Below are 57,671 nucleotides of genomic sequence, written 5' to 3'. Positions count from 1 at the left end.
GATAATCTCGCTTGCAATTTGAGCGGCTCGCATGAAATCACCCGAGCGCTCTGCATTCATCATTTCTTCCTTCTTCTGATTAATCTCTCGTTGCTGCGGAAACTTCTGCACTTCACGTATGCAATCATCAAGCACTTGAACATTCCACTCCGTCGGTGCCTCCATCATCATAATGGAGCTTACGGTCTTCTCTAGTCGGTCATCTTGTAGGGATGACATAAAACGGCTAATATCCGGAGACTTGCCCTGTGCATAAAAAGCATATAGATAAGCAGCAATCGCCGCATGATCTTCAATATTAAATGCTTCCCCCAGGCGATCACCTACGTATCGCGCGGCTTCCGCATCCTGCAGCATCAGCGACAGCAGACGCCGTTCAGCAGCATGGTAAGCGGGTAGTAAAACCGGGGCGGGCTGTCGCCCTTTTTTATGCCTACCATTATTCCACCTATTTTCCTTATTATCCCCATCCTGCATCTTTTTTTGCACGGACTGCCGAATGAGATTGCAATCCTGCTTAAGGCTTTCATAGGAGAGATGGAGTTCAGAGGATAATTCCCGCAAATAAACCTCACGTTCCGTAGAGGAATTTAAAGCAGCGATTATCGGCAATGCTTCCTTGGCATATGCGATCTTACCATCTTCTTCTAGCAGTATATGGTTTTTCTTCAGATATATAAGTCTAAATTTTGTAGTTGAAACAGCGGTCTCCACCATATGTCTGAAACGATCGGCACCGAATTTCCGAATATAGTCGTCCGGATCCATACCTTCGGGTACCAGTGCGATTCTGACCTTTAACCCTACGTCCTCCAACATCGGAATAACCTTCATCGCTGCATTCATCCCGGCCCTGTCGCCATCATAGATAACGACGATTTCCTCCGCCAGGGACTTCATGATGGCGATTTGATTCTCCGTAAGAGAAGTTCCCATCGTTGCCACACCGTTCTGAAACCCAGCTTCCCATGACGAGATTACATCTCCGTAGCCTTCAAACAACAGGATTTGACGTAATTTGCGTATGGATGTCTTCGCCTGGTGCAGGTTGTACAATGTGCGGCTTTTATTAAATAAAAGGGTCTCCGGGGAATTCAAGTACTTCGGTTGACCTTCTCCCAGTATTCTTCCGGCGAAGGCAATCACTTTGCCGCTGCGATCATGAAGCGGAAACATGACGCGTCTGCGAAATCGATCGAGATATCCGTTCTGATCATTCTTGGCGGACAATAAACCGCCCTGCTCCATCTCTCTCAGATCAAAGGATCGCTTATCCAGGAACTTCACCAAGGTGTCCCATTGCTCGGGTGCATAACCGATCTGGAACTGGTCAATCAACTTGTCATTGATTCCACGTGCACGCAGATACTTCATTGCCTCGATGCCGTGCTCTGTATTCTTCAACAAGTAATGATACAGCTTGGCACTCAACTCATGGGCTTCAAATAAACGTTCTTTCTCCGGATTTCGAGGAATTACGGGTAACCCTTGTCCTTCCGGTAACGAGATATCATTCTCTTCCGCCATGGTCTTAACAGCTTCGGGGAAGGAAAAACCTTCGATTTCCATTCTGAATTTAATGGCATTACCGCCCTTGCCGCAACCATAACAGTAAAAAATCTGGCGTTCCGGTGTAACCGTAAAGGAAGGGGTCTTCTCCGAATGAAAAGGGCATAAGCCCTTTAGATACTTCCCCTGTTTGGTAAGATGTACGTATTTGCTGACTGTGTCCACAATATCGCTCTTGGCCAGAACCGCTTCAATGACATCATCCGGAATATTGCCTTGTCCGGTACTCATCCAAACCACCTTCATCTCTTTTGGCACGTAAATAGTATTCGCTACGGGTGTACATTCTCCTGCAATTCATGCAAAAGTTTTGTCAGTTTATGTTGAAAAAACCTCCGGTCTTCCTCAAGCAGCTTCTTGGGCCCTTTACCGTATCTTCCTTGCTTTCGGGCTTTAGCCTGATGGTGGCGGGAATCAAGCATGAAATCGATATCCCCATTGTGGAAAATACGTCCGCGAAAGGATATTACATGGCATGATTTGGCAAGCGCAAGTGCAGCTAACCCATAATCCTGCGTAACCACGATATCCCCTTTGGAAATATGATTCGCAATGTACAAATCCGCACTCTGATCGCTTCGGTCCACTTGAATCGTGGACACACCTTCCTCGGCCCGCAGCAAGTGATCGTAGGACGATACAAGCAGCACCGGTACACGGAACGTACGAGCAGTCTCGGCAATTTCCTGTTTAACCGGACATGCATCCCCGTCAACCACGATCGTAAAGGAATTGTCTTCGTTCATTCACATCACCGGCTCTATCTGTAATCTTGGTTTATTCTTATGCTGTATATTATTATATACGTCTTTGACAGAATAAAATCCTGCTTCCGAAATAAACAGTGCCCCGGGATTGCTTGCTCTAACTCGGCAGGTATATATTCACAGCAAAAGCGCCATCCCGTGTAGAACACGAAGAACAACGCTTTGCCTGAAAACAATCCATTATACCATTTTAACAACGACGCTGTCGATACTACATTACCAATTTGGAAAAGTCCGCATACCGCTTCAGATCGACATCGATCCCGGACAGCAACGCCAGCCGATTCGTCCGAACGGCCTCGTCCTCAGACATAACCATAACGGAATCGAAGAATCCGGTTATTGGCGCCTTCAGTCCGCTCAACAAGGACAACGAACGTTCGGCATCCCCTGACTCCAGAGCTGTCTGGTAATCATCACGAATGTCATTCCAGGCTTGATATAGCTCACCTTCCTGACTTTCGGTGAACAATGCCGAATTCACAGCGGCTTTCCCCGCTTTGGATGCCAAATTGCTGACCCGGTTAAAGGATTCGACGGTCGTCTTGAAATCTTCGCTATGGCCCACAGCTTGCATTAGCGCTTGACCACGCGCAACGACGGATATCACATGATCAAATCCGGCGGAGATTACAGCATCCACAACGTCATAACGCTGATCCTCGGACAACAGCTTTTTCACGCGCAGCGCGAAGAAATCAAGCAGATCTTTGCGGATTTCACTAGCCAGTCGCTTCAACCCGCGGATGTCCTCATGTACCGCAAGAGCAATGCCGAACACTTCCGACAAGGTAATGGGCAGCTTATGTTCCAGCATAATCTGTACTATCCCCGCTGCCTGGCGACGAAGCGCGTACGGATCTTGAGAACCGGTCGGAATGATGCCGATCGAGAAACAACCGACAATGGTATCGATCTTATCGGCAATGCTGACAATTGAGCCGGCTTGCGTGGAAGGCACGGCATCGCCGGAAAAGCGAGGTTGGTAATGCTCGAACACAGCTTTCGCCACTTCTTCCTTCTCGCCTGCTTTTCGTGCGTAATCTTCGCCCATAACGCCTTGCAGCTCTGGAAACTCATATACCATCTGCGTGACCAGATCAAATTTGCAAATATCGGCAGCACGACTCACACTGTCAGCTGCATCTGCCGAAACCGCCAGCTTCGCTGACAACTGATCCGAGATCCGACGGATGCGGCGGACTTTGTCACCGATCGTGCCAAGCTCCTCATGGAACACGATGCTTTCAAGTTTGGAAAGTGCATCCTTGATCTGCAGCTTCTGGTCTTCCTCGTAGAAGAACTTGGCATCAGACAGTCTCGCGCGAAGCACTTTCTCGTTGCCTCTGGCAATGACATCCAGCGAACGACTGTCTCCGCTTCGAACGGTCACGAAGTACGGAAGCAGTTGGCCTTGTTTATCCAAAACAGGGAAATATCGTTGATGTTCACGCATCGATGTGATCAGTACGTCCTGTGGAATGTTCAAGAATGAAGCGTCAAACGTTCCGTATAACACCGTCGGCGTCTCTACCAGGAACAATACTTCCTCCAGCAGATCGTCCTTAATGGCGATGTTCCAATCTTGTTCTTGAGCAAGAGCTGGATCTGCGACACGATCATCTCCTGACGTTCGTTCACGTCGACGATGACGTGCTGAGCACGCAGCACTTCACGGTATGCAGAGGCTTCGCCTACGACCGCTTCTCCCCCAAGGAATCGATGACCGCGAGTAATATTACCGGCTTTGACGCCCGTAATTTCGAGATCAACGATTTCATCTCCCAGCAGCGCAACCAGCCACTTGATGGGACGAACGAATTTGAATTCGTGCGCGCCCCAACGCATATTTTTCGGAAAGGTCATGGACGTCAGAATACCGAGCAGCCCTTCGGATAGAATGGACTTCGTCTCCACCCCTACGCTATTCTTCGTCACGTATATATATTCAACGCCGCCCAGTTCTTTGAAAGTAAACGTCTCGGGATCCACGCCTTGACTGCGTGCAAAACCAAGCGCAGCCTTGCTCCATCCTCCGTTCTCATCCAGTGCGATCTTGCGTGAAGGACCCTTTACTTCCTCACTTACGTCCTCTTGTTTGACTGCGACCTGCTGCACCATAACCGCCAGACGACGAGGTGTCGCATATGCCGTTACTTCGCCATGAGCAATTCTGGAAGCCTCGAGCCATTTAACGAGTTTATCCTGTAGCTGATCCATCGCAGCGCGAAGAAATCTAGCTGGTACTTCTTCTAGACCGATCTCGAATAATAAATCCTTAGACATCGTCAGCGCCCCCTTTCTTAATCAACGGGAAGCCAAGCTTCTCGCGCTCCTCCAAATAGGTCGCCGCCACCTGGCGGGCCAGATTCCGTACACGCATAATATATCCTGTTCTTTCGGTTACACTAATCGCTCCTCTAGCATCCAACAGATTAAAGGTATGGGAGCATTTCAGCACATAATCGTAGGCCGGGAAGACGAGATTTTGGTTCATCGCTTTGTTGGCTTCTTCCTCATACATGTTGAACAGTGTGAACAGCATCTTGACGTCCGACACTTCAAACGTATATTTCGAATGTTCAAACTCCGGCTGGTGGAATACATCCCCATACGTAATTCCGTTTACCCACTCCAGATCAAATACGTTCTCTTTGTCCTGGATGTAGGAAGCCAGGCGCTCCATACCGTACGTAATCTCAACGGCCACCGGATTGGCATCAATACCGCCTACTTGCTGGAAATACGTAAACTGTGTAATCTCCATACCATCAAGCCATACTTCCCAGCCAAGCCCCCAGGCACCGAGCGTCGGTGCTTCCCAGTTGTCCTCAACGAAGCGAATATCATGATCCAATGGATCGATGCCCAGCCTCTTCAGACTCTCGAGATACAGTTCCTGGATGTTGTCTGGCGACGGCTTCAGAATGACTTGAAATTGATGATGCTGATACAGACGGTTCGGGTTCTCACCGTAACGTCCGTCCGCAGGTCTGCGGGAAGGTTCGACATACGCTACATTCCAAGGCTCGGGTCCGATCGAACGCAAGTACGTCATCGGGTTCATCGTGCCGGCGCCTTTTTCCGTGTCATACGGCTGGACGATGATACAATTTTGTTCTGCCCAGAACTGCTGCAGCGTCAAAATCATCTGTTGAAAATTCATGATTTTAGCTCCTTTACTCTCGCTTTTTGTAAGATAGACAACATGAATCCGGTCTCTGTACAACAAAAAAAGCCCTCGCCCTACGTCTGTTGTACAGACATAGGGACGAGAGCTTGTCAGCTTCCCGCGGTTCCACCCTACTTGGCTCCGTCCTTGTCGCTTTAGACAAGCTGTAACAGAACCCACTTTATCGTCTCATCATGCTCCAGGGTGCCATGTTCATGAATCTCCTCCACCGGACTTCCACCATCACCGGCTCGCTATATCTAGGATCGAAATTCATTACTTTCCCGTTCAACGCATGTTAAAATCCCAAACATCCACTTACTCATAAACTGATAAATATAATACCTCATTCTATAGCTGACGTCAAATGTCGTACTTGTCCATCTGATCAAGGAAATTTTGCGATTTCAGCCGCAAACCCAGCTGCATGTCCATCAAAGCCCGCATCACATGTTTCAGTTCGGAACGCGTCTCATCCTTAACATCCACATTGCCGAGCCTTCGCAGGTCCAGCTTGCCGAATAACCGCAACAGCTTCAGCGTCCTCAACGAGACCGACAAGGCCGGCGGATCTAAGTGCTTACAGTACCGGCACAGCACACCGCCAAGGCGAGGGCTTACCAGCATGTCCTCATCCCTCCGCTCTTGATTGCAGGAGATGCATACGTGAAGTTCCGGCCCATAGCCCGCAGCTTGCAGGATCTTCATCTCGTATAGGTTGATGATAATCTGTGGATCTTTGTCCTCCTGAATCGCCTCCAGACAAGCGTTCAACTGATGAAACCAAAAAGCGCCCGTCTCCTCATCTTGCAGCACCCGATCCAAGAGCTCGCAAGCGTAAGAAGCATAGGCCGCTTTCATAAGGTCCTCCCGCAACAGATGATGCGAGGCGATAATCTCTCCAGCATTCAGTGTACCTAGTCCTGTCCCGTTACGAAAAAAAACATACTCTCCATATGTAAACAGCTGAGTCAGAGCAGCATGTCGGCTTTTCACCTTCTTAGCTCCTCTGACCAGCACTCCTACCTTACCCGACTCCTTGGTGCAAAGCGTAATGATTTTGTTGCCCTCTCCGTAGTCCATGCTGCGGATAACGATCCCTTCCGCCCGATGTAGCATGCATTCTCCCCCAACCATTCCTGGAACAACCAATAATCACTCGTCTTCTTCATGCAGGGCCGCCTCATCATCTGCGGATACAGCTGTAAGAACCGTCTCACCCTCGGCTTCTTTATACAGCAAATAAGCATCGACATCTCCAGTCATTGCAAAATACTTCCACGAAAAATCTCGCATTCGTATTCATCCTTTCTTCGGAAATGACGTCTGCATCTACGAAAATAGGATGTGCGCTCAGCGTTATTTTATGAAATGCAATTGTTGGCAAGAGGCTGTAACCCTGTCATTCACCTCGATGAAATCCCAGGTCCCGAAGAACACGATCTTGATTGCGCCAGTCTTTTTTCACTTTTACCCATAATTCCAAAAATATCTTCGAGCCCAGCAGGCGTTGTATATCCTGCCTCGCCTGCTTGCCAACCTCCTTCAGCAAAGCGCCTTGCTTGCCGATGATAATCCCCTTCTGAGAGTCACGCTCTACGAAGATGACAGCAGAGATGTAGACTGTCCCATTCTCCTCTACCTTCATGTCTTCAATCGTAACTGCGATGGAGTGTGGCACTTCTTCTCGGGTCATGTGCAGAATCTTCTCGCGAATCAGCTCAGCGCATACGAACTGTTCCGGATGATCCGTAATTTGATCCTCTGGATAATACTGAGGTCCAGGTGGCAAGTATTTCTGGATCTGATCAAGGAGCGTATTCACGTTGCTGCCCAGCTTGGCGGAGATCGGAACGATCTCTGCAAATTCATGAAGCTTCCGGTAGTCTTCGATCAGAGGCAGCAAAGCCTGCGGCTCGATCTTGTCGATCTTATTCATAACCAGCATGACAGGTGTTTTGATCTTCTTCAGTTGTTCGGCTATATAGCGGTCACCGCCACCGATCCCCTCCGAAGCATCCACTAGGAACAGCGCTGCTTCCACCTCGCCAAGCGTACCGAGAGCAGTCTGATTCATGTAATCCCCAAGCTTGGATTGACGCTTATGAATGCCCGGCGTATCCAGAAAGACGACCTGGGAGTTTTCAGTCGTGTAAACCCCGTGTATTTTGTTACGTGTCGTCTGCGGTTTATCCGACATGATCGCGATTTTCTGGCCGATCACCTGGTTCATTAGCGTCGACTTTCCTACGTTCGGCCTGCCGATTATAGCGACGAACCCCGATTTATATTGTTTCTTCTGCATACCATTCCTCCGCTACTATAACTGTAAATACTAAGTTGTGTTGTATTTATTATTAATAAACGCTCTTGCCGTAACTTAAAACATCAGTTCTGCTTCAAATCCCAAGGGCCAAACGATTCGGGAAGAAGGTCCTTAACTGTTGTCTCCAGAATATCGCCCTTGAGATTACCCATAATGACCGGCATGTCCGGCTTACACAGCTCTACCATCACTTGCCGACACACCCCGCAAGGTGTACATGGGCCATCGGTATCAGCCACAATCGCGATCGCTTGGAAACTCCCAGCTTCGTGGCCATCGGCAATGGCACGGAATAACGCTGTGCGCTCGGCACAATTCGTCGGCCCATACGCCGCGTTCTCCACGTTGCAACCATAATGTACTTCCCCTTTAGAATCTACCAGTGCGGCACCCACGCCAAACTTGGAATATGGGATATAGGCACGCATACGCGCTTTAATTGCTTCTTGTATCAATAGCCCTGCATCCATCGTTTGTTACCCCTCTCTTCTGCATCAGTTGATCCAAGCATGAATCCATCCATATACCGGTTTGCCAAACACAATCAACCCCACAATGATAGCGAATACCGCTGCAACAAGCGCTGCACCGGCCGCTGTATCCTTCGCCACTCGGGCTAGCGGATGTTCTTCAAGTGATATGAAATCAATGACGGCTTCTACGGACGTATTCACGAGTTCCGTGATCAGCACAAGTGCGACGGCAAGCAATAAGAACAACCAGTCCATACGTTCTAATTGCAGCAAAGCTGCTGCGATGAATACGATCAAAGCAGCAGCGATGTGAATTTTCATATTACGTTCTGTACGCACTGCGGTCCAAATGCCAGTTATAGCATAACCAAACGCCTTGAACAACGAGTGTCTATGCGGCTTCACTATCTTGTCAGCCCGACTTCAGCGAGCACCGCTTCCTGCTTGCCCATCATCTCGGCTTCACTGGCCTCATCCTGATGGTCATAGCCCAGCAGATGCAGAAATCCATGCACGAAGAGAAAGCCAAGTTCACGCTCAAGCGAGTGCCCGTATTCCTCACTCTGCAATTTTGCGCGCGGAACGGAAATGATAATATCCCCCAGAACATCAGGGACGTTCTCCAGTTCTTCCCCTTCTTCCAACTCATAAATGATCTCCAACTCATCGTTGGTTATTTCATTCATCGCGAAAGACAGGACATCCGTCGGCCGATCAATTCCCCGGTACTCCAGGTTCAATTCATGGATTTGCTCGTCACTGACAAAGGTAAGATCGACCTCGCCTTCGGTAACACCTTCAGTCTCTCCCGCTTTTTGAAGTATCGCTTCGAGCAGGGTAATCAGATCCTCCCGAATCTGAAAATCGTCTTGCTCGTTATTCCACGTCAGCTGCAAGCTCATTCCATTACGCTCCTTCTAATGTTCTTCCCATGTGAAACCTTACGATTATTCATCAAACCAGCTCGACGAAAGCCAAAACCACTATTCCGCAGAATTCTCCTCCGATGGCGCCGGAGTCGGTTTAGGGCGCTTCACATCCTCAGGATACTCGATCCTCGAGTGGAAAATACCCATGACGGATTCCTTCAACGTTCTGGCTACAATATCCAGTTCCTTCATTGTCAGATCACATTCATTGAATTGCTGGTCATCAAGGCGGCCTTTGATAATCTTCTCGATCATCGATTCAACCTGTTCCACAGTTGGCTTCCGCAGCGAACGAACAGCAGCTTCAACACTGTCGGCGATTCCGACAATAGCCGATTCCTTGGACTGGGCCTTCGGACCATGGTAACGGAAATCATCTTCGGTGAAATCAGGCTCTATGCCTTGTTCCTCCGCTTGTCTAACCGCTTTGTGATAGAAATAGTGCAGGAACGTAGTACCATGATGCTGCTCTGCTATATCCCGGATCGGCTTCGGCAGCTTATACTCCTTCAGCATCTCCACACCATCTCTAGCATGTGCAACAATTATCGATTTGCTCAGCTTAGGCTCGATCGAGTCATGCGGATTCTCCATGTTGTTCTGATTCTCGATGAAATAAATCGGTCGTTTGGTCTTCCCGATGTCATGATAATAAGAACCTACACGGCATAAGAGACCGTTCGCTCCGATCGCTTCCGCCGAAGCTTCCGACAGATTACCGACCATGACGCTATGGTGATACGTGCCAGGCGTCTCCGTTAGCAGCTTGCGCAGCAATGGATGGTTAGGATTCGATAGTTCGACCAGCTTCAGCGCCGAGAGAATGCCGAACGTGACTTCGAAGAACGGCATTAACCCGATTACCAGAATGGCCGTGAGCAGTCCGCCGGCTATTGCGAATCCGACAGAATATAATGTATCGGTTGTCGTCCAAGATTCGTTGTTAATCAACAGCATGATGAATACGGTCAATGCACCGAATAAGGAAGCCATGATACCAGCCTTCAGCATCGTTGATCGCTGGCTTGCCCGATGGATCGAGAAGATCGCCACACATGACGTTATTGCCGCGAACAGACCGAACTCGAAATTGAACATCCCGCCTTGAACGTTCAGGATGACACTTGCCAATATACTGAATATGATGACGCTGAAATAGGCCAGCGACATGTCTAACAGCAAAGTAACCAGTATGGCTCCAATCGCCACAGGGGCCACGTAACCGATATATTCCTGCGCTTCGCTCTGCAGCAAGCCGGCCAAGTGCATCGCAATTAGGGTTATGACGTAGATCAACAACAGCATTAACAGCTGAGAGTTGTTGTACTTGAATTTTGCCGGATCGGATTGACGGATAAACATCAGGATTCCTAGAGATAACAGCATGGATAACAGGAGGACTCCGAACTCAGGCCAGTAGTTAACATCGCTCTTCAGCAAGCCGTTCTTGCCAAGAAGCTCATACATCTCCGGAGTAATAACCTGGCCTTTGGCAACAAGGATATCCCCTTGCTTGATAAAGACCGGTGATGTGCTCTCTCTAGCTTCCACTTTGGCATCCTTAGTCGCCATCTCATCCCTGAATTTATTCGCCGTAATCGAAAGCTTAATCAGTTCAGTGACCACTTCCCGAGCGGTTCGATCATCCAATGAACTGCCATTTACACTGCTCGCAACCTGGCTTCGAACCGATTCAGCATCTACAATCTCATTTTGCATCAGTCTCGATACGATCTCTCTGGCCGTCGACTTCATCTGAGGGATGTCCTCGGAGTTCAAGCGTACGATCTTGATGAAGATCTCTGGCGGTATCGAATAGGACTGCTCATCGGTCACGCGTTGAATTTCTTCAAGCAATTCTTGCGAGAACGCTTCATTCGTGCTGTTGGCCGATACGTAGTTCCGCACGAAATTTTGCACCCGCAGCGGTATTTCATCGCGGAGAATCTCCGCTTTCTGCGTAGAAGAGATATCATCCTGCAAGTTCAAATTCTCGATTCGATCCAAGATCTGCGTAATAAGCACATCGTTGCGAATCGGTGCCTTGGTGAAGACGGTCTGAACACGTTCAGCTGCTTCTTCCTGTGCTTTCAACGTGGCCTTACTGTCCTCAATCTGCGCAGGCGCCACGATATTCTTCTCGCTTCTTGCATTTACCTGAATATCGTAACGTTCAGGTACAAGCTCCGATGCTAGACTCATATAAAAAAGCAAGGCAAGCAACAAAAACAGAATATAGCGTGTTCCCACGCTATATTTCCATCCGCTGTTCTTACCCGATATGGACTTGTCCGTCGATGGTTCTTTGGAGGCCATTGCGACAATCCCCTTTAAACTTGGTTTTCTGCTGCTTTATCATAAGCGACGATGATTTTTTGAACTAAAGAGTGCCGTACAACATCCTGTTCTGCAAAATACACAAAGCCGATATCCTCTATACCGCTTAATATCGATTTAGCTTCGATTAGTCCTGATTTCTTGCCCTTAGGCAAGTCAATTTGGGTAACATCCCCTGTAATGACCATCTTTGAGCCGAAGCCAAGCCGCGTCAGGAACATCTTCATCTGCTCCGGTGTCGTGTTCTGTGCTTCGTCAAGAATAATAAAGGAATCGTCCAGTGTACGTCCCCGCATGTAGGCGAGCGGCGCAATCTCGATCAATCCCCGCTCCAGCGCCTTCGCTGTCTGGTCAGGTCCCATTACATCGTATAACGCATCGTAAAGGGGTCTAAGGTAGGGATCCACTTTCTCCTGAAGGTCACCGGGAAGAAAGCCCAGGCTTTCTCCTGCTTCGACCGCAGGACGGGTGAGTATAATACGTTTAACAGAACCTTCTTTAAGCGCTGCAACGGCCAGTACCACCGCCAGGTAAGTCTTGCCGGTTCCGGCAGGGCCAATCCCGAAGACAATATCCCGCTTCTTGATTGTGGTAACATAATGTTTCTGACCGATGGTCTTAACGCGAATCGGTTTGCCTTTAAACGTTGTCGTAATTTCGCCTTTATAAAGATCAAGCAATTGATCGGCTCTCAAATCCTTGGCAAGTTCAACAGCGTAGAGAATGTCTCGCTCAGTTAATAAATAACCATTGCGTACAAGCTGTAACAGCACATCAAACAACTGTTGCAGACTCTCCACATTCCGCCCCTCGCCACGGATCGAAATGACCTCTTCACGCGTAACGATCGTGGCCGGGATTTCTTTCTCAATCAATTTAAGAAATGTATCTTGCGGTCCGAACAATGCCAGACCCTCTGACGCGCTCTGAAGTAAAATGGATGTGCCAGTCGTTTGTTGTGACAAATAGCCTCATTCTCCTTGATTGTATACTATGGGAAGTTCTTTTGCGATGGTCTCCTCCACCTCAAAAAGCACTTTCATATAAACTTTACCATTCTCTTTCTTATCATGCAAAATTTTTTGGCTTACAAACCTCGAATCAGCACCATATTTTGCTAAAATATCCCGCCTTGCGCCTTCGATCCCTTCTCTTCTCGCCTGCTCCTCACTAATTGTTCGCTTCACCTCGGAAACCTCCATCACCTTCTCCGTCATCCAACCAATCGGAAGAGCACGGGTGCGCCAAGTCAGGGGATCATAATACGTCAATGTCTCTTGCTGGCTAAAGGGAATGTCTCCATAACCCCATAATTGTACAGCGCGATCGCCGAATACAAGATAAGACCGCTTCTTACCTTCCCCCGTATAGATTTTATGGGTCTTAACGAGCGGCACTTCTATGTCGTATTCATGCCATACAAGGCCCTTAACTTCACCTTTGGCCACCACTCTCTCCGAGTGCTCCTCATCCCCTAGCACACCGGAAATCAGCACATCTCCTTTTTTGACACGGGTGTTCACTCCGACTTTAGGGACCCCCTTCTCCGCATAAATGTGAGTGACAACCGCATCCCGCATACTAATTAGATGTCGAGGACTCTGAAGCGGCGGTTTCTTAGGTACAGAGGCTTCTACAAGTTGTATACGTATTTGGGTACCGCTGCGTTCCACTCCCACCCAGGAAGTTCCCTTTAGCCTCGCGGTGAGGTTTGCCGATAGCTTGTCCATCGAATCCAGTCTGAATATCCATTGATACGGATAGATTCCCTCCTGCTTCGCAGCGTCCATCACATCTTCGGATGGGATGGTCTCATTCCCCACCACTTCCACATCCCAGATCATGGAGGACAGAGCCATAAGAATGGCAAAAAACAACACAACACCGCTCACGAATGCTTTTCGCTTCAATAATCGATTCAGCTTAAACGGAGCACCATGGCGCTCCTTAATTCGCGTGAGGCAGCCTGTCCGTCTCAGGAGCGGGCGAAGCCCCCTGAAATCCTTCAGCAGCAGTTTCAGTTCGGCTGATGATGCTCCCGTCTTTTTAACATCCCAAACCGGGATTCCCGCTTCAGCCGTTGCGTTGATAAATGCTTCTACCTGCTCACCGCGGACAGTGAGCGTTAAATATCCCCGAAGGTTGATCATAGTGGGAATCTTCACGGTTTCTCCCCCGTTCCTATGTATTGAATATTGTGAATGGTGCCAATGATTGTCACTTCATTGCTCTGAATCGCTTGAATCGCAAGCTGTGAGCCAGATATGGCGAGCTCACCCTGCGTTAAGGACAACACAAGTCGTTCTTCGGAAAAATGCCGGACACCTCGATGATTCTCCACATGCAGCTCTTGATTGCCAATCAGGGTCAACCGCGGCATATCAAATAACAGATCCTGTGGCAAATCAAGCATTTCCTGGGTCCATTTCTGCAGCTTGCGGCTGATGCGGGACATATGAAGACGTTCCCCCTTCCTGTACTGTACACCATATGCCCTGAGCGACTGTTTTATGAGATGAAATGCAAAAAGACCGCACCGTCATAACATGACGGTTACGGTCTTCATATTGAGCCCTTAGGTTAGGCCCGGTTGGGTTGTTTATCTCCTTGGATTCATGCCACGTCTGGAACGAGGTGCTCCAAGTATCTCCGACCAAATAATGCCCTTACGGGCTTCAGCAGCCAGATACGAGTTGTTGCGTCTTGATACTTCTTCTTCTTCACTAACCCGGACGACGGTCTCCGGTATATCGATCGTCATGCGATTTAATTGCGCATGAATACGATCAAGCTCAGACTGAAGCATTTTCATTCTATGATCCATGTTATCCGTCGATTCGGCCATTTCTATCGCAAGTGTGGTTCGGCTGTTCCGCTCTGGATGCTCCAGCGAATACCCGTTTCCGCTTGGAACCCCCTCATCGCTCCAGTCCCGCGATTTGTCTTGACGGGGCTCCGGTCTGGCTGATTGTACAGGCTCAGATTGCGATTCATTCCGTCGCTGCTGTTCCTCCCTTGCTCTGCGCTCTTGATCACCGCCGAAGGAAGGCATGCGCGAGGGCTTGCCTTCCCCATTTTTCTTACCGCTTCTGCCAAGAGCCGAGATGATGAAGAAGCCAATAACAGCTACAATGTAAAAGTTGTTAATTAACCATTCCATTGCCGGCTCACCTCAACTTCTACTTGTTATTTTTTGGAGTTACCATCTCCGGAATTGTCATTATTCTCACCCATCTTACCTAGCGAACCTCTCATGGAAGTATCCGCTTCAATGTTCTTAAAATTCATGTAATCCATCACACCAAGCTGTCCGCTGCGGAGAGCTTCTGCCATAGCAAGTGGAACCTCGGACTCGGATTCCACAACGCGTGCTCTCATTTCCACGACTTTAGCTTTCATCTCTTGCTCTTGTGCAACCGCCATCGCACGGCGTTCCTCGGCTTTCGCTTGCGCAATACGCTTGTCAGCCTCTGCTTGCTCGGTCTGCAGGTATGCACCGATGTTCTTACCTACATCCACGTCCGCGATATCGATGGACAGGATTTCGAATGCCGTCCCCGCATCCAAACCTTTGGAAAGAACGGTTCTTGAGATGGAATCCGGGTTTTCCAGTACGTCTTTATGCGAATTACTGGAACCAACCGTGGTAACGATACCTTCGCCGACCCGGGCAATGATTGTCTCTTCACCAGCACCACCGACCAAGCGGTCAATGTTCGCACGTACGGTAACGCGTGCTTTAACTTTAACCTCAATCCCGTCTTTGGCAACAGCTGCAACGGTAGGCGTTTCGATAACCCGCGGGTTAACGCTCATCTGTACGGCTTGCAGCACGTCACGGCCTGCAAGGTCGATCGCAGCTGCACGCTCGAACTCGAGCGGGATGTTCGCACGCTGGGCGGCGATCAAGGCATTCACGACGCGGTCAACGTTACCGCCTGCCAGATAGTGACTTTCTAGCTGGTTGATATTCAATCCAAGTCCTGCCTTGGTCGCCTTGATGAGCGGATTGACGATCCGGCTCGGCGTTACGCGCCGCAGGCGCATCGCAACCAATGTGATGATGCCGATGCGAACGCCGGAAGCGATCGCAGAAATCCAGAGCATAACTGGGAAGAAGCTGAAAAATACGCTAAGTACTATGATCGCTACGACCCCGATCAAAAGTATCGTAACCAAAGTGCTATCAAACATCTGTACTTCACCCTCCAATAATCAATGTTTTATTCCTATTCGTGATGGCGCTTTCGTAGCTCCGCCTTCCATACTACACGTTTCCACGCTCAAATTCACCCTATTTCTTCCTCTACCACGATTCTCGTTCCATCGGTCTTGATGACGCGCACCGGTTTGCCGGAATCAATGAAACCGCCGAGCGTAACGACATCCAGTCTGCGCCCTTCCAATTCCATGGTACCTGATGGTCTAAGCGGAGTGAGTGCCACTCCAGTCAACCCGATCAGCACATCACGATCTTCGATCGGAATATATCCTTGCTCGCGGGTAAGGCTCTCGCTGAGGATAAACCTTCGCCACACCCCGCGTTCCTTGAAGACCAGTGCAACGACGATGATTGCGACCAGCGCAGAGGCTGATGCGATCCCAAGCGACAGAGCGACATGAGAGGTGCTATAGGCTGCCCTCACAACACCGGCAATCAAACTGATGGCTCCGATAATGCCAAGGATCCCAAAACTTGGCACGAACAGTTCGATTGCCAACATCACGAGACCGATAATAAACAACAGCCATGTCTCCCAGCCGGCAAATCCGGCAACGTAATTACCGAAGAAATACAGAATGAATGAGGCCACGCCCAATATTCCAGGTACGCCGAATCCCGGTACGATGACTTCAATAATGACGCCAGCGATCCCCAGGAATAACAGCAAGGTCATCACGCCGGGATGAGTCAGAAAGGAAGCCAATTTCTCGGAAAAAGTCGGTTGCATGTGGAACACATCTTGATTCGAGTAATCCATCCAGCGATCACTTCATTCGTGCTGCCCGCAATGATATCCGCATACCCCGTCTTCAGCGCCTCATCCGCAGTTAATGAGATGATCTGACCAGGTTGCTTCGTGATGCCGATCTCCGGCATCTCTACCGTTTCGTTAATATCCGCCATACCCTTGGCGATGTTTGCGTTACGACCGGATGATTCCGCTGCGCTAGCCATGGTCGTTTTCCACCAAGATATCAGTTTGGCATCCTCTATCGGATTCCCACGCCCATCAACCATCGCTGCGGCTCCGATCATGCTGCCGGATGACATGGCGATCTTGTTCGCATTCAGCGCGATATAGGCGCCGGCCGAGGCGGCATCACCCGTGACGTAGGCAACAACCGGAACAGGACTGTTCTTAATCAGAGTTGCGATTTCTCCAGCCGAATCCACCCGGCCACCTGGCGTATCGATTTCCAGCACGATCAAGCCGGCGGACATCTCCTCGGCTTCCTTGAAACCACGCTCCATGAAACTCGTTAGCCCGCGTTCAATCTGCTGCTTGACCGGAATAACGTAGACGGAACCTTCGTTAGCGGCTGCAGCAGGCTGAACCGGGACGAGGTACATTCCCATTGTGATCAACATGAAAACGATCGCTGCCGCCCATTTATGAACTCGCTTTAGTCTGCTCATCTTTTTCTCCCTCCTTTTCTACTTAGTTACCTCAAAACCATTACCCAAATCAGGGCAACAAGGCGCAAATTGAGGTAGCACTGCCATAAACATATGTATTACATAGTCCTCATATGGTAGTTATTACGGATCAGAATGGATTTCGTTTCAAAAAGTATGCCCAATGCAAGAAAAAAATTAGCGGGAAACGTTGGTTATCCGCATTCTTCACAAATATCGCCATAATAAAAGAAAAAACATCCCTTGCATGCAAGGGATGTTTCACTTATGTGGTTACAGAAATTGTTGAACAACTTGATTGACAAGCTTCCCGTCTGCACGCCCTTTAATCTTGGGCATGAGTGCGCTCATTACCTTTCCCATTTCGGCTTTTGAAGAAGCACCGGTTTCCTGGATGGTCTGCTGTACAATGACTTTAATTTCTTCTTCAGTAAGCTGCTCCGGGAGGTAGGCGCTAAGGAGCTCAATTTCTGCTTTTGCATCGGCGGCAAGATCGTCGCGTCCAGCTTTTTCAAATTCTTGGAGGGCATCTTTGCGCTGTTTGATTTCACGACTAAAAATATCAAGCACTTCGTTGTCATCCAAACTTCGTTTCAAATCTATTTCAAGATTTTTTATCGTCGAACGAACCATGCGGATCGTTGAGAGTTTGAACTTGTCCTTACTCTTCATAGCTTGCTTCATATCTTCGTTCAATCGTTCGCTAAGATTCATGCGTTCTTCAAATCCTCCTAAAACTTTCTCTTACGAGCAGCCTCGGACTTTTTCTTGCGCTTTACGCTTGGCTTTTCATAATGCTTACGTTTCTTCACTTCAGCCAATACACCATCTTTAGCGATGGAACGCTTGAAGCGACGAAGTGCAGCATCAATTGTCTCGTTTTTGCGAACTTTAGTTTCAGACACCAGTTTTCCCTCCCTCCGACCAGACCGTCCAAGAGCAATAACACGGTTCATCAAACTTCATTATAGGGCAAAAGGAAATAGGGTGTCAACCTAGACAGCCTATTTTACGGCCGCTTGCAGACAAGAACTTCCTCATGATCCATGATTCCTAATTGAATCCAGCATACTTCTTGTAAGAATGGAAAATTATGCGTGTTCTGGAGAAATGCCGGTCAAAGCACCCAGACGTTTTCCTCCCATGAGATGATAATGCAAGTGGAATACCGTCTGCATCCCGTCCTTGCCGCAATTATTGATGAGACGATACCCACTTTCGTCAATACCCAGCTTCGCGGCCGCTTCCTTGGCTGCCTTATGCATCTCGCCAATCAAGAGTAAATCCTCGTCCTCAATATCATTCATCGAAGCAATATGCTTCTTCGGGATGACCAACACGTGAACCGGTGCCTCCGGGTTAATATTCTGGAATACCAGCACCTTGTCATTCTCCAGCACCTTCGTCGAAGGAAGATCGCCTTCGATAATTTTACAAAACAGACAATCCATTTGCACATTCCCCTCTCATCTCGTTCTTCATGCACTCATCATATAAAAATTGCGATATCTCGTCCATCTTTCGCGATAAGAATATGAATTCAACATGACATATCCTCACATCGTCTCGATCTTGAGCTGCGATCCCTCCCCGGCCTGCTCGGCCGGGCTGACCACCAATTTACGAGGAAGGCGGGCTCTAAGCTCGGCACATGACTGATTATCCCAACAGTAAGCTGGTCATGATGCAGACGCTCCAGTGACGTAATAACGGTCTCAAGCAGTTCAGGATCAAGCGTGCCGAATCCTTCGTCGAGGAAGAAGAATTGCAGCGGGTACTGTCCTCTCAACTGAATTTGTGCTGAAAGTGCAAGCGCCAATGCCAAAGACGTGAGGAACGTCTCCCCGCCGGAAAGCGTCGATACCGGACGCCGGACGCCGCCGTTAGCATCATCACGTATGACGAAACCACCGCCGGAATCGACCTCAAGCGAATATCGCTGCTTGGTTAAATAACGCAGACGCTGGGACGCCGACTGGCTAACCTGCATCAGTTGTTCCTCTGCAACATACTCCACGAACGCATTCCCTCGCAGGCAAGACTGAAGTTTCGCCAGCCGTTCGCTATCACGCTGAAGGTCGATTCGGGATTCCTCAAGCTCCATGAACCTGCTGTGGCGCTTGTTCAAATCCTCTAAATCTCGCTCGGCTCTCGCTTTTCGCTGAATGGCCTCCTCGTCTTCTGTACGGATCGCCTGTATTTCTGCTGTGCTGCGGAGCCAGTCTTCTTCCTCGAAAGTGTGCTCTCCCATCTTCCGCACCACATCTCCAAGCCGTATCATCCACTCTCGCTGACTTTCACGATGAACGTTAACTTGGTGCTGGTATCGCTCGGTCTCGTCGGCGCTCAAGCTGGCTTCTCTGACATCGGCTTCAGACAGGAACGGGGAAGCCTGCAACTGATGCTCCCACTTCTCTCTGGCGGACAGAAGCTGTCCTTGCGCGGCATTTGCCGCCTGTTCAGCCAGCGCTGCTTCTTTAGAAACCTGCTGCGAAACTTCTTCGGCCTGGCGACGTTGACGCTTGGCCTGCTCAGCCGCGTCTCTCAGTGATTTCAAGCTATCGCGGCACTCTTTAAGCAATACCTGTGCAGACTGGTGACCGATCCATTTGCGTAACTGCTCTTCCTTGTCCTTCATAACGTTGCTCTTGCCTTCGAACTGCGCATCCCATTGAATCAATTGCTTCTCCAGCTCACGGTTCTGTCGTTCCAATTGCTGAATGGTCTGCTGCTTCTCTTCCAGAAACGGAACGCTGCGCTCGAGCCCTTCTTTCAACGTATCGGACTCCATATCCCGTTCTTGCATATTCTGAAATCGAACAGCGGCTGCTTCCAGCGGAAATGCCGGGTCTGTGTCCTCCCACGTTTGCCTGATCCCCGTGATCTCGTTCTCAAAATTCTTCAGCTTGTCACGGAATTGTTCAAGCATTGCTTGATCGTTGTCGTTTGCCGTGTTCAACCTCATCAGCTCGTGCCGGGCGCTCTCATTCTCTTGCCGTACCTGGACCAGTTCATTCCGGCATTGCTTGACAGCCTCAGCCAAGGCCTCTGTCGTCTGGGTGAGCCACTCTACATCCGCTTCAATCTTAGCCAAATCGTACGGCTGCTTCGCGTCAGGATATGTATAGGAGACGGCTGCCTCCGCCCTATCGTTGTCCTGATCGGCTGCCGTGACAGCTCCTAGAGTCGCTTCCATATCTGCAAGTTCGGATTCCTGCGGCAAAGATTCCAGCTCGTGAAGCGATTGCCTTAATGCTAGTCTCACCTCTTGCAAATCATTGACCGACCGTTCCAGAAGCTGCAAACGGTTATCTTCGACATTCTCAAGCATGCCAACGGCAGCTGGATTCGGGTGATGCGCGCTCCCGCACACGGGACAAGGCCTTCCTTCTTCCAATTGGGCCGACAGGGACAGGGACAGCGAATGAAGCTCCTGCTCCCGAAGTGCTACCGCCATCGCTTGACGAACCTCCGCTGCTCCGGCGGCAGTCCGATCAGCGAATGCCAGCAGCTCATGAAGCGCACTTCGGTGCTGGCTTGCGCGTGTTGCCAGCCTTATGTATTGCCGCTGTAATCTATGCTCCTGTTGAACCAAGGATTCCAGCTTCACTGCCTGTTCCTTCGCTTTGCCCTCTTGCTGTAAGAGCTCCTGTTCTACACGCAATTTCTGTGCTGCTAACGCTTCGATCGTCTGCAGCTTCTGCATAGCGATGTGCAGCGCTTGACGGTCGCTGGAGCGTATCTCAAGCTCCTTCAACTTCAGTTGCAGTTCCTCGCGCCGCTTGCGTCCGCGTTCAAGCAGTTCCTGTTCTTTCTTCAACTGCGTTGCAACCGATTCAACATCCACGCGAGCCTCCGCGCGCTGCTTATCCAGACGACTCAGCTCTTCACGCAGCGTATCCCGCTCCTGTTGAAGCGAAGCTGCTTGTTCGAGCTGTTGTTCACGCTGCAGCAGTTTCGGTTCCCCTTCCGTCAGCGCGGTGAGTGCGGTCTCTTCAGTGTTACCCGCCTGTTGTGCTGTCTGCTGAGCTGCGGCAGCTTGCCCTTCAAGCGCTTTGGCTGTCTTATTGCGGCTCTCCCACTGTACTTCCGATTCTCGCCATGCGCCAAGTATCGGCATCATTTCAGCTGCAGCCGCAGTCCGTTCAAGTTTGCGCTCTAGCCGTTTGATCTCTTCTTCATGCAGCGCAAGTTCGTCCAGTTTGCGCTGCAGGCGCTTCTGCTCCATGTCCAGTTCGCGGGTCTTCCCCAGAGCTTCGTGCCGCTCTGAAGCACCCTGCAGCTTCTTTCTGAGCGCATCCGCATGCTCCCTCGCTTCGACAAGCAACGCTTCTGCTTGGACGAGCGCTTCTTTCCCTGCATTCCCAAGGCCCTGCTGCTCGGCTTCCACCGATTTGAGCGAACCTTCCGTCTCCTTGACACGTCGACTTAGCTTGATTCCAAGCTGATCACCGTAGCGTTCCAGGTGAAACAGACGCTGCAGCATTTGTCTGCGCTCCGTCCCCTTCAGCGACAGAAACTCAGCAAACTTACCTTGCGGCAGTACGACCGCTCGTGTAAAATCATCCATCTTCAGTCCGATTTTTTCTTCCACACAGCGGGTTACCTCCGCCAGCTTATCGGCTACGACTCGATCTCCTTCCGGCGTGACCTGAATGAAGCGACTAACCGTATTACTGACCGAAAGCTCATTCACTCGTTTGAACCTGCGCTCGACTCGGTATCGCTCCTGACCGGCTGGAGAGGTTAGTTCGAACGTGAAGGAAACGGCCAATTGGTCTTCCGAATGATTCATGATTCCTTGCGTACCGTTTACTGCACGCTCCACCTTGCCATACATAGCCAGCGTAATCGCATCGAGCAGCGTTGACTTTCCGCTTCCTGTCGGACCGAAAATTCCGAATAGACCGGTCTCACATAAGGTCTCAAAGTTGATCTCCTGCGTATTGCGATAACTCTGAAGGCCCGACAATTTCAAATAGATCGGCTTCATCTAGGCATTCACCCCCGCTGCTTCCGACTCCTCTTCATCAACAAGCGTGAGAAACAGTTCAACCAGTTCATCTTCTGGCTCGGCACCGCCGGTATGCCTCTGATAAAACTTGCGAAACAGCTCAGGCAACGGCAGGCGTGAACGCTCCATTTCTAACTCTAGCGCCTCCATCTCCGGATACACCGGACGAATATGAATAATACCCTCCCGACTTTTGCGCAATCGCTGAATATCCGCTAGTCCCATCGCCTCGGTCAACGATACCTCCAGGTCAATAAACGCATTCTGGTCGCGTTCCTCATCAAGCCAACGATAAACCTCATCCAGTCCGTTCTTGGCTTTCCAACGCACTAATGGACGACCACTGCTAAGGAACAACTCTTCGATAACGGGCTTTCCTCCTGGAGAAATATCGACCATCGTTACAGACTTTGCCTGCCCAGCCTCGGAGAAGCTGTAAGCAAGCGGCGAACCGCTGTAACGGATAATTCCGTCACCTTTCACCGCTTGCGCCCGATGAAGATGCCCAAGAGCCGTATAGTCGGCCCCAATGGACAATGCTGAGGGGTCCACAGTGTAAGCGCCGCCCACCTGTATCGGACGCTCTGATTCACTCTCAAGCCCGCCCAACACATAAATATGGCTCATGGCCAAGTTAACGGTTGCGGAAGTGAATTGCCTTGCCATCTTCTGCATCAGTTGGCCGACCCGCTCGCTATAGGCGCGGCGGAGCTGATCCTCGTCTCCATCTCCTGCAAGCAATTCGTTTAATCTCGCCTCGGAGGGATAGGGAAGCGCGGCGATCTTGGCCACCTCTCCCGTTCGCTTGGCCGTTACCGTCACGGCCTCCGCCGTTGGCGCTCCGATTAAGGTTATGCCGCGACTGGCGACAAGCGGAGAAATCGAGGCGACCCGCTCCGGCTGATCATGGTTGCCAGCAATAACGACGAACGAACGCCCTCCCTCGGTCAGCCTTGCCGCGGCATCATAGAATAATTGCTCGGCCGAGGCCGGCGGGTTGACCGAATCGTATACATCTCCCGCCATTAGAATCAGATCCGCTTGCTGGTCGGAGGCTAGCCTTACCAATTCGTCCATAAACTGCTCTTGCTCGGCAAGCCTGCTCCGTCCTTCAAGTGTTCGTCCTAAATGCCAATCCCCGGTATGCAAAATGCGCATTACACATCTCCTCCTTGCCCCTCTACCTGTACAGCGTGGCCGCCATCAAAAAAGTAAAGCCACTTCTCTTCTATAGGCTCGCCTAAGATATCTTCCAGCGCCTTAGCATATAAATCCAACTGGAAACGATATTGATCAACCAGCGCGGCGATGCCGCCACGATGCTCCATCACCCTGTCTGTCTTATAATCTAGCAGTATGAGTTTGCCGTTTAGTCTGAACAAGCAGTCAACAACCCCTTGGATTAACACCGTCTCATCCTGAAGCGATTGCCAGTTGAGCGATTCATTCCTGCTGTGATTTAGAAAATCCAAATCTTGATAAGCCATAGCTGCTGGTAATGCATAAGAAAACGGCATCTCCCGCCATACTTCCTCGGCCGCTAGCAGATGCGCGCCCGCTTCCGATCGGAACAAACCGCTAATCTCTTCAGGGTCAATGGCATTGGCCTGCTCCGGGGTAACAATCTCTTTCCCTACCAAATATTCTATCGTCTGCTGTACCACGCCCAAACCATCCGATTGATTTATTTCTCCCGCCTCCGATGCCAGACGCTGAAGAGGCAGGTGCTGCATAATCGTATGATAAGCTGTTCCGCGTTCTGCAGGCGTCAGTTTGTTCTCTTCCATAAACCGTGGGCGTTTCAACTGCAAACTATAAGCCCGGTGCCGAGCGCCTGCAAGCCTTCTCTGCTCTGACGATTTAGCCCTTGCTCCTCTACAAGGTCAAGCGAAGGACTCTCTTGCATGGCTAGCAGCCTCTTCATCTCCGTCACGGAAGTTTTGGCCGATATCTGACTGACAGTCTCATATGGATAGTTCCAAGATAGCCGATGATGGAGCGGTTCTGGGTCTAGCATATGATCTCGGGTGTCTTGCTTATCTTCGCTAGCCTTCGATTCGATGTGAACCGGCTCAAGCTGGCGCAGTGCTTTTGCTTTGTCGGCGCGATCTGCACTCTCTTCCGGCTCCTCACGAGTCAAGCCGTTGGAAGTTCCCTTGGCCAAAGATTCTGCAGTTTCGACCGATACGATCCAATCCGCCTGATCCAGCCCCACAACGACAGATTCACTTACTGATGGAAGACCCGCTCCATCTCGCAGCCGCTCCGCCGCGCGATGACGTATGATTGCCGGACCAATCCAATCCAGATAATTGCGCCCTCTGGCCAGAAGATGATCCGGCAACAGCTGCTCATGATGACGGTCAACCTGGGCCCATGCTGATACTTTCTTGTTCAAATCCTTGACCGTACCTACCATGATCATTTTCTCTTTCGGCCTGGTAAGGGCAACATAGAGCACTCGCATCTCTTCAGCCAGCAGTTCCAGCTGCGATCGACGACGTATGGCCAGATTAGGCAGTGTCGGGTAGCTAACTCGCAAGGTCTGATCCACGAATTTGGGCCCGAATCCAAGTTCCTTGTGCATCAGGAAAGGTGCGTTCAGATCCTGTTGGTTGAAATTCTTGGACAAGCCTGCCACAAACACAATCGGAAACTCAAGCCCTTTACTCTTATGAATGGTCATTAACCGAACGGCGTTGCCATGACTTTCTGTTCCAGCCGCAGTGCCGAGATCGCCGCCACGGTCACGCAGCCGGGAGATAAAGGTTAAGAATCGAAAGAGCCCCCGTGAAGCTGTATCCCGTTCATATTGAACCGCCCGATCATACAAGGCAGTCAAGTTCCCTTGACGCTGTCGTCCACCAGGCAATCCACCCAACCAATCGAGATATCCCGTTTCGCTATAAATATGCCAGATCAGCTCGCTCAGGCTTCCTTGGCGCGCTTCCTGACGCCAGCGCTGCAATCTATCCATAAACAGACTAAGTTTGCTGCCAAGCTCAGGAGAGATCGTGACCTGCTCGGATGTACTGGTCCCTGAACCACTATCACTGTCCTGGCTGCTTCCCGTTATTAGCTCAAATCCTGCCGCTACCTCCGCGAGGCTTGTCTGGTCAGCGATTTTCCATTGACCGTTCACAAATCTGGCGCTTTCAGGTTGTTCGAACAGCGGCTGTTGTTGCCCGCTGTATGTTGCGGCAGCCACCAAGGCATCGTAATACGAGCCTTGTGCACACAACCGCACCTGCGCCATCTCATTCTCCGATAGACCGATGATCGGAGAACGCAATACCGAAGCAAGGGGGATATCCTGCCGCGGATTATCGATGACTTGGAGGAGGGAGAGCATAATCTCAACTTCAATCGCCTGGAAATACCCCTTGTTCTGCTCGCCATATGCAGGAATTCCTTCCTGACGGAGCTCTTCCATGATCAGCGGGGACCATACGGCCGCAGAGCGCAGCAAAATAACCATGTCGCCATACACTGCCGGCCGCATCGTTTTGAGTGCTTTATCGTAGATTAAGAGCGGTTTCTCATTCTCGCCGGTCATCTCTCGAATTCTGCTGGCGATCGCACGTGCTTCCAGTTGAGCTGTTTCCATCTCCAGTGCTTCAACCTCATGCCCAGCTCCATCCGTCCCTTCGCCCTCCTCCAAAGGCTCTTCTTCGCCTCTGCCATGACGGTCAATGAGCAGCAGTTCAGGCGTATATGGGGAGTCTGTCCCCGTCTCGACCGGGAAAGATGCACCACACACCAATTCCGCGCGATCATCATAGACAATCTCGGCGACCGTTTCATTCATGATCTGCCTGAAGAGCATATTGACCGCATCCACCACTTCCATCCGGCTCCGGAAATTTCGCGCCAGATCGATTCGGATTCCGGAAAGCTCTGATTCGATATCCGCTGCGAAGTTCTTGTACTTGTCCAGGAACAGTCCAGGCTCTGCCAGGCGAAAACGGTAAATGCTCTGCTTCACATCACCCACCATAAACCGGTTACCCGGCGATTCTCTTGAGATCAGTCTGACGATATCTTCTTGAACGCTATTCGTATCCTGATATTCATCCAGCAGGACTTCATCAAACTGCGCCCGATATTCAACCGCTGCATCCGATGGCATCATATGCCCCGGCTCTGAATCCGGATGGCGGAGGATACGTAGACAATAATGTTCTAGATCGTTAAAATCCACCAATCCTTTGCTTGCCTTCGCTTCGCGATACCGCTCGCCAAAGTCGATGACAGTTGAAGCGAGTTCCTCCATTAACGGCGCAGCAATGAGCAGCTCCTGCAAAAATTCGGGCGCAGGTCGACCGAACAATGAACTCTTCAGCTCATTTACGGTCTTCTTCACATGATCTCGAAGTTCCTTGACGCGCTCCTGCAGTTCCGGGAGCGTGTCATCCTTGCGAACCGATTTGAGCTTGCCAAACGCTACCTGGCGAAATGTATCGTGCATGGACTCCCATGAGGAAGTCTCGGCGGCTTCCAGCAACGAAGCGATCAACGTCTGATCTGCCTCCAGATTATCAACGTAAGCGGCCGGTCCACCCGGCTGCATCGCGATCTGCCGCGCCTGCTCAAGCAAGCCGGCGGCCCCCTTCAAGGCTAAATGGGCATCTGCCATGATGCTCCGCACCCAAGGCGTCTGCCCCAGTTCCTTCGTATCCGTTATCGAAAAGCCAGCAGCCGTATCACGAAGCCAGCGTTCCGGCCAGGAATGGCTTCGCGAGAAATCATACAAACGCTGAACGAGGCGGTACAGCGCATCATCGGTCCGTTCGCCGCTGAACCAATCCGCCAAACGCAAGAAAGGACTGCCCGGCGCTTGTTCCGCCTCGCCATACTTCTCCTCAAACAACTCTTCCAGCATGTCCTGCCGCATTAAATCGGCTTCGTGCTCGTTGAGAATGCGAAATCCAGGATCCAGTGGTATGAGTTGATAGTAACGACGGATCACTTCCATACAGAAAGAATGAAGCGTTGTGATCGATGCCCGACCGAGCAAGGCGAGCTGGCGCCTAATGTGCTCATTATCCGGATCAAGATCAAGTTCGCGTTCCAGCGCTTCTCTGATCCTGCCGCGCATCTCGGCTGCCGCTGCCTTGGTGAAGGTGGCGACAAGGAGTCGGTCCACGCTGAAACCAGCGGATTCATCAAGGATTTTGCGAATAATCCGCTCCACCAGCACCGCGGTTTTACCTGAACCAGCCGCAGCGGCGACCAGTATGTCATCCCCCGCCAACGCAATGGCTTTCCATTGGTCGTCACTCCACATGCTACCTTCAGGTTTTGCTAACATCTCACTCATCGACTTCCCCCTCCCTTCATGTACCCAAGCAGATCCCACACTTGATCTCGACTCGGCTTGCCTAACAACTGATATTCGCTGCCCTCGATCGTATCATCGAATTGGCATACCGGCTTATACGAGCAGCATGTGCAGGCTGTTTCCTGCTGGATTCGGTACGGCTCGATCGTGACATCGCCGCCCGTAATTCTGGACCCGAGCGTAATGAGGTTCTCCCGGACTGCCGATAGTAAAGTCTCCCATTGATCAGGCGTCGCCACGGCCGCACTGCTGTAGAAGCTGCCGTCCGCTTTAACCGCCACGGGGAGGATTGCCGAGTGCCCTTTTTCGAGAAACGAATCCATTAAAGAGACCGCCTCGCGGTCTGCAAGCAGCAGCCCTTTCATTTTATAGCGCTTGAGCAGTTCCTCCGCCGCCTGTTCCGATGACATTCCGTTTGCAGATTGCAAGACAGGGTCATGGACATGGAAATACAGTGTGCCTGCCGGGAGCGCGGCTTCCCCCAGCCAATCCTCGGCGAACGTTAACAGTACGTCCAAGTATGTTAGCATCTGGAGCGAAAGACCGTAATAGACCTCATGCAGACGCAGGTCCTTCTGACTCGATTTGTAATCGATGACCCGCAGCATGACCCCTTGCTCGCCGCGAGCCATGTCCACTCGATCAATACGGCCAACAACCTCCATCTTAATGCCGCCCTGCAGCTCGAAGGTTAGCGGTGGCAGCGGCTTACCTGGTCCAAAATCCAGCTCAAGCCCGACAGGCTCGAACTTGCCACGCCGCGCCTGCTCTCCCAGAATCACGGACGCGCGCCCGACGATATTTTTGAGCTTGCGGGAAATATATCCATACCGTTTGGAACTCAGCAAAATTTCACCCTGCAGCATCGGTGCGAGCTGGTCAACCGTAGCCTCTGCTTCGCGAAGACATTCATCCGCCGTCAGATCGCCCCAGCCAAGGCCTTGGGATTGAAACTTCACTGCCATATTACTTAGCGCCGCATGGAACAACTGCCCAATATCCGGTGCCTGAAGACGGTACAATTGGCGTTCCTTCAACCTTAACCCGTGCGAAGCAAAATGCGAGAACGGGCAGGCGACAAAACGTTCCATACGGGACACGCTGGTCCGCAGCTTCGTCCCATACAGCTCTTTACTCGTCTGCTGCTGCAGTGGATGAGCTTCATTTCGATATGATAGTGACGACAGCATCGTAGCCAGCCGCGGCTGCATCTTCGGCTGCTCCACGAACCAATTGTACATTTGCCACCAAATGTGCGGGATATCCTCACCATTCTTCCAATCTCGCAGCCGGCCTGTCAGGAATGCCAAGGTTTTGTTGCTACGGGTTATATACCTCGACTGCTCTTCCACCGATTGTCCAGCGTGTGGCCGTGGTAGCAAAGGTTCTTCTTCCAACTGAAACATCAAACGAAGATGCCGGATAACCTCGGACGGCAATAGCCCTTTCCCCTCGTCATCAGCTGTCGGATAACTAACCCACAACTGATCGCTTGCCGTTGTCAATGCGTTGTAGATCAGGAAACGCTCATCCAGCAGTCTTCGGGAAATGCTCGGAGCTAACTCCAGCCCGCGCTGCCCTAGCTCTAACCGCTCCTGCTCCGTTAATATCCCATCATCCTGAAGTTGGGCAGGCAGTACGCCTTCGTTAATACCGAGCAGAAAAGCATATTTCACACGACCGGTCCTCGTCCGATCCATGCTGCCGACCAATACCTGGTCCAGCGATGGCGGTACGAGTGCCAGCTTGAGTTCTGATAGTCCCGTATCCAGGACACCGGTGAACAATTCCGTACTCAGTTTCTCGCTGCCCATCATCTCGACCACTTGATCCAGCAGATCAAGCACAGCCGTCCATACTTGTCTGTGCTCTCTTGCCTCCTCTGGTCTTCCGGCCTCCAAGGCCGCTCGACTAAGCAGCTCCAACTTCTCGGGGATATCCACCTCCTCCAGCAGGCGATATACCGCTGTACTCTGCTCGCGAGCCGATGTCGCCTTCTTCATCCGGTTCTCAAACACGGACAGCGGCTCCGATACCGTTCTTCTTGCGTGCTCGACCAGCCGCATACGATCAGAGCCCGAATCTTTCTGTTCCTCCCCGCCTTCAAGCGAAAGGCTTGGGGCTCCTTTCCAAGGACGTCCATCATACCAACGCGAGCCTTGAATTCCGGAAGCCAGGACATGGTTCTCCAGTTGATCCATATCGCCGCGGGTCAACGACCCGTCGAGCGGGAGCAGCAGATCCGTCTTGACGCAGCGGAACACATCCTCATAACGCCAACGCCGTCCAATGATATCCAGCGCAGATCGAACGAACTCCACCACAGGATGATGCAGTTCGCTTCGCTTCTGGTCCAGGAAATATGGAATGCCATATTCTCTGAAAAGCGGTCCCATCAGATGCTCATAATCTCCAATATTACGAACGAACACCGCCATCTCGCGATATCTCGCACCCTCATCCTGGACAAGTCGGAGCATTTCACGAAGAGCACCTTCGATCTCGGCCCGGCGGTTACTGGCAGCCCGTAACCGTAAACCGTGCCGGGCGCCCTCCCCTCTCCAGCGTTGCTTGCGGTCATAACCACGTTCAAGAAAAGCAAGCATGGGCGAAGCCTGAAAACGCGGTAAAACCTCCGGCGCCAGCACCTGGTGAGCGATATCTACCCCGAGCTCATCTGCAATACCTTTAAGCTTTATGTATGTCGTTGCTGTAGGATGGAACAGCTCGAGCTCATGCGGAAAGCTACCCTCCCCGTAAGGCTTGTCCAGTGTCAAGGCAATCGTGACATGACGGGCATGCGTCATAATCTCCCGAAGTACCAAGTACTCCTGCGGCGTAAACCCGTGGAAGCCATCGATCCAAATATCCGCCTGCTTGATGAAGTCCGACTCCGCCAGCCCTTCCGCTAGTGTTGCAAGTGTATCTTCATCGTCCGTGTACAATCGTGAAATTTCGAGTTCGAAGTCGCGAAGAACGAGGGCGATATCCTCCATTTTTCTTCGCAGCATGAGCGGGCCGCCCGTTCTCATCGTCAACTGCTCCATTTGCCCTTCCACATTGGATGCATCGATGCAATATCGTTTCATCTCGGTGTACAATTCACTCAATTTGCCCACAAAGCCCAGCTGTTCTCCGGAGGCTCCGAACAATTGAAGTTCTTCTTTGCGCCTTCTTAAGATTTTATATAACAGCATACGTTTGCCTTCCTCACTGATGGCAACCTTTGCTGCGCCCCCGGTTTCCTGCATGATCCGATATGCCAATCGACGAAAACTGAGCACTTGTGCGCGCATCATCCCCCTTACGGAACCTGCACTTACCAGCGCATGCTCTGCTTCATACGACCCTTGTTCCGGAACGATCAATATCATGGGTTTGCCTTGCGGCTCCTGTTCCAGATGCCGGATCATATCATGACGGATCATAGTGCTCTTGCCGCTACCCGACCTTCCGATCACAAACTGAATCCCCATGCCGCACCTCCTTCCAAAATCCGCTTGCACTTAAAGCTTCTATCTTAAAATAGACTTGGCAAATTGCAGCTATCATTACGGCCTAAATCTATCCGTTCATTGCCATGATTCATAGACTTTAACCAGTCATAAACATAAAGAAACATTGAATTCAGATGATGATTTCTAGTATAGCACAAGTGCAGACTTATGGAACATACGTTTGGATTTCATTGCCAATAGCGTAGATTATGTTAGAAAAGACCCTTATTCCTTGGGATGTAATCACCACAAGGAATAAGGGTCTTTCAATCAACGCTTTACCTATCCAGCTCTCTGTTTATAGACTCGACTTACTGCGTACTTCGAACACGGCAAATTTCAAATAATGTCCCTCATCTACGCCAAGAATTTGCGGATGGTCCTTGCCGGCCGCTCGCCATTCCACCAGACGCAGCACTTTGCCGGCATCTTTCGCTGCTTCTTGGACTGTTTCCAGGAACAAATCCGGTCGCATATGATACGAGCAGCTGGCCGTGACGAGATAGCCCCCTTCGTTCACCAACTTCATTCCATGAAGGTTGATATCCTTATAGCCACGGCAAGCCCCCTTGACAGCAGACTTCGTCTTGGCAAAAGCAGGGGGATCCAGAATCACGACGTCCCATGAACGGCCGCCAGCGGCCAACGGTTTCGATGTATCGACTTTTTGGTCGCTGCGTGAACGGAGTTCGCGCTCTTCCAAACCTTTGACTTGCCCACGCAAGTATTGAAAGGCATCGTCTACAACGAACTCGACCCGATCTTGATATCCGTTGAGTTCTACATTCTCTCTTGCACTCTGAATAGCGTGCTCCGAAATATCAAGACACGTCACCTTCTTCGCCCCGTATTGGCATGCATGCAGCGTAAAGCTGCCTGTATGCGAGAAACATTCGAGCACGGTGGCTCCATCCAATATGGGAATGTGACTTCGTTGCCGCTCTTGTTCACGGGCACCCGCTTCGTCACGCCGTCTTGCTCCACTTCCTGCAGCTTGATTCCGCTTCGTCCGCCCCAGCCCGTCATGAGTGGTTTAATCGATGCCCGATTCTCCCGCTGGTCGAAGAAATACCCCGTTTTCTGACCTTCGTAAATGTCCACTTTGATCTTCAATCCGTTCTCTGTCACGGTCACATGACGCGGGCACTCACCGTAGAGTATTCCCGTGCGCTGCTCAAGTCCCTCCAGTTCGCGAATGGACACATCGCTCCGTTCATAGATCCCTTTCGGCTGAATCACTTCAACCAATGCACTCACGATCGCATCCCGGCACAAATCCATACCGAGTGTAAGCAGTTGCACCACAAGCACGTCCTCAAAGCGATCCACGATCAGACCAGGGAGAAAATCCGCTTCTCCATAAACGAGCCTGTACGCATTCTCATGCCCGACGAACCGCTCCCGATGCTTCAGGCACTCCCGGAATCTGGCTGCAAAAAAAGGATGATCCATATTCTCGATGGGTTGGTACGAAACGGTTCGTACCGTAATTTGCGACTGGGGGTTGTAATAACCTGAAGCCAGGAATCGACCCTGATGATTCATTATCGATACAAGGTCCCCGGGCTGCGGCTCGCCTTCAACCGCAGCGATCTCGCTTTTGAATACCCAAGGATGACCTTGTTCCAATCTTTTTTTTCGATTGCGATCCAATATAACCGATGACACTATCCATTTCACTCCTTATGCTTGGTACCTGCAACATTCCATTGGCATGCATGTCCATGCGGATTCATATACGTAAATAAGAAAAACAAAAAAAGGAGAACATCATGCTATCATCACTCTGGTTTCCCATCTGTTACGGTCTGGTTCTGTTTCTGTTTGGGATGAAAGTAATGGAGGTTGCCCTTCAGCGCTGGGCTGGACCGCTACTGCACAGGTGGCTTCATCGAGCAACTTCCACACCCTTAAAAGGAATGATCGCCAGTACAGCCGTCACCGCCCTCCTGCAAAGCAGCACAGCCGTGACCGTACTCGCCATCGGATTCGCCAACGCAGGTCTGTTGAGCTTCGCCGGAACTCTCGGCATCATTCTGGGCACGAACATCGGTACTACCGTTACGACAGAACTCATAAGCCTTCAGATCGGACAAGCGGCTATGCCCCTTCTAATCCTCTCCCTGATGGTATGGGTCGGCGCCGTACTCCTTAGCGAACGAGTTCCGGCAAGTTATGATCGGTTGAGGATCACGGTGGTTCGCACCCAATTCCTATGTTTGGCTGTTGCCGGATTCGCGCTCGTGCTGCTTGCTATTCAATATATGCAATCCATCGGGCCTACCCTGCAAACTCTCGGCCTGTTCCAATGGTTTCTCGATCATGCAGCTCGAAGTGTCCTATGGGGGATTGTGGCTGGGGCACTGCTAACCGCGCTAATGCACAGCAGCGCTGCTGTCATCGCCATGGCAATGGGACTTGCAGCCAGCGGAGCTCTCCCGCCGGAACTTGGCGTAGCCGTGGTTCTAGGTTCCAACGTCGGTACATGCGTAACCGCCTTGATCGCTGCACTGGGAAGCTCTCCCGCCGGTCGTTTTGTTGCATGGTCCCATATGGGACTCAATGTTGGCGGGGTAATGCTGTTCGCACCGTTCATCAGCGGCTTGACGGCCGCATCCGGCTACTTCGCGACTGACCCGGCCGGCCAGATTGCCCATGCACAGACCTTGTTCAATCTGATTTGTTCCCTGATCGCCCTGCCGCTGTGTTATCTACCCATATGGAAGCGGCGAGCCCCGGTCTAGTAGGGGATGTCTTCGTTCTCTGGAATGTAGACCTCGAGCAGAGAAAGAGCTTTACGAAGAATAATATCGTTGTTGTTGTAACCGTTGCTGCGCTGTTTTCTCCACGCTTCAAGAGGTTCATGCCAAGCCACGGCGTTTATCTCCTCCAGTTGCGGTACTAATGCGCCCGCAATGGCTTCAACCAAATAATAATGCACTTCCTTATCGACCTGACCTAGCTCGGGATGATGATATTTATAGGCAATGATATCAACCGGAGAAGAAATGGAGCCGACGATTCCCGTCTCCTCATGTATTTCACGGAGTGCAGTTTCCTCGATGGTCTCACCCGCCTCCATTTTGCCTTTAGGGAGCGAGGTTTTTCCATACCTGTCGACGATAAGCTGTACTTGGAGTATTCCTTCTTGATAACGATATACTACGCCGCCTGCGGAAATTTGCGTAAATGTCATGTCCTGTTCCTCCTTCATGTACAACAAGGACTCCACTTCCGGATAGCTGGAAATGAAATCCTTGTCGGGTACGTCGGCTATGGAATTTACTGAGCGGCTGCCCGAAGTCCATTATCCATGACGCTGATTAATTCGCCTTCGCATTCATTCACTCCGGCTTTCGTCAATTTCACGCGACACAATTGACCCTCAAGCTCCGAGGAACCATTGAAGATAAGTTGCAGATAATTGTCGCTATAGCCCTGCATTTTGCTGCCGGACGGTGCCCCCTTGTATTCTCGCTCCGGTATAACTTCGAGAATTTGGCCGACAAAACGTTGGGCATAAGCAAGCTGCAACTGTTCAGACAAATCGATCAGTTCATGCACACGCGCATTCTTCACTTCATCATCAACCTGATCCTCCATCCGTGCAGCTGGCGTGCCTGTACGCTTGGAATACGGGAAGACATGCATTTCCGAGAACTGAATCGCCTTCATCAGATCATATCCATTACGGAACATCTCATCGGTCTCCCCCGGGAAGCCAACAATCACATCCGTGGTGATGCCAACATCAGGCATGGCTTGCCGAATAAGACCCATCTTATTGTAGAACTCCTCGGTTGTATACTTGCGGCGCATGCGCTTGAGGACCGTATCGTCACCCGCTTGCAGCGGAATATGGAGATGACGGCACATCTTGCTGGAGCGATTCAATACATCCAGCATCTTCTCATCGATCTGGCTCGCTTCAATTGAGCTGATCCGAATTCTTTCGAGGCCGTCCACGCGATCCAGATCCCATAGCAGGTCGGACAATCGGTAGTTCTCCAGATCATCACCGTACCCGCCAGTATGAATACCCGTTAGTACGATTTCTTTATAACCGGCATCAACAAGCTGATGCGCCTGATGGATGATGCTCTTCGGATCACGGCTCCGGGACAAACCACGGGACCAAGGAATAATGCAGAATGTACAGAAGTTGTTGCAGCCGTCCTGAATTTTCAGGAACGCGCGCGTCCGCTCCGCAAAATTAGGGACGTCCAAATCCTCGAACACCCGGGTCTTCATAATATTGCGAACCGCATTAACCGGTTGACGGGATTTCTCAATATCGTGGATGAAATCCATGATTTTATCCCGATCCTGGTTCCCGATTACAAGGTCGACACCCGGAATATCCAGAATCTCGGCTGGTGAAGTCTGGGCATAGCAGCCCGTAACGGCCACGATGCTTCCGGATTACGCCGAACCGCGCGCCGTATCATCTGACGGCTCTTTTTATCGCCTGTATTGGTTACATGACAAGTATTAATCAAATAAACATCAGCTGTCTGCTCGAAGTCCACCTGGTCATACCCGTCATTCTTGAAATATTGCCAGATGGCCTCGGTATCATAAAAATTAACTTTACAACCTAACGTATAAAACGCTACGGATGGCATGTTCAAACGCCCCCCATTTCTCCAGATTCATATAATGCACAAGCAAGCGCCGTCATTCCCGCTGTCTCGCAGCGAAGAATTCTTCGACCAAGGGCCACGGACACAGCGCCAGCTTGCTCAGCAGCCCGACACTCCTGTTCGGTAAAACCACCTTCGGGACCTACAACCAATAATAAACTCGCCTTGGAATCATCCGCTTGAAGCACTGCCTCCACAAACGGTTTAAGTTTGTCCCGAAGTTGGGCGCCGGACTCCTTCTCATAACAAAAATAAACGGCATCATAGCCGTCAAACGCGGCAAGCAGGTTCTTCCACGACATCGGCTGGTCCACAGCGGGAATCCGATTACGGTGCGCCTGTTCGGCAGCCTCTTTCGCGATCTTTCGCCAACGTTCCAACCGCTTGACTTCCTTCTTCGCGTCATACTGAACGATGGTACGTTCTGACAAAAAGGGCACAAACGACACGGCACCGATCTCGGTGCATTTCTGGATGACCGTCTCCATCTTGTCGCCTTTCGGTAAGCTTTGAGCGATGGTCACCTGTAATCGTGGTTCGTGATTCATCTCCAAAGGCTCAAGTAATACAGCCAAGACACGATGGCCATCCATATCGTCGATCTTAAATAGCGCCTCACGTGAAACGCCATCGCTTAAGATGAATTTATCACCCAGCCTGCCCCGCATCACTTTGGTTATATGCCGGGCGTCATCACCTGTAATCTCAACACGGTCTTCCGCAAACTGTGCGGGAGTCACAAAATATCGTTGCATCTTTATCCTCACCTAACTCCAAAATCGCCAAACCTCATGATACATCTTTTCGGCCCGGCTGACCAGTGCCAATCATGGTCAATAGCCGCCGGTTATCATAATAAATAGATTCAATACCTCATGTGCCATATTTCGTGCTGCTTGATAAAGCGGAGCAATCGTATAATTCTGAAAAACTGGCAGGAGGATGATCAACAGGAAAAAAAGTATGGACCACTGCTCGAACCGTTGAATCTTGGCGCTTACCCGCGGAGGCAGTACATCCTCCAGAATGCGATAACCATCCAAGGGTGGCAGTGGGACGAGATTGAACAAACACAAGAAAAAATTAAGCAATATAAAAGCTTCGAAGAAGATCTGAACGGCTTGCTCCGATCCCGTCAACGGAATTGGATTCGCATAGCCTAGCTGATACAATACGGCATAGATCAACGCACCAATGATGCCCAACACCAAGTTGCTCAGCGGTCCCACGGCAGCGACCACGATGCTCATTAGCCGTGGTTTATTGAAGTTCTCCCGGTTAATCGGGACGGGCCTCGCCCATCCAAATCCTGCAATTAGCAGCAGTACGATGCCGAGGAAATCAAAGTGTACGGCTGGGTTCAAGGTAACTCTGCCCAATAACTTCGCCGTTGGATCTCCGAATTTATTAGCAAAATAAGCGTGCGAGAATTCATGGACCGTAAATGCAATTATAATGACGATCAGATAAAACGGGAGTTGTTCCAGTGGATAGAATAACAGTCGATCCAAAAACTCCATAATCAGTTCTTCCTCGCCACGAATGCAACCCAATCATCTTCTCGGCAAATATCTGCGATTTGAAAGCCCGATGAGACGAGTGCAGCCTGCACCAGTTCTTCCTTGTTCTTGTAGATGCCAGAAGCGATATAAACGCCTCCTGACTGCAAAGCCTGATAGACATCGTCGATGAATAGCAGAATAACCTCTGCCAAGATATTAGCAACTACAATCTGTACAGGCAGCGCAACGCCAAGCTCAGATTGAACAGACTTATCGATGAGAACGGAGAGCAGGTCGCTCTCCTTCACCGTAATTTTCTCCTCTAACCCGTTAAGCCGTGCGTTCTCCGTCGCGCTTGAGACAGCCACCGGGTCCAGATCCAGTGCGAGTATGTGAGCGGCTCCCAGGCGCGCGGCACCGATGGCCAGAATCCCCGAGCCCGTTCCCACATCAATAATTTCTTCTCCGCCTTGGACCACCATTTCCAGCGTACGCAAGCATAGCGATGTGGTTGGATGCGTACCCGTGCCGAATGCCATCCCAGGGTCCAGTTCAATAATATGTTCTTCTTCCGATTCTGGCGTGTACTCTTCCCAAGTCGGCTTGATTGTAAGCCGATTCGACACACGGATCGGTTTGAAATACTGTTTCCAGGCCGTTGCCCATTCATCCTCGTTCACTGTCTTCATTTCATACCGTACTTCACCTGTGTCAATGCCGAAGTCCTTAAGCTCGTCTACACGCGGCGAAATTTCGTTGTGAATCTCATCCAGCGTAGTTGTCTCATCAAAGTACCCTTTGATGACGGCAAACCCTTCTGGTATATCGTTAAAGGGAACGATCTCATCGAACCATTGGCCCAAAGACGTATCCCGCTTCTTATTCGTTGATCCCGACTCTTCAATCGAGACGCCACCCGCTCCTGCCTCGTGCAGGAAATTGGTGATCATCTCCACGGCTTCTTCCGTGGTATGTATCGTTAATTCACGCCATAACATGTGCTACAGTTCCTCCTCATTCGTACGTAACTATCATTGTACTATATTGAGGACCTCGTATACAAAAATTATAAGAAAACCTCCTGCCTCATCTTACCGAGACAAGAGGCCGTCACCTCAGCATAAAATCCCGCCATATTCATAAGCGGGTGGCATTACTGCTCGTCCAGAATTTCCTTCAACTGGCGCTGGTCCGCCGCCTCGCCTCTGCGAATGGCCTCCACATCATCGTGATCTGCTTCCATTGCCGAGAACTCCACATCCTCAGCCTTGGCAGATTGAAGAGCCAGCATTTTCTCTGTTTTGCTTGAAATGCTCCCTTTCTTTTTTCGTCTCATCATAAAACCCTCCTCTCTCACGTTGTTATTTACGGTACTCACATCATACCGCCGGATTCTTCGATAATTCGTTCAGCCTGGGCATACATAGCTTGCTCCAGCACGACGGTCAGCAGAATATCACGTCCAGTGGTATCGTCCGCCCCCCCATCACTCCATACCGCTGACCGCTGGATCGGAAGAGGACAATATCGCCTCCGATACGCTCACGAACGATGCGTTATGAGTCATGGACATATAGCTGTGAAAGTCCCCGGCAAGGGATGATTCGTAATATTCAATCCACCTGACGAAGAGGTATTAAAGCGGTCGATGGACATATCGATAACTCGAAGCGACTGCAATTTGCGCGCGGCATGCTGGGCTTCCTCCGGGCTCTTGAAGTAGGCCAGTATGTTTCTTTCAGTCAAGAGATTCACCTGCATTTCTTCGTGTAGAGTCACCAAACTAACGGAACATCCCCTAGCTTGCTTCACCTTCCTGTGATTTATTCCACGTAAAAAAAGCAGGCTGAGGTCACTACACCCCAGCCTGCCCTATCGATGATATGAATCATTTGCGTTTATGGTTAAACATTAGTCACCGCGAAACGCCTTTTTTACACGGTCAAAAAATGACTGCTCCTGCTCATGTGTCTGTTCGCCATCCAGCGAAGCGAATTGACGGAGCAGATCTTTCTGCTCATCGCTCAACTTGCTCGGCGTAACGATGACCACCTTAACATGTTGATCACCCTGTCCTGCCCCGCGCAAACGGGGAACTCCTTTGCCCTTTAAGCGGAAGAAGGTGCCAGTTTGAGTGCCTGCAGGAATTTTCAGCTTCACTTTTTCGGTCAAGGTCGGGATTTCAATCTCGTCGCCTAGTGCAGCCTGCGCAAAGGTCAGCGGCACTTCGCAGTAAATATCTTCCCCTTCACGCTCGAAGAAATCATGCGACTTGACCCGAATGACGATGTACAAATCACCGGCCGGACCGCCTCGTACTCCACCTTCACCCTCACCTGTCATACGCAGTTGCGCGCCGTCATCCACGCCAGCAGGAATGCGAACGTGAATCTTGCGCTGTTTTTTCACTTTGCCATTACCGTGACAAGTGGAGCAACGCTCTTTGATAATCTTTCCGTTACCGTTACAGTTCGAACAAGCACGACGGTTCACCATACGGCCAAACGGCGTGTTCTGCACAACCTCTTCTTGACCGGTACCTCGGCAGACCGAGCATGTCTGAGGCTGTGTTCCCGGCTTAGCTCCTGAGCCGTGGCAGGTGTCACAATTCTCAGTACGCGGAATGGTAATATCGGTCTCCTTGCCGAATATCGCTTCCTTGAATTCGACGGTCATCGTATACTGCAGATCGTTCCCTCGTTGTGGCGCATTCGGATCACGCGTCCATTTCCGCCAAAGAACATATCGAATATGTCACCAAAACCGCCGAAATCACCGGCGCCACCACCCATGCCCTGGTTCGGATCAACATGTCCATACTGATCATAACGCGTTCGCTTTTGACCATCGCTCAGCACGTCATAAGCCTCTTTTACTTCTTTGAATTTGGTCTCCGCATCAGCCGCTTTATTGACGTCTGGATGATATTGGCGTGCCATCTTACGATACGCTTTCTTGATATCGTCATCGGATGCATCCTTGCCAAGACCGAGCACTTCATAATAATCACGCTTTTCAGCCACGGTTTCACCTCAATCTCCTGATTACTCTTACGACAAAAGGAAAGTCAAAGTGCGAAGATGCGCAGCTTTGACCTTCCCATACAATCTATTCAGATTAACCTTTGTTTTTGTCTTCGTCAACAACCTCGTAATCAGCATCTACGACGTTGTCTTTCTTCGGAGTACCGGATTCAGCACCATCAGCGCCTTCTGCACCCTGTTGTTCTTGTGCAGCTTGCTCATACAACTTCACAGACAGCTGTTGAACGATCTGGGTCAGCTCTTCCACCGATGCATTGATCTCTTCGAGATTGTCAGCTTCCAGCGCCTTCTTCACTTTTTCTTTGGCTTCGTTTGCTTTTTCCGCTTCAGCTGCATCCACTTTATCGCCAAGATCCTTCAAGGTCTTCTCTGTAGTGTATACGAGTTGGTCCGCATTGTTGCGAGCTTCAACCAGTTCTTTACGTTTACGATCTTCCTCCGCATGCAGTTCTGCGTCCTTCATCATCTGTTCAACTTCAGCGTCGCTCAAGCCGCTGGAAGACGTGATCGTAATCTTCTGGCTCTTGCCCGTACCTTTATCGGTAGCCGATACGTTAACGATACCGTTCGCATCGATATCGAAAGTAACCTCGATTTGCGGTACGCCGCGCGGCGCTGGAGGAATATCTCCAAGCATAAAGCGTCCAAGCGTTTTGTTGCCTGCAGCCATTTCACGCTCGCCTTGCAGCACGTGAATCTCAACGCTCGGCTGATTATCAGCATAAGTCGAGAAGACTTGGGTTTTGCTTGTTGGGATCGTAGTGTTACGCTCGATCATCTTGGTGAATACGCCGCCAGCTGTTTCAATACCGAGAGACAGTGGAGTTACATCGAGGAGAACGACGTCCTTCACATCACCTGTCAATACACCAGCTTGCACTGCTGCGCCAAGTGCAACCACTTCGTCAGGGTTTACGCCCTTATGCGGCTCTTTACCTGTCAACTTCTTAATAGCTTCCTGTACCGCAGGGATACGAGTGGAGCCACCGACAAGCACAATTTTGTTAATATCATTAGCCGTCAGACCTGCATCGCTAAGCGCCTGACGAGTTGGTCCAAGCGTGCGCTCTACAAGCGTAGCCGACAATTCTTCGAATTTAGCGCGAGTCAGATTGATCTCAAGATGCTGCGGCACGCCATCGGCAACGGTGATGAACGGCAGCGAGACAGTCGTTGTCAGTACGCCTGACAATTCCTTTTTCGCTTTTTCCGCAGCATCTTTCAGACGTTGAACCGCTGCTTTATCCTTGCTCAGATCAATGCCTTGCTCTTTCTTGAATTCAGCTACAAGATAATCGATGATCACTTGGTCGAAGTCGTCGCCGCCCAGCTTATTGTCACCGCTGGTTGCTTTAACTTCGAAGAAACCGTCACCGAGCTCAAGGATGGATACGTCGAACGTACCGCCACCAAGGTCATATACGAGAATTGTCTGATCTTCGGATTTCTCCATACCGTACGCCAATGCAGCCGCTGTCGGCTCGTTAACGATACGCAATACTTCCAGACCCGCAATTTTACCGGCATCCTTTGTCGCTTGACGCTGGCTGTCGTTGAAATAAGCCGGTACCGTAATAACCGCCTGCGTTACGGTTTGACCGAGATAAGCCTCAGCATCAGACTTCAACTTTTGCAGAATAATCGCCGAAATCTCTTGAGGCGTATAATCTTTGCCATCAATCGCTTCTTTATGACTCGTACCAATGTGGCGCTTAATGGACATGATCGTACGATCCGGGTTCGTGATCGCTTGGCGTTTCGCTGTATCACCAACAATACGCTCCCCGTCTTTCTTAAAGCCGACCACGGACGGGGTTGTACGAGCACCCTCCGGATTCGGAATGACTACTGCTTCGCCACCTTCCATTACGGCAACGCAGGAGTTGGTTGTTCCAAGGTCGATACCAATTACTTTACTCATGTAAAAATCCTCCTTATTCATCCATACGATTCTTCGTATGATATTGATTATTGTTTATTTTTATATGATAAACGACTATACAAGAGCCGCTTACATGCTCACTTTAACCATGGCAGGTCTAATTACCTTATCCTTTAGAATATAGCCCTTCTGTACTTCCTCAACGACAATGCCTTCCTCATACTCATCGCTCTCAACCTGCATGATCGCTTGATGATATTCCGGATTGAACGGCTCGCCGACACTGTTCATCGCCGTTAAACCTTCGCTTGTCAGTACGCCTTCCAGTTGACGGAAGATCATGTTAACCCCTTTGGAGAAGGATTCAAACTCCGGATTGTCTCCGGACGCCTGAAGTGCACGCTCGAAGTTATCGATAACCGGAATCAATTCGGTTATAAGCTTAGCTGAGGCATATTTCCCGAGATCCTCTTTCTCCTTCTGTGTTCGTCTGCGGAAATTGTCAAAGTCAGCCTGTACGCGCAGCGTACGCTGCTGATGCTCTGCCACCTCAGCCTGCAGTTTGGAAATCTCCGAACCCGCCTCTGCGTCAGCTGTCCCCTCCGTTTGATCACTTGGAATCTCCTGCTCAGGCGTTGCATCGGTCTCGCCAACACCCTCAACCTCACCCGAGTTTGGTGTGTCATTCAGGGTCTCTTCCATCTTCTCATCTGCTACTGTATCTTGAACGGCATCCTTGTGCTCATTATTCAAGACGCCCTCACCTCCTTCAATATTCGCAAAACGCTATTTATTCTTCTTCCAATTCCTTCATCTTGATCACGTGATGTATTCGGAGTATGGCTGATGCAACCTCACCGGCTGCCCGCAGTCCGTGCAGTTTGACCGGTGCGGGATCGAGTACTCCCAGTTCTTCATAATCCACGATGCTGCCCGTATCGCAATCAATGCCCTTGCTGTCAGAGCCCGCATGGATTTGCGCCGCTCGGACCTCTTCCATCTTCTCGAGAGGATTGTAACCGGCATTCAGCAAAATTTGAGACATCGGTTTGCGCAGAGCCGCAGACACGGCTTCGATGCCGAAAGCTTCCATCCCCTTCTGAGCTTCCCGTATTCGTTCCAGCTCATAGGATATCGCAAGCTCGCTTGTCCCGCCTCCCGGAAGTACTCCGCCCAACACGGCAGCCTGCAAAGCCGAGGCGGCATCTCCGGCAATTCTCGCCGCTTCTCCAACAACCTCCGAGGTACTTGCTCCGACAATCACCGTTACAATCCGGTCCTTGTCACCGCATGCAAGCCGGACCTTGCCGATCGTTTCGTCAAATGAAACTTTCGGGGTATATCCCAGCACAGCGGCCAGTTGGTCTGCCTCCTTATGTAACGCCTTGCGGCGTACCGGGGTTGCATCGGTAATGGCACAAACCCTTCGCAGATCAGCTCGTGACACACGGGGGACAACCATAATCCCGTAATCCAGGCATAATTGCTCAGCATCCGGGTGTATCCCCTTCTCGAGGAGGATCAGCTTAACCGAAAGATCAGCCAGCCGTTTCATATTCAAGGCAAAGACTCTACGGTGATCCATGTATTGGGCAAACCCGGCTTCGGTAGTCAGCGCTTCCTCATCGATCTCGTCGGGCTCCAGAGCGTCCATAAGCACCAGAACTTTCGCGTCCTCGTGCATTTGAGACTCGCGCGTAAATAGCGGCTTCTGCCGAAGGAGGACGCCCTCAAACACTTCATTCTCTGCATTCTCCAGAGCAACGATATGATCTGCGAGCGAATAAGCTGGATCTTTCAGCGTATGAATTCCTGCCATCTCGGCTGCTTTCATAATGAGCTCCACGATGTCCTTGCGTTCACGTCCGGCCACATACACGGTTCGTTCCAGCAACGGATCGCTCAGACCGTCAATGACCCGCACTTGCTCCGATAACAGCTTTAACGCAAGGCCAATACCCTGACGCATCCCTTCCACAACCTTGGAAGCAGGAACGCCCCGGGTAATCCGGGACACACCTTCCTGAACCAATGCCCCCGCTACTACGGTGGCGGTTGTGGTGCCATCACCAATCTTCTCTTGCTGCGCGCGCGCGACCTGGATCAGAAGGCGGGCAGCCGGATGAGATACATCCATTTTATCCAGAATCGTGACCCCGTCATTCGTAATCACGACTTCCCCACGCGGTCCGACCAGCATGACGTCCAGTCCCTTCGGACCGAGCGTGCCTTCGACAGCCGATGTAACAGCTCGAACGGCATTGCTGTTATTCAGAAGGGTTGAGTAGCGTTCATCGCCATCTACTTGGCTATGTTGTCCTTGGCCCATCTGTCTCACTCCTTTATTTGTACCAGTGTGACAACAGCTTGGTTAGATCATGGGACAACACGTTCAGAATACCGATCACCCGGGCATATTCCATTCTCGTAGGTCCAAGTATACCGATGGAGCCTAGCGCCTTGCCATCTATAGAATAGGTTGCTGTAATCAGGCTGCAATTGGATATGGCTTCGTGTGTATTCTCGGTACCGATTCTTACCTGAATCCCGTGTTCACCAGGCGCAGGAGCCATTAGCTTCATCAACGCGGGCGTCTGCTCAAGCAATTCGAAGATATCCCTGACCTTGTCTACATCCTTGAATTCCGGTTGATTAAGCATGTGGGTCGTGCCGCTAAGATAGATACCACGTTGATCCGGCTCGTTATTGAGTGCAATATCGAGCATACTCATCAGATCTTCGTAATGGGCGATATGGCGCTGCATTTCTTCACCAAGCTCCGTATACAAGCGCGTCTTTAATTTATAGAGCGGAACGTTAACCAGCTTCTTGTTCAGTAGATTAACGACCTGTTCCAATTCCGATACGGAAACGCCGGGCGGAATCGAGACGATCTTGTTCTCTACTTGACCCGTACTGGTCACAATAATCGCTACCGCTTGATGATCATGCAGCGGAAGCAGCTGAAAGTGGCGCAGGGACGTATGAAAAACTTCCGGTCCCAGAAGGATGGAAGTGTAATTCGTCATCTGGGACAAAATGCCCGCCGTATGCTGAATCATCTGCTCCATCACGTTCAGCTTCTCCGCAAAGAAGGACTTCATCAGGTGGAGCTCCGATGGATTTAAGGAAAACGTTGAGGTGAGATGATCAACATAATAACGATACCCCTTATGGATGGAATTCGCCCGGCTGATGTATGAGGCTGCTCCAGAAAACCAAGTTCCTCCAAATCAGCCATCTCATTACGAATCGTTGCCGGACTAAAACCGACATCCCCGCGTTTCGAGATGCTTCTTGAACCAACCGGTTCGGCTGAACGGATATAATCATCCACAATAGCATTCAATATCATGCGCTGACGATCTGTTAACATGTTGCTCCCCTCCTTGCTGACTGTAAGTTTTCGCTGTCGTTAGCACTCATCGCCATCGAGTGCTAACCGATATAACAAAAATACCAAACCGACCTGAGGATTGTCAAGTCAGTTCAGCACTTTAAGAACAGCTATTTCGTCACAGGCGTGCTGCTTCTTGCAATGAATGCAATCCGTCCACACCTTCTCCGGAAAAATTTCCTTCTCGACGACGGCAAAGCCGTTTTTGATGAAAAAAGACACTTCGTATGTCAAGGCCATTACTTTGGATAGCTCGCGGCGTCTCGCTTCTTCCAATAATGAATCCACCAGCATTGAGCCGATCCCCTTACCTTTATGTCCTTCCGATATGCCAAGTGAGCGTATCTCTACCAGATCGCTCCCGAGCTGGCAGAGCGAGCCACAACCGATAACTTCTCCTTCAGCTTCAGCTACGACAAACTCCCCGATCTGTCTCTCCAGAATCTTTCTTGAACGGGGAAGCATAATTCCCTTCTCGGCATAACCCTGAATCATCTGATACAGCGGCTCAACGTCGTCTAAGTTCGCTTTTCTGCATACCGCCGACATGCTGCTTATCTCCCCTTTACACGCTCCGTCATAATATGAATAAATATACAACACGGCGTATATAAGTTCAATAATTAATTTGCCGACAGACTGCCGATAAATTCAGCGAATACATCATTGCCGAACAGGATACCTTTGCTGCTAAGCCTGTATCCTTCCTCTGTTACATCGAGAAGTCCAGCGCTCACCATCTTGTTCAGCGGTGCAGCAAACACTTCATCCATGGATATCCCGAACTGTTGCTGAAACCGCTCGCGGTCCACGCCTTCCAGAACGCGCAGGCCTACCATCAGGAAATCTTCCATCGCCTCTTCTCTGGATACCTCGAAGCTTTCCAGTCTCGGCAAGCCCTTCAGGGCTGCCTCATTATATGGATTAACTCCCTTGATGTTAACATGCCGGTGGCGTCCAACATATCCGTGGGCACCAGCACCAAGACCGTAATAATCCTCGTTGCGCCAGTACGTCATGTTATGACGGCTTTCAAAGCCTGGTTTGGCAAAATTACTAATTTCATATTGATTGTAGCCGGCCTGCTTCATCCGTTTCATTAATAGAAGATACATGTTCAACTCATCTTCTTCATCCGGAAGCGGCAACTGGTTCCGCTGATACATCGTATGGAAGAGTGTATTTTCCTCGACCTTCAAGCTATAAATAGAGTAATGGGGGAGTCCCAATTCAAGTGCCTTATCTATACTTTCTGCCAGCATATCCAGCGTCTGATTCGGCAGCCCGAACATTAAATCAATCGACATGTTGTCAAAGCCCGCTTGACGAGCATTGTCCAGACTGCGGTATACATCATCCGTATCGTGGATGCGGCCGATGCCGCTTAGTAACTTATTCTGAAACGCCTGAACGCCGAAGCTAATGCGATTCACCCCACCTGCGCGCATGACCGACAGCTTCTCCAGATCGGTTGTACCGGGGTTGGCTTCCATTGAGAATTCGATATCATCTGACCATTCCGGGAAGTGCCGTTTCACACTTTGGAGGAAATACTTCATCTCCTCTGGTTTCAGCACGGTTGGTGTTCCCCCACCTACAAAGATGCTTTTGATGATACCAGGAGGATTACTCTTCACTGTCAACGCCATTTCCTGATCCAGCGCATGTAAATAATCCATCACAGGCTGATCCTTCAAGACATATGAGTTGAAGTCACAATAGAAACATTTATTTGTACAGAACGGAATATGGATGTACACGGCTTCCGTCCTTTTATTAATCGTCATTTATTCTTGCCCCCTCTTGTACTGCCTCGTGCAACTTTCATTAGTTCCTTCTCTAATATACCTCTACCGCTCTAGTAATGAAAGAAAGGAAAGCCGCTTACGGCTTTCCTTATCCATATAATGCTAAACCTAGTTATCGTCGATTTTGAGGACAGCCATGAAGGCTTCCTGCGGCACCTCAACGCTGCCGACCTGTTTCATCCGCTTCTTACCTTCCTTCTGCTTCTCAAGAAGTTTCCGCTTACGTGAAATATCCCCACCGTAGCACTTGGCCAGAACGTTCTTCCGCATCGCTTTAACCGTCTCACGTGCCACTACTTTGGTACCTACGGAAGCTTGAATCGGCACTTCGAACATTTGACGAGGAATCAACTCGCGCAGCTTCTCGCAAATTGCCCGGCCGCGGTGATACGCACGGTCCTTGTGGACGATAAAGGAAAGGGCATCAACTTGTTCCCCATTGAGCAGAATGTCCATCTTCGCCAGGTTAGATCTGCGGTACCCGGATAATTCGTAATCAAACGATGCGTAACCCTTCGTACTCGATTTCAGTTGGTCGAAGAAATCATATACGATTTCGGACAGCGGAATTTCATACGTAATCGTAACCCGCGTTGTGTCCAGATACTCCATATTGATGAATTCGCCGCGTTTCCCTTGACACAGTTCCATGATAGCCCCGACATAATCATTCGGAACGATAATGGCTGCCTTAACATAAGGCTCCTCAACGAAATCGATCTTCCCGATCTCTGGATAGTGGGACGGATTGTCGATCTGGATCTGCTCGCCGTTCGTTAGCGTAATGCGATAGATAACGCTCGGTGCTGTCGTAATCAGCGGGATGTTGAATTCACGCTCTATCCGCTCTTGGATAATCTCCATGTGCAGCAAACCGAGGAATCCGCATCGGAATCCGAAGCCAAGTGCGCTGGATGTTTCCGGCTCGAAGCTTAGTGAAGCGTCATTAAGTTGAAGCTTCTCCAGCGCTTCGCGCAAATCGTTATAATCCGATGTCTCGATTGGATACAATCCGCAGAATACCATCGGGTTGATCTTGCGATAACCAGGGAGCGGTTCTGCCGTTGGACGCTTCGCATCCGTTACCGTGTCACCAACCTGAGTATCGCCGACGCTCTTAATACCGGCAACAATAAAGCCAACATCTCCGACGTTAAGCTCGTCTACCACCGACATGCGCGGTTTGAATGCTCCAACTTCGATGACCTCGAAGGTCTTGCCAGTCGCCATCATCTTGATCTTCGATCCTGCCTTAATGCTCCCGTCAAGCACGCGGACATATACGATAACACCCTTGTACGGATCATAATGGGAATCGAAGATTAACGCTTTCAGCGGCTCTTCGGATTGTCCCGTCGGAGCTGGTACTTTCTGCACGACCTGCTCCAGGATCTCTTTGATTCCGATGCCGGCTTTGGCTGAAGCGAGTACAGCATCGCTGGCATCCAGTCCGATGACATCTTCCACTTCCTGTTTGACGCGTTCCGGATCGGCGCTTGGCAGATCGATCTTGTTGATGACCGGAAGGATCTCCAAATTGTTGTCTAGCGCCAAATAAACGTTGGCCAGCGTCTGCGCTTCGATACCTTGTGCCGCATCTACGACGAGCAACGCACCTTCGCAAGCTGCCAAACTACGCGACACTTCATACGTAAAATCGACATGTCCCGGGGTATCAATCAAATTCAGAATGTACTCTTCGCCGTCATCGGCCTTATAGTTTAAGCGAACCGCCTGCAGTTTGATCGTGATGCCGCGTTCCCGCTCCAGATCCATCTGATCCAGGACTTGCTCTTGCATCTCACGAGAGGTTAATGCTCCTGTGAATTCCAAAATGCGGTCGGCGAGTGTCGATTTGCCATGGTCTATATGTGCAATAATGCAAAAATTACGAATTTTCTGTTGTCTTACTTGTACGTCAGTCATGCCTAACCCCCAACAACCACCAGATGTGTGAATCAACTTATTATACCAGTTGAGGTGTAACACAGCAATGCTGAGAACAAGTTGATTTTAATCCGTAATGGAACCGAACATGGAGACGACCCAACGGATGCTCTGATCCGACAATTGCTGCAGCAGCCCAGCGGTCTTGTCCGCCAACACGTCGGCCGGTGGTTTGGCACGCTCAGGCAGCAGAATGTCGCTTGGCGAGGGCTTGAGCGGCGGAAGCGTGAGATTTGATTCTTTTTCCGGGTAGGATGACTCTTCAACGATGGGTTTACGCGCGCCTCCCCAACCGTTGCCCTGAATCGACTCGTCCCGAGGCTCTTGAACATGCTGCTGTACCGATGTTATGCCTTCATTCAGGTTGGGCGCCTTTACACCTCCAAGCTGCATGCCCACCAGGATGCCGATGCCTGTCCAGATGAACAGTGCCACGACGCGCTTCGCCATTCTTGACATGGTTGACCCTCCCTCTTCGTATTCTTTGAGCTAACCCGCTTGTTTGTATCCTGTTTCGGTGTTTGTCTGGACACTGGCCTTCTTGGCTCCTGCTCTTGCCAGTACACTTCGGCAATGATATCGGCCAGCACTTCGGAAGTTCGCTGCAACTCATCCTTCGTATTATCAATGCCGCCAATCTCAATCAGGATGCTGTTAGGAGATAACGACTGATTGTACTCACCATTGCCCTGGTCTGCTGATTTACCCCAGACGCCTCTGGATATTCCGGGATAAGACTGCTCCAGTTTGGCGTTAATCTTACTCGCAAACGCTTCATTTTGACGCCAATTCTCGTTCGCATGGCCGACGATAAAGTAAACCTTGGCATAATTTTGTCCATTGACCGTTGCCGTAGTTTTGTTATATCGCTGCGAATCTCGGTGAATATCGATCAGATAATTCATTTCGTCATGTTGAGCCATCGCTTCGATGACGGTCTCACGAGAATATTTATAAGAATAGTTGTAGTTGTAGCCTGGCACCGTAGCCTGATAGTTCGATTGATCATGCAGAGCGCCGATACCGTTCGCTTCCAATCTTGATGCCAGAAAAGAACCTACCAGCATAACATTCTTCTTCGGCGATACCGCTCCAGGGTTATCGGAAGGATGAGTCAAGAGCGGATTGTAAGCTTCTTGCGGATGAGAATGATAGATCAGAACCGCTTTCTTACCATTTGTAGTTGGATTGTCTCCCGGTAGAGTGGTATTACCAGGCTCCTCTGTTGTGCCAGGCACTTCGTTATCTTCACCAGTATCGTTGCCTGGTTGCTGTCCCTCTTGGACTGGATCATTTCCTGGTTCGCCCGCGTCTGCAGGAGGCTCACTCTCTGGTGCTCCTGGCACCCCGTTCTCCGTATCGGGACGGTAATCAGCAGGTGCCTCCCCATCTTCATTACCTGAGCCATGCGAGAGTTGGACCGGTTGATTCGCTCGCATGCCAGGCAGCTCTCCCGCAAGCAGACTCTTCGGATCTCTAGGATTCACGCTCGTTAATAGTTGAAACACAAATGTTGACATTTTCTCACTTGAGAAACTCGTTGAAGGTTTAGAAGCGGTCATATGCGGCATCTCCATCCCGATCATATCAATGAAGAAATGGCTGGATAAGGATGCCGCCAAGCCCTTCATCGATGAAACCGGCGAAGAGTTCAGCCGCTGTTCCGCCATTCCGCCAAGACCTAATAGAATGAACAATATGAGAGAACCCAGCATTAGAATTACGAGAGTTCGGCCCATGCTGAGCCCCTCCATCACCTTGCGCTTCAATCGGGCAACATTCCATATGCGGAACTTGCGGTTATTCATATCGATGTCCTCCTCGGTTCGCTCGGGATCAGTCGACTCCTGATTCTTCAAGATCTCTCCGGCGACTCTGTAATCTCGTATAATTCAAATCTATGAACCGGGCGGAATCGATAGAACTAGTTCCATGGAAAAATATAAAAGCTCCGATAGATTCGGAGCTTTTATCCTCAGAGTTGCCGATATTAATGGGTATAAGCCCCCACATTCCCCGGATCGACTGCCTCATGAAGCGCTGCATTCAGACCAGTGGCCACAATATTCGCGATATCCTCAATAAATTCATCGATCTCCTTCGGCGTCACGATCAAATCATGGCCAAGCGGCTCCAGAACTTCCTTAACGAGAGCAAGCCGTTCGTTCTCGGGAAGGTCATGCAGCATCCCCATGATTTTGCCCGTCTCCGGCGCCCCTTCGCCGAAATGAGCTTTCATCAGATCGATGGCGTTATTAACAATCGTGGAAGCATAACAAACTGTAGGCACGCCGATAGCGATGCAAGGTACACCCAATATTTCCTTTGTCAAACCTTTTCGCTTGTTGCCGATCCCCGATCCGGGATGGATGCCGATATCGGCAACCTGTATGGTCGTGTTCACACGCTCCAGCGATCTTGATGCCAAAGCATCGATGGCAATGATCAGTTCCGGTCGCACCCGATCGACGATCCCCTGCACGGTTTCACTTGATTCGATGCCTGTCAGGCCAAGCACGCCCGGTGCAATCGCGCTAACCTCCCGGTAGCCTGGCGCGACGCGCTCTGGCATTAGCTCGAAAAATTGGCGTGTGACCATAACGTTCTCCACGACCAGCGGCCCGAGCGAGTCAGGAGTAACGTTCCAATTACCCAGGCCCACAATAAGCACCGTTGCCTTCGGAGCGATACCGATCCGACTCATGAATGCTTCAAGCTCACGCGCAAACACCACCGATACCTGATCTTGGAGATCGGTATCCCCTTTGCGCAGATCCGGTATCTCTAACGTGACATAATGCCCCTTCACTCGCCCGATTTGCTGAGAAGCAGCTTCACTTTCCACATCCAGACGGGTAATCTTGATACCGTCCTCCTGCACCACGTCCTCCAGCAGACCGGGTATCGGATTAACTTCGCCTCCGGCAAGTTCCCTGGATTCCACGGCCAGGTCGGTTCGTACAGAATACATTTGCAAATCGAGTTCCATAAAATCACACTCCTCCTCATATTGCTAGTAGTGTGCGAGAGGAAGGGAAGGATTATGCAGAAGTCGAGATGAGTATTGCTTTTTGTCCACCCCCATGCTAAAATATTTTAAGTTGTGAATCATTTCGCTCTATTGAAATGCCTTACAGGAGGTGAATGTAATGCCAAACATTAAATCCGCGATTAAACGTGTAAAGACAAGTGACAAACGCCACGCGCTTAACATTTCTCAGAAATCCGCGCTTCGCACAGCAGTTAAGAATGCTGACGTAGCATTGAACGGTACAGAAATCGACGCTGCTAAAGCTGCTTTCCAAGCTGCTTCCAAGAAGCTTGATAAAGCTGTAACTAAAGGTCTGATCCATAAGAATGCAGCTGCCCGCAAGAAGTCCCGTCTGGCGAAAAGACTGAACGCTCTTAGCGCGCAAGCATAAGAGTCGTTTGTTGAATACGACACATTGAAAAAGCCCTGAACTGTGAATAGCCGTTCAGGGCTTTTTGGTATAATGGCCGGGTGCTACGCAGCTCCCAATCTAAGCAAGAACAGCTCGATTCCCAGAACCTTATCAACGGCTCCTGTCTTCATCTGATAATCCAGGTTGGCCAGATGGTTTAAGATCCCTTCAAGCCGGGCTGTCTCGAACTTTCGTGCCTGCTCCCCCGCGATTTTAACCGCATAAGGATGAAGCCCGATCTGGGAAGCGATTTGCTGCTGGGAATAGCTCTGGTTAGCCAATGTCTTTACCTGCAATATGATTCGAAACTGCCTCGTGATCAATGCGGCAATCTTGATCGGCTCTTCGCGTTGCTTCAGTAATTCATAATAGATTCCCATTGCCTTATCCAAGCGGAGATTCGCTATATCTTCCACCAAGGCGAACACGTTCTGTTCGGTACTCCGAGCAACGAGCATCTCGACCGCTGCCACATCGATGACTCCACCAGTACCCGCATACAAACACAACTTCTCGATTTCGCCTGACAATGTCTGAAGGCTCGTCCCGGCATTCCGGACGATGGCTTCAGCAACTCCTTGCTGTAGCGTACAGCTCTCTTTGCCAGCTTGTTTCTCCACCCAACGCAGTAGATCATCACCGCCCAGAGGCATAAAGGATAGGGCAACCCCAGCCTTCTTCACCGCTTTAACCACCTTCTTGCGCTCATCCAGCTTCTCCTGGCCGACCATAAATACGATCACGCTGTAATCAGCCGGGTTATCTAAGTACTCCAGCAATGCTTCAGAACGATGCTCTATCTTGCTATTGTCCTTGGCAGCGGTGAAGAATGATGTATCGCGCACAAAGATCACCTTTTTCTCCACCATAAAAGGGACCGTCTCGGCTTCCTCGATAACGGCTTGAATCGGAGATTCCCCTAAATCCATATGTATAACAGCAAAATCTCTCTCTTCTGCTTGAATGAGCTTGGCTTCTAACAATCCGGCGAATTCTTTCATTTGAAACTTCTCGCTACCGTATAACAAATATACGGAGGATACATCTCCTTGCTTCACTGCTCTGGCCGCCGCTTTGGCATCCATCGGCGTCACCCCTTTCTACTCTGTACACTATACCAAAAAACAAGGTCGCAGGGATACCCTTTTGAAGGAAACACAAAGGGACCTCGGCTTGATCAAGCAACAAGGTCCCTCTGTCCCAACACATCTATATAAACGCCGGACAGGATGCTCTAGAAACATCCCTTCGACGGTCATACGACGATCGTTGGTATATCGTTCTCTCTGATCTATAGTATTCATATCTCCTGAGATTGGTGAATGAAACTAACCATTATTTCGTTTTTTTCTGCTGAGTCGAAGATTTAGAAGGCGACTTCTCCACGGAGTATATCGATTCTACCAGCTCATTGTCGAGCTGAATCTTATACTTGAAGGTCAGGCTATTCTCCGACCATTGGCCCGACACCCAAATACCAGAGCCAAGTGGAACGGAATGCATCACTTCCATCGCTTCATTCGACGCATTATTGCTTGATGATAAACGGTAAATAACAAGCTGATCCGCTTCTAGCGAAGCTAGATACTGCTGATCTGGCGAAGTCCACTGAACGGGTGCCAGCATCAAATCCATCCTCATGGAGCTTTCCTGATCCATCAGTCCCATAGCTCCCGCCTCCATGCCATTCTCCCCTTCGGGTCCCGCCGGAGGACCATCGGCAAGCGGGTCCATCGATTCATTTGGTGCCGCTGGGGAAGTAGCTTCGGTATCTTGACCGGGATTTTCCTTAGTCGATGGAGAGTGAACAGAAGCATCCTTGCCCTCTGGAGTCGTACTCTTATTAGTTACCGACCGATCGGGTACCGATGCTCCATTCGAGACCGGGGTGTCTGGCGACCCTACGTCCCCTTGCTGATGGTGCGTTGCATCCGTAGTCTCATCCGCTTGCGACTGTGGCTGCACATTAGGATCATCTGGATCGTCGGAAAGAACTGGCTTATCTTGCCCTTCATCAGAAGGCTTAGCATCTTCCGCCCCGGTGCTGTTCTTGGTTGACTCTCCCTGATATTCCGCACGACTCATCTGATCCACTGTGCTTTCTTCCGTTGTAGACTCCGCTGTGCCTGCGATTGTCGTACTCGCCTGTTCGTTATACGGAATTTGCGCATCCGACATCGTCTGTGGTTCATGGTTAAATATAGCAACCCCGATAATTAACGCTGCGGCAGCAACACCAATCGCAGACCTACCGCCGGTAGAATTCCACCAACGATGTCTTGATTTTGTATGTGAAGCGTCAGGAAGCATTTCTGCAGGCTCCTGACTTTTGACAGCAATGGGCGTCATAAGGTTATGGCGATCACGGTCAAGGGTGTCCAGTGTTGGCATAATGGCATCCACCAGACTGATAGGCGGGGTCACGTCCGGCAGATCCTCAAGCTCTCGGTTCAATGATTTTAAGATATTAAAGGTCTCCGCGCACATCGGACAGACGGCGATATGCTGATACATTATAGCCGTCTCTTCGGAATTCAGGTCCCGGTCCAAGAACCGGTTCATGGTTTCCACCACCTCTTGGCAATTCATCCTGATACACCACCTTTCTGATGCTCTTGGAGCATATTCTGCAGCTGTTGCCTCGCCCTGAACAAATAGGATTTAACCGTATTTAACGGGAGATTCAGACAATCAGCGATTTCGTTGTAGGATAAGTCCTGCAAATACCTTAAGACGATCACAGTACGATGATGATCAGGCAGTTGATTAATCGCTTCTTGAATATCCTGAGCGATATAGCCTGACATCACTTCACGTTCCACATCCAATTTATCCCGAAAATCGAGTTCGTGTTCATCGATGGAGACGGTCGGTTTCGTTCTGCGGAATTTATCGATGCAAATGTTGGTTACAATGCGCTGGACCCACGTCTTGAATTGAGCTTTCTCTTCGTAAGAATTAATCTTGGTATAAATGCGTATTAACGCTTCCTGGGCCGCATCCATTGCATCCTGTTCATTTTTTAAGATATAATAAGCAGTTCGGTACACATGTTGCTCGATTTCTCGCAATAGGGTGATTAGAGCGTCGCGATCGCCCGATTGAGCGGCTCTGATGAGTCCCTGCTCCACCACAGTGGATCCCCCTCTCCCTGCATACATACAGACGGAAATAGTTAAAAAAATGTTGCAGTATGTAATCTATTATTTTTGAGGAAACTTCATCTAACTATACCAAATATAAAGAGCCTCGTCATCTATGGGCATTGGAATATACATTATTTACTGAGATTCCTTACCAAAAATGCATATAAGAACTCTTAACGAAGCTTTGTACGTGTCTCAATAACCCCATTCTTCACCTTCAACTGTACCTCGCCATGAAGGTTAGTCTGATAGATGAAAACCCCATGCTGCTCCAGCCGAGATACAATGTCAGGATGAGGATGGCCGTACATATTGTTAACACCGGCGGATATTACGGCCGTCCTCGGCTGCCAGTAATTGAGCCATAACGCCGACGTCGAGGTCTTGCTGCCGTGATGAGCTACCTTCATAACGTCAATTACCCCCTGCTCGCTCTTTGTACTCGTTTGGTTACGCCTTGCCTCCTCCAGATGCAATAGTATTTTATGCTCGGCGGCTTGATCGGAATCACCCGTAAACAGCATCCGAACGCCGTTCATCTCCAGAATGAATACGAGAGAAGCATGGTTCTGATTCTTGACCACTGGAATCATGTTCCCTTCGTTGTTATCACGAAGTGGCACGGGAAATAGAAACTGTATCTCTGTGCTGTTATCCACGCTCCAATTGTCGCTGCCAGCACCTGCTTGATAAAGTGGTATTCCTTTCTCTATCGCCATTTTCATAAGTTCACGATACGAATTGGAATCGGCCATGGTGCCGTTGAATACCACGGATCGCACCGGGATTTCCTTTACAACAGCGCGCAGGCCGCCGATATGATCCTGATCCCCGTGCGATATCATGACCGCTTCCAATTCATGAATTCCCCGTTTCTTCAACAGCGGAACCAACAGTTTCTCACCTACCTCGAATGGGGATTTCCGTTCTTTCCAGCTGTCGCTTTCTTTGCGAAAATTCATCGTGCCTCCTCCATCAAGCAGAACATGTTTGCCAGTGGGCGTTGTGATCAGGACAGCGTCACCTTGACCCACGTCGATAAATTGAACGATGCCGGCACCGGATAATGAATCTGCGTGATAACCTGAATATAAATGAAGACAAAACGCCCCTGCAAGAAATGCAATGGCCCACTTGACCCCATTGACTTCCAGCTTAGACGCAGCACGGTGTAATCCCTTCCATCGCAGCCAAGCTATCATTCGTGCTAACACGGGAGTCGTCTCCATCTCAACTATCGAATGACCTATATATGGCTGTGTTCGCCCATCTAGTGGAACAGTATCCTCCGATGGAGCAGATCGAGCACTTTGACGGAGCGCTATCTTCTTCAATAGAGTTAACAGTACGTACAACAGGAGGTAATACATCAAGATCCAGACAAGTGTTGGGGAGGGCCACAACGTCATGAATACAAAAGGTCCATTCATCCATTCCACAACTCGGAAAATAAGCTCATTTAGCCATTCCGTCAATCCCGCTACGAAACGGGCTCCCCCCATCCATATCCAACCGAGCAATAAAGACAGCATGCCCAGCGGCAGTACAATCGAACTGATCACCGGGACCATGATCAGATTCGCGAGTACGGAGATTAGCGACACCTGATTGAAATAATAGATCGTGAGCGGAAAGGAGATAAGCTGCGCCACAACGGTGATGCCTACAGTCCCGGCCAGCCATTTGGGCAGAAAGGTCAGGAGTGACATCAACTTGGGTACAAAGATCATGATGCCTGCCGTCACGATAAATGAAAGCTGAAAGCTGACATTCAGCAGAAAGTACGGATTCCA

General features: G+C 50.3%; 42 protein-coding genes and 7 pseudogenes (2 of these 49 only partly in view). 2 read left to right on the top strand and 47 right to left on the bottom strand.

What is annotated here, in order from left to right; genetic code table 11:
• The 25 genes and pseudogenes from dnaG to JCM10914_RS00945 all read right to left on the bottom strand — a co-directional run.
• Window positions 1-1,800 carry the 5' portion of a DNA primase gene (gene dnaG, locus JCM10914_RS01060; RefSeq protein ID WP_023956364.1) on the bottom strand. The gene continues 18 nt to the left of window position 1, outside the view, so the window shows 1,800 of its 1,818 coding nt (coding positions 1-1,800); it begins with the start codon at window positions 1,798-1,800; its stop codon lies beyond the left edge, outside the window.
• A gap of 41 nt (window positions 1,801-1,841) precedes the next feature.
• Window positions 1,842-2,315: a YaiI/YqxD family protein gene (locus JCM10914_RS01055; RefSeq protein WP_023956362.1), complete on the bottom strand. Its 474-nt coding sequence runs from the start codon at window positions 2,313-2,315 to the stop codon at window positions 1,842-1,844.
• 232 nt (window positions 2,316-2,547) lie between these two features.
• Window positions 2,548-4,622, bottom strand: a pseudogene (glyS, locus tag JCM10914_RS01050) (glycine--tRNA ligase subunit beta).
• A complete protein-coding gene (glyQ, locus tag JCM10914_RS01045; protein WP_023956356.1) occupies window positions 4,615-5,502 on the bottom strand; it encodes a glycine--tRNA ligase subunit alpha in 888 nt (295 codons plus the stop codon). Before glyQ ends, glyS begins: the two are co-directional and overlap by 8 nt.
• Before the next feature lie 369 nt (window positions 5,503-5,871).
• Entirely contained in the window at window positions 5,872-6,627 is a 756-nt protein-coding gene (recO, locus tag JCM10914_RS01040) for a DNA repair protein RecO (protein WP_023956354.1), read from the bottom strand.
• Window positions 6,628-6,663: 36 nt separating this feature from the next.
• Window positions 6,664-6,804, bottom strand: a complete 141-nt coding sequence (locus tag JCM10914_RS28200; RefSeq protein ID WP_081739722.1) for a YqzL family protein — start codon at window positions 6,802-6,804, stop codon at window positions 6,664-6,666.
• A gap of 106 nt (window positions 6,805-6,910) precedes the next feature.
• Window positions 6,911-7,813, bottom strand: a complete 903-nt coding sequence (era, locus tag JCM10914_RS01035; RefSeq protein WP_023956352.1) for a GTPase Era — start codon at window positions 7,811-7,813, stop codon at window positions 6,911-6,913.
• An 83-nt stretch (window positions 7,814-7,896) separates the two neighbouring features.
• Window positions 7,897-8,304 (bottom strand): cytidine deaminase, encoded by a 408-nt coding sequence (gene cdd, locus JCM10914_RS01030; RefSeq protein WP_023956350.1) that lies wholly within the window; start codon window positions 8,302-8,304, stop codon window positions 7,897-7,899.
• Window positions 8,305-8,328: 24 nt separating this feature from the next.
• A complete protein-coding gene (locus tag JCM10914_RS01025; protein ID WP_036716730.1) occupies window positions 8,329-8,712 on the bottom strand; it encodes a diacylglycerol kinase family protein in 384 nt (127 codons plus the stop codon).
• Window positions 8,712-9,209, bottom strand: a complete 498-nt coding sequence (gene ybeY / locus JCM10914_RS01020) for an rRNA maturation RNase YbeY (protein ID WP_023956346.1) — start codon at window positions 9,207-9,209, stop codon at window positions 8,712-8,714. The genes JCM10914_RS01025 and ybeY overlap by 1 nt, the downstream gene beginning before the upstream one ends.
• 81 nt (window positions 9,210-9,290) lie before the next feature.
• Window positions 9,291-11,552: an HD family phosphohydrolase gene (locus JCM10914_RS01015; RefSeq protein ID WP_023956344.1), complete on the bottom strand. Its 2,262-nt coding sequence runs from the start codon at window positions 11,550-11,552 to the stop codon at window positions 9,291-9,293.
• A 14-nt stretch (window positions 11,553-11,566) separates the two neighbouring features.
• The gene (locus JCM10914_RS01010; RefSeq protein ID WP_023956342.1) at window positions 11,567-12,538 is read right to left on the bottom strand and encodes a PhoH family protein; all 972 of its coding nucleotides are present in this window, start codon (window positions 12,536-12,538) and stop codon (window positions 11,567-11,569) included.
• A 6-nt stretch (window positions 12,539-12,544) separates the two neighbouring features.
• Entirely contained in the window at window positions 12,545-13,738 is a 1,194-nt protein-coding gene (gene yqfD, locus JCM10914_RS01005) for a sporulation protein YqfD (protein WP_036716726.1), read from the bottom strand.
• Window positions 13,735-14,028 carry a sporulation protein YqfC gene (yqfC, locus tag JCM10914_RS01000; protein WP_023956338.1) on the bottom strand — a complete coding sequence of 98 codons (294 nt, stop codon included), beginning with the start codon at window positions 14,026-14,028 and terminating at the stop codon, window positions 13,735-13,737. Before yqfC ends, yqfD begins: the two co-directional genes overlap by 4 nt.
• A 144-nt stretch (window positions 14,029-14,172) precedes the next feature.
• The gene (locus JCM10914_RS00995) at window positions 14,173-14,733 is read right to left on the bottom strand and encodes a hypothetical protein (RefSeq protein WP_023956336.1); all 561 of its coding nucleotides are present in this window, start codon (window positions 14,731-14,733) and stop codon (window positions 14,173-14,175) included.
• A gap of 26 nt (window positions 14,734-14,759) precedes the next feature.
• Entirely contained in the window at window positions 14,760-15,767 is a 1,008-nt protein-coding gene (gene floA / locus JCM10914_RS00990; RefSeq protein WP_023956334.1) for a flotillin-like protein FloA, read from the bottom strand.
• A gap of 95 nt (window positions 15,768-15,862) precedes the next feature.
• A pseudogene (locus tag JCM10914_RS00985) lies at window positions 15,863-17,214 on the bottom strand (nodulation protein NfeD).
• Between the two features lie 273 nt (window positions 17,215-17,487).
• Window positions 17,488-17,928, bottom strand: coding sequence for a GatB/YqeY domain-containing protein (locus tag JCM10914_RS00980; RefSeq protein WP_023956328.1), 441 nt, complete (start codon window positions 17,926-17,928; stop codon window positions 17,488-17,490).
• Window positions 17,929-17,945: 17 nt separating this feature from the next.
• Window positions 17,946-18,119 carry a 30S ribosomal protein S21 gene (gene rpsU, locus JCM10914_RS00975; RefSeq protein WP_005547957.1) on the bottom strand — a complete coding sequence of 58 codons (174 nt, stop codon included), beginning with the start codon at window positions 18,117-18,119 and terminating at the stop codon, window positions 17,946-17,948.
• 186 nt (window positions 18,120-18,305) lie between these two features.
• The gene (locus tag JCM10914_RS00970; protein WP_023956326.1) at window positions 18,306-18,665 is read right to left on the bottom strand and encodes a histidine triad nucleotide-binding protein; all 360 of its coding nucleotides are present in this window, start codon (window positions 18,663-18,665) and stop codon (window positions 18,306-18,308) included.
• An 89-nt stretch (window positions 18,666-18,754) separates the two neighbouring features.
• Window positions 18,755-22,207, bottom strand: a complete 3,453-nt coding sequence (locus tag JCM10914_RS00965; protein ID WP_023956324.1) for an SbcC/MukB-like Walker B domain-containing protein — start codon at window positions 22,205-22,207, stop codon at window positions 18,755-18,757.
• Complete coding sequence (locus tag JCM10914_RS00960) at window positions 22,208-23,386, bottom strand: exonuclease SbcCD subunit D (protein ID WP_023956322.1); 1,179 nt, start codon at window positions 23,384-23,386, stop codon at window positions 22,208-22,210.
• Window positions 23,386-27,548, bottom strand: a pseudogene (addA, locus tag JCM10914_RS00955) (helicase-exonuclease AddAB subunit AddA). The gene JCM10914_RS00960 and the pseudogene addA overlap by 1 nt, the downstream one beginning before the upstream one ends.
• Window positions 27,545-31,045, bottom strand: coding sequence for a helicase-exonuclease AddAB subunit AddB (gene addB, locus JCM10914_RS00950; protein WP_023956316.1), 3,501 nt, complete (start codon window positions 31,043-31,045; stop codon window positions 27,545-27,547). The pseudogene addA and the gene addB overlap by 4 nt, the downstream one beginning before the upstream one ends.
• A gap of 319 nt (window positions 31,046-31,364) precedes the next feature.
• Window positions 31,365-32,734, bottom strand: a pseudogene (locus JCM10914_RS00945) (class I SAM-dependent rRNA methyltransferase).
• 104 nt (window positions 32,735-32,838) lie between these two features.
• Between JCM10914_RS00945 and JCM10914_RS00940 the strand changes: the two are divergent.
• Window positions 32,839-33,810 (top strand): Na/Pi cotransporter family protein, encoded by a 972-nt coding sequence (locus JCM10914_RS00940; RefSeq protein ID WP_023956310.1) that lies wholly within the window; start codon window positions 32,839-32,841, stop codon window positions 33,808-33,810.
• On the opposite strand, the gene JCM10914_RS00935 is transcribed toward JCM10914_RS00940, so the two are convergent.
• The 18 genes and pseudogenes from JCM10914_RS00935 to gpr all read right to left on the bottom strand — a co-directional run bounded on the left by JCM10914_RS00935 (window position 33,807) and on the right by gpr (window position 52,278).
• On the bottom strand, window positions 33,807-34,262 hold the full coding sequence (locus tag JCM10914_RS00935; protein ID WP_023956308.1) for an NUDIX hydrolase: 456 nt from the start codon (window positions 34,260-34,262) through the stop codon (window positions 33,807-33,809). The two genes, JCM10914_RS00940 and JCM10914_RS00935, sit on opposite strands and share 4 nt — an antisense overlap.
• Before the next feature lie 86 nt (window positions 34,263-34,348).
• Window positions 34,349-35,691 (bottom strand): annotated as a pseudogene (gene mtaB / locus JCM10914_RS00930) (tRNA (N(6)-L-threonylcarbamoyladenosine(37)-C(2))-methylthiotransferase MtaB).
• Between the two features lie 2 nt (window positions 35,692-35,693).
• On the bottom strand, window positions 35,694-36,464 hold the full coding sequence (locus JCM10914_RS00925) for a 16S rRNA (uracil(1498)-N(3))-methyltransferase (RefSeq protein ID WP_023956304.1): 771 nt from the start codon (window positions 36,462-36,464) through the stop codon (window positions 35,694-35,696).
• A gap of 78 nt (window positions 36,465-36,542) precedes the next feature.
• Window positions 36,543-37,229, bottom strand: a complete 687-nt coding sequence (locus JCM10914_RS00920; RefSeq protein WP_023956302.1) for a site-2 protease family protein — start codon at window positions 37,227-37,229, stop codon at window positions 36,543-36,545.
• A gap of 2 nt (window positions 37,230-37,231) precedes the next feature.
• Entirely contained in the window at window positions 37,232-38,209 is a 978-nt protein-coding gene (gene prmA, locus JCM10914_RS00915) for a 50S ribosomal protein L11 methyltransferase (RefSeq protein ID WP_023956300.1), read from the bottom strand.
• A 155-nt stretch (window positions 38,210-38,364) separates the two neighbouring features.
• A complete protein-coding gene (locus JCM10914_RS00910; RefSeq protein WP_023956298.1) occupies window positions 38,365-38,550 on the bottom strand; it encodes a YfhD family protein in 186 nt (61 codons plus the stop codon).
• 224 nt (window positions 38,551-38,774) lie between these two features.
• Complete coding sequence (locus tag JCM10914_RS29550; protein ID WP_231638444.1) at window positions 38,775-38,957, bottom strand: hypothetical protein; 183 nt, start codon at window positions 38,955-38,957, stop codon at window positions 38,775-38,777.
• Between the two features lie 165 nt (window positions 38,958-39,122).
• A pseudogene (dnaJ, locus tag JCM10914_RS00905) lies at window positions 39,123-40,234 on the bottom strand (molecular chaperone DnaJ).
• A 94-nt stretch (window positions 40,235-40,328) separates the two neighbouring features.
• Window positions 40,329-42,176 (bottom strand): molecular chaperone DnaK, encoded by a 1,848-nt coding sequence (dnaK, locus tag JCM10914_RS00900; protein WP_023956290.1) that lies wholly within the window; start codon window positions 42,174-42,176, stop codon window positions 40,329-40,331.
• Between the two features lie 90 nt (window positions 42,177-42,266).
• On the bottom strand, window positions 42,267-42,890 hold the full coding sequence (grpE, locus tag JCM10914_RS00895; protein WP_023956288.1) for a nucleotide exchange factor GrpE: 624 nt from the start codon (window positions 42,888-42,890) through the stop codon (window positions 42,267-42,269).
• Window positions 42,891-42,927: 37 nt separating this feature from the next.
• Entirely contained in the window at window positions 42,928-44,466 is a 1,539-nt protein-coding gene (locus JCM10914_RS00890; RefSeq protein WP_023956286.1) for a TCP-1/cpn60 chaperonin family protein, read from the bottom strand.
• Window positions 44,467-44,479: 13 nt separating this feature from the next.
• A pseudogene (gene hrcA / locus JCM10914_RS00885) lies at window positions 44,480-45,513 on the bottom strand (heat-inducible transcriptional repressor HrcA).
• A 108-nt stretch (window positions 45,514-45,621) separates the two neighbouring features.
• The gene (locus JCM10914_RS00880) at window positions 45,622-46,083 is read right to left on the bottom strand and encodes an N-acetyltransferase (protein ID WP_023956279.1); all 462 of its coding nucleotides are present in this window, start codon (window positions 46,081-46,083) and stop codon (window positions 45,622-45,624) included.
• 74 nt (window positions 46,084-46,157) lie between these two features.
• Window positions 46,158-47,321, bottom strand: a complete 1,164-nt coding sequence (gene hemW / locus JCM10914_RS00875) for a radical SAM family heme chaperone HemW (protein ID WP_023956277.1) — start codon at window positions 47,319-47,321, stop codon at window positions 46,158-46,160.
• A 129-nt stretch (window positions 47,322-47,450) separates the two neighbouring features.
• Entirely contained in the window at window positions 47,451-49,268 is a 1,818-nt protein-coding gene (gene lepA, locus JCM10914_RS00870; protein ID WP_023956275.1) for a translation elongation factor 4, read from the bottom strand.
• A gap of 87 nt (window positions 49,269-49,355) precedes the next feature.
• Window positions 49,356-49,748 (bottom strand): hypothetical protein, encoded by a 393-nt coding sequence (locus JCM10914_RS00865; protein WP_036716721.1) that lies wholly within the window; start codon window positions 49,746-49,748, stop codon window positions 49,356-49,358.
• Window positions 49,664-51,097, bottom strand: a complete 1,434-nt coding sequence (locus tag JCM10914_RS00860; RefSeq protein ID WP_023956272.1) for a stage II sporulation protein P — start codon at window positions 51,095-51,097, stop codon at window positions 49,664-49,666. Before JCM10914_RS00860 ends, JCM10914_RS00865 begins: the two co-directional genes overlap by 85 nt.
• Window positions 51,098-51,279: 182 nt before the next feature.
• Complete coding sequence (gene gpr, locus JCM10914_RS00855) at window positions 51,280-52,278, bottom strand: GPR endopeptidase (protein ID WP_023956270.1); 999 nt, start codon at window positions 52,276-52,278, stop codon at window positions 51,280-51,282.
• A 160-nt stretch (window positions 52,279-52,438) separates the two neighbouring features.
• On the opposite strand from gpr, the gene rpsT reads away from it, so the two are divergent.
• On the top strand, window positions 52,439-52,711 hold the full coding sequence (gene rpsT, locus JCM10914_RS00850) for a 30S ribosomal protein S20 (protein ID WP_023956268.1): 273 nt from the start codon (window positions 52,439-52,441) through the stop codon (window positions 52,709-52,711).
• Window positions 52,712-52,794: 83 nt separating this feature from the next.
• On the opposite strand, the gene holA is transcribed toward rpsT, so the two are convergent.
• From holA to JCM10914_RS00830, 4 genes are all read right to left on the bottom strand, one after another.
• Window positions 52,795-53,817, bottom strand: coding sequence for a DNA polymerase III subunit delta (holA, locus tag JCM10914_RS00845; protein ID WP_023956266.1), 1,023 nt, complete (start codon window positions 53,815-53,817; stop codon window positions 52,795-52,797).
• A gap of 250 nt (window positions 53,818-54,067) precedes the next feature.
• Complete coding sequence (locus tag JCM10914_RS00840; protein ID WP_023956264.1) at window positions 54,068-55,321, bottom strand: protein-signal peptide; 1,254 nt, start codon at window positions 55,319-55,321, stop codon at window positions 54,068-54,070.
• Window positions 55,318-55,866: an RNA polymerase sigma factor gene (locus JCM10914_RS00835; RefSeq protein ID WP_023956262.1), complete on the bottom strand. Its 549-nt coding sequence runs from the start codon at window positions 55,864-55,866 to the stop codon at window positions 55,318-55,320. The genes JCM10914_RS00840 and JCM10914_RS00835 overlap by 4 nt, the downstream gene beginning before the upstream one ends.
• Before the next feature lie 185 nt (window positions 55,867-56,051).
• Window positions 56,052-57,671, bottom strand: partial view of a ComEC/Rec2 family competence protein gene (locus JCM10914_RS00830; protein WP_023956260.1) — the 3' portion only. It continues 1,050 nt past the right edge of the window; the window shows 1,620 of its 2,670 coding nt (coding positions 1,051-2,670); its start codon lies beyond the right edge, outside the window; its stop codon occupies window positions 56,052-56,054.

Origin of the sequence: Paenibacillus sp. JCM 10914 (assembly GCF_001315105.1) — a bacterium.
Classification (GTDB): domain Bacteria; phylum Bacillota; class Bacilli; order Paenibacillales; family Paenibacillaceae; genus Paenibacillus_AQ.
The sequence above is the reverse complement of the archived record's forward strand: the minus strand, read 5'-3'. Positions and strand labels throughout refer to the sequence as shown.

Bases quoted from the DNA above. Each gene is read 5' to 3' on its own strand.
- JCM10914_RS00925 (WP_023956304.1), bottom strand. From the start codon at position 36,464: ATGCAACGATATTTTGTGACTCCCGCACAGTTTGCGGAAGACCGTGTT.
- JCM10914_RS00995 (WP_023956336.1), bottom strand. From the start codon at position 14,733: ATGGAATGGTTAATTAACAACTTTTACATTGTAGCTGTTATTGGCTTC.
- hemW (WP_023956277.1), bottom strand. From the start codon at position 47,321: ATGACGATTAATAAAAGGACGGAAGCCGTGTACATCCATATTCCGTTC.
- JCM10914_RS00965 (WP_023956324.1), bottom strand. From the start codon at position 22,207: ATGAAGCCGATCTATTTGAAATTGTCGGGCCTTCAGAGTTATCGCAAT.
- JCM10914_RS00840 (WP_023956264.1), bottom strand. From the start codon at position 55,321: ATGAATTGCCAAGAGGTGGTGGAAACCATGAACCGGTTCTTGGACCGG.
- prmA (WP_023956300.1), bottom strand. From the start codon at position 38,209: ATGTTATGGCGTGAATTAACGATACATACCACGGAAGAAGCCGTGGAG.
- yqfC (WP_023956338.1), bottom strand. From the start codon at position 14,028: ATGTCCCGCATCAGCCGCAAGCTGCAGAAATGGACCCAGGAAATGCTT.
- lepA (WP_023956275.1), bottom strand. From the start codon at position 49,268: ATGACTGACGTACAAGTAAGACAACAGAAAATTCGTAATTTTTGCATT.
- glyQ (WP_023956356.1), bottom strand. From the start codon at position 5,502: ATGAATTTTCAACAGATGATTTTGACGCTGCAGCAGTTCTGGGCAGAA.
- ybeY (WP_023956346.1), bottom strand. From the start codon at position 9,209: ATGAGCTTGCAGCTGACGTGGAATAACGAGCAAGACGATTTTCAGATT.
- JCM10914_RS00910 (WP_023956298.1), bottom strand. From the start codon at position 38,550: ATGATGAGACGAAAAAAGAAAGGGAGCATTTCAAGCAAAACAGAGAAA.
- gpr (WP_023956270.1), bottom strand. From the start codon at position 52,278: ATGGAACTCGATTTGCAAATGTATTCTGTACGAACCGACCTGGCCGTG.
- era (WP_023956352.1), bottom strand. From the start codon at position 7,813: ATGCAGAAGAAACAATATAAATCGGGGTTCGTCGCTATAATCGGCAGG.
- cdd (WP_023956350.1), bottom strand. From the start codon at position 8,304: ATGGATGCAGGGCTATTGATACAAGAAGCAATTAAAGCGCGTATGCGT.
- JCM10914_RS00970 (WP_023956326.1), bottom strand. From the start codon at position 18,665: ATGGATTGTCTGTTTTGTAAAATTATCGAAGGCGATCTTCCTTCGACG.
- JCM10914_RS00890 (WP_023956286.1), bottom strand. From the start codon at position 44,466: ATGGGCCAAGGACAACATAGCCAAGTAGATGGCGATGAACGCTACTCA.
- addB (WP_023956316.1), bottom strand. From the start codon at position 31,045: ATGGGGATTCAGTTTGTGATCGGAAGGTCGGGTAGCGGCAAGAGCACT.
- JCM10914_RS00920 (WP_023956302.1), bottom strand. From the start codon at position 37,229: ATGGAGTTTTTGGATCGACTGTTATTCTATCCACTGGAACAACTCCCG.
- JCM10914_RS00960 (WP_023956322.1), bottom strand. From the start codon at position 23,386: ATGCGCATTTTGCATACCGGGGATTGGCATTTAGGACGAACACTTGAA.
- JCM10914_RS00860 (WP_023956272.1), bottom strand. From the start codon at position 51,097: ATGAATAACCGCAAGTTCCGCATATGGAATGTTGCCCGATTGAAGCGC.
- recO (WP_023956354.1), bottom strand. From the start codon at position 6,627: ATGCTACATCGGGCGGAAGGGATCGTTATCCGCAGCATGGACTACGGA.
- JCM10914_RS00880 (WP_023956279.1), bottom strand. From the start codon at position 46,083: ATGTCGGCGGTATGCAGAAAAGCGAACTTAGACGACGTTGAGCCGCTG.
- JCM10914_RS00935 (WP_023956308.1), bottom strand. From the start codon at position 34,262: ATGACATTTACGCAAATTTCCGCAGGCGGCGTAGTATATCGTTATCAA.
- JCM10914_RS01055 (WP_023956362.1), bottom strand. From the start codon at position 2,315: ATGAACGAAGACAATTCCTTTACGATCGTGGTTGACGGGGATGCATGT.
- JCM10914_RS00940 (WP_023956310.1), top strand. From the start codon at position 32,839: ATGCTATCATCACTCTGGTTTCCCATCTGTTACGGTCTGGTTCTGTTT.
- JCM10914_RS00980 (WP_023956328.1), bottom strand. From the start codon at position 17,928: ATGAATCTTAGCGAACGATTGAACGAAGATATGAAGCAAGCTATGAAG.
- JCM10914_RS00865 (WP_036716721.1), bottom strand. From the start codon at position 49,748: ATGTCAAGAATGGCGAAGCGCGTCGTGGCACTGTTCATCTGGACAGGC.
- holA (WP_023956266.1), bottom strand. From the start codon at position 53,817: ATGGATGCCAAAGCGGCGGCCAGAGCAGTGAAGCAAGGAGATGTATCC.
- dnaK (WP_023956290.1), bottom strand. From the start codon at position 42,176: ATGAGTAAAGTAATTGGTATCGACCTTGGAACAACCAACTCCTGCGTT.
- JCM10914_RS01015 (WP_023956344.1), bottom strand. From the start codon at position 11,552: ATGGCCTCCAAAGAACCATCGACGGACAAGTCCATATCGGGTAAGAAC.
- JCM10914_RS28200 (WP_081739722.1), bottom strand. From the start codon at position 6,804: ATGCGAGATTTTTCGTGGAAGTATTTTGCAATGACTGGAGATGTCGAT.
- floA (WP_023956334.1), bottom strand. From the start codon at position 15,767: ATGTTTGATAGCACTTTGGTTACGATACTTTTGATCGGGGTCGTAGCG.
- rpsT (WP_023956268.1), top strand. From the start codon at position 52,439: ATGCCAAACATTAAATCCGCGATTAAACGTGTAAAGACAAGTGACAAA.